This window comes from Bacillus sp. DB-2 (assembly GCF_003315125.1).
GTDB lineage: Bacteria > Bacillota > Bacilli > Bacillales > Bacillaceae_G > Bacillus_A > Bacillus_A mycoides.
In genome coordinates this window covers 342,581-400,251 of sequence record NZ_QNRN01000001.1, presented here as the reverse complement: position 1 = coordinate 400,251, position 57,671 = coordinate 342,581, and the positions used below count along the sequence as shown (strand labels likewise).

Sequence of the window (57,671 nt, the reverse complement as noted above, 5' to 3'; positions counted from 1 at the left end):
CGTTTGCACACATTAATTGAAAATATGGGAAGTGGAATGATTTTAATTGATAGCCGTGGTTATATAAACCTTGTAAACCGTTCTTATAAGGAGACTTTCCACGTAACAGATGAAGAATATTTAGACCGTTTATATTATGAATCATTTCACCATACGGAAATTATTGAGCTTGTGGAAGAAATTTTTATGACAGAAGTGAAAGTGCGTAAACAAATGTTATTGCCACTTAGTATTGAGCGAAAGCATTTCGAAGTATATGGAGCGCCAATTATTGGGACGAACCATGAGTGGAAAGGGATTGTTCTCGTATTCCATGACATTACTGAGCTGAAGAAATTAGAACAAATAAGAAAAGACTTTTTAGCGAATGTTTCTCATGAACTAAAGACACCGATTACTTCTATTAAAGGTTTTTCAGAAACACTCTTGGACGGAGCGATGGATAATAAAAAATTCTGCGAACATTTCTTACATATCATTTTAAAAGAAAGTGAGCGCATGCAAGGATTAATTGAAGATTTATTAGATTTGTCAAAAATCGAGCAGCAAGGGTTTAGATTAAATATGGGTACGGTTGATATGAAGGGGATTCTTGAAGACATTCACATGGTGCTTGATAATAAAGCGGGTGAAAAAGAAATCTCTTTACAAGTGAATGGATTGAAACGAGTTTCCGTTATTGGAGATCCAGGCCGCTTGAAACAAATCTTTATTAATTTAATTAATAACGCGATTGTATATACACCGGCTGGAGGCGTTGTTTCTGTTGAATTGGCAGAAGATAAATATAATGCTTATATAAAAGTATCTGATACTGGAATTGGTATTAGTAAAGAGGAAATTCCACGTATTTTTGAACGCTTTTACCGAGTGGATAAAGCAAGAAGTAGAAATACGGGTGGAACGGGTCTTGGTTTATCAATTGTAAAACATTTAGTTGAAGCGCACCAAGGTACGATTACGGTGGATAGTGAGGTTGGGGAAGGAACAACATTTACAGTTGTTTTACCAAAATCAGCTACTGAAAAATAGGATGAAGGATATTTACAATATATTAACAATGGCTTAATTAAATATTAATAAAGCTCTGTTAATATAATATATGAAAACCCCTTCATCCAAGGAGTAATTTTGGACGAGAGTAGTTATGCTATTCTCGTCACTTCCCTTTATGCCAATGTAAGTCTGTTTATATATGATAGAAAAAAACCGTTATTTTTCTTCTCTCTATTAGTCATGTTAATATAGAGAGAGGACAGGAACGGTTTTTTTCTGTGGGAAAAATCGTTTCAAATATGTATGGGGAGGTTTGTAGTTTGGAAAAAAAAGTCGTATTAGTAGATGGTAATAATATCGCGTATCGTGCTTTCTTTGCACTACCGCTTTTAAATAACGACAAAGGTATACATACGAACGCAATTTATGGTTTTACAATGATGTTAATGAGGATACTAGAGGAAGAAAAACCGACGCATATGCTTGTGGCGTTTGATGCGGGGAAAACAACATTCCGTCATAAAACGTATAGTGATTACAAGGGAGGGCGTCAAAAGACTCCACCTGAGTTATCAGAGCAATTCCCGTTTATTCGTGAGGTGCTTGATGCATTCAATGTACCGCGTTATGAGCTGGAAAATTATGAAGCGGATGACATTATGGGAACGTTAGCGAAAGAAGCGAGTGAGCAAGGGTTTCATGTTAAAGTTATTTCAGGAGATAAAGATTTACTGCAACTTGTTTCAGATAATACACTCGTATGTATTCCTCGCAAAGGGATTACGGAAGTAGATGAATATACGAAAGAAGCTTTATTTGAGAAATATAGCTTATCACCAAAGCAAATTATCGATATGAAAGGTTTAATGGGAGACCAATCGGATAACATTCCAGGTGTACCAGGTGTTGGTGAGAAGACCGCCATTAAATTATTAACGCAATTTGAAACGGTAGAAGCAGTATATGAAAACTTAGATCAAGTGAGTGGAAAGAAATTAAAAGAAAAGTTAGAAGCGAATAAAGAACAAGCTCTTATGAGTAAAGAACTTGCGACTATTATTACAGACGCACCGATTACTGTGCATGTAGATGATATGGAATATAAAGGGTATGAACCAAGCGATTTGATTCCAATGTTCGAGAATTTAGGATTTACATCCCTTTTAAATAAGTTAGGTGTTACGCCGGAGGAAACGGCTCCAGCTGAATTAGATGATATTACATTTGATATTGTAGAAGAAGTTACAGAAGAAATGCTTCAGCAAGATAGTGCGCTTATTGTTGAAGTGCAAGAAGATAATTATCATAAAGCCGATATTCAAGGTTTTGGTATTCAAAATGAAAATGGTTGTTACTTCATTCCGGCCGATGTTGCTCTTAAATCGGATGCTTTTAAAGAGTGGCTTGCAAATGGAGAAATGAGAAAACATACATTTGATGCGAAGCGTGCTATCGTTGCTCTCAAGTGGAAAGGTGTAGATATTCAAGAGATTGACTTTGATTTATTAATCGCTGCTTATTTACTTGATCCAGCTGATACGGATAAAGATTTCCGTACTGTAGCGAAAATGAAAGAAACGCATGCCGTAAAATCGGATGAAGAAGTTTACGGAAAAGGTGCGAAGCGTGCTGTTCCGGAGCTAGAGGTAGTAGCGGAGCATGTAGCTCGTAAAGTGCATGTATTATATGATGTAAAGCAAACGTTCTTAGAAGAATTAAAAAAGAACGAGCAATATGAATTATTTACGGAATTAGAATTACCACTTGCACGTGTATTAGCTGATATGGAAGTGAAAGGTGTAAAAGTTGATACGGAGCGTCTTCGTAATATGGGAGAAGAACTTGCAGGTAGATTAAAGGAAATGGAACAGGAAATTTATAAGCTTGCGGGAACAGAATTTAATATTAATTCACCGAAGCAACTTGGGGTTATTCTGTTTGAGAATTTAAACTTACCAGTTATTAAAAAGACGAAAACAGGTTATTCTACATCGGCGGATGTATTAGATAAACTTATGGATCGTCATGAAATTATTCCGAATATTTTACATTACCGTCAATTAGGAAAGCTAAATTCAACTTACATTGAAGGTTTATTGAAAGTTGTACATGAAGATTCATCTAAAATCCATACTCGTTTTAATCAAGTATTAACGCAAACAGGTCGATTAAGTTCAACAGACCCGAACTTACAAAATATCCCGATTCGATTAGAAGAAGGAAGAAAGATTCGTCAGGCATTCGTTCCATCAGAAGAAGGATGGATCATGTACGCGGCTGATTATTCACAAATCGAACTTCGTGTGCTTGCTCATATTGCAAATGATCCAGGATTAGTTGAAGCGTTCCAACATGACATGGATATTCATACGAAAACAGCTATGGATGTATTTGGTGTTGGGAAAGATGAAGTAACATCTAACATGAGACGACAAGCAAAAGCTGTTAACTTCGGAATTGTGTATGGTATTAGTGATTATGGTCTTTCGCAAAACTTAGGAATTACAAGAAAAGCAGCAGCGGAATTTATTGAAAAGTATTTAGAAAGTTTCCCTGGTGTACAAGAATACATGGATGAAATCGTAAAAGACGCGAAACAAAAAGGATATGTGGTTACATTATTAAATCGTCGCCGTTATATTCCGGAAATTACGAGTCGTAATTTCAATTTACGTAGCTTTGCTGAGCGTACAGCTATGAATACACCAATTCAAGGTAGTGCGGCTGATATTATTAAAAAAGCGATGATTATTATGGCAGATCGTCTAGAAGAAGAAGGATTACAAGCACGTCTTCTTCTGCAAGTACACGATGAATTGATATTTGAAGCACCAAAAGAAGAAATTGAAAAATTAGAGAAGCTTGTACCTGAAGTAATGGAGCATGCAATTGAACTAGCCGTTCCATTGAAAGTTGATTATTCTTACGGTCCAACTTGGTACGATGCGAAATAAGGACGTGATGAAATGCCGGAATTACCAGAGGTTGAAAACGTTAGACGGACGCTTGAAAATCTTGTAACAGGAAAAACGATTGAAGATGTCGTTATTACTTATCCCAAAATAGTAAAACGACCGGATGATGCAGAAATTTTTAAAGAAATGCTAAGAGGCGAGACAATTGAAAATATAAAGCGAAGAGGAAAGTTTTTGCTTTTATATGTAACGAATTATGTCATTGTTTCACATTTGCGCATGGAAGGTAAGTTTTTACTTCATCAAGAGGATGAGCCGATTGATAAACATACGCACGTCCGTTTCTTATTTACAGATGGAACTGAATTACATTATAAAGATGTGAGAAAATTTGGTACGATGCATCTCTTTAAGAAAGGTGAAGAGTTGAATCAAATGCCTCTTGCTGACTTAGGCCCGGAGCCATTTGATGCTGAATTAACACCGCAGTATTTACAAGAAAGATTGCAAAAAACAAATCGAAAAATAAAAGTCGTATTATTAGATCAGCGTCTTTTAGTAGGGCTTGGAAATATATATGTAGATGAAGTGTTATTCCGTTCTCAAATTCACCCAGAACGAGAAGCTGCATCTTTAACAGAAGAAGAAATAGAAAGAATTTACGAGGCGATTGTTACAACGCTGGGTGAAGCTGTTAAGCGAGGCGGAAGTACAATTAGAACGTATATTAATTCACAAGGACAAATTGGTTCGTTCCAGGAACTTCTAAATGTATATGGGAAAAAAGGAGAACCGTGTGTGACTTGCGGTACGCTATTAGAAAAAACAGTTGTTGGCGGAAGGGGAACACATTACTGCCCAATTTGCCAACCTAGAACATAGAAAAGGGATAACATCGGATAGGCATTTGTCATATACATAGAGCAGAGCTATGTATAAGGGAGGAGCTTACCGATGTACCTTTATTTATCTCTTATTTTATTAGCTTTTACATTAAGCTTAGATAGCTGTAGTGTAGGGCTAACATACGGGTTAAGGAGCGTAAGAATTCCACTAAGATCAATTATAATTATCGGGATCTGTTCAGCAGCTGTAATGCTCGTTTCCATGGGAATTGGACATATGATCGCGAAAATATTTTCACCTGTTATCGCAACGCGTATCGGCGGATTTGTTCTTATTGGAATAGGTATTTGGGTATTATATCAATTTTTTCGAAGTGATAAAAAAGAAGAACCGAAGCAAGAGGAGAAGGTTTGGAAACTAGAAATTGCTTCGCTAGGGTTAGTGATTCAAATTTTGCGGAAGCCGACTGTTGCGGATTTTGATAAATCAGGAACTATCTCTGCAGGAGAAGCGCTACTTCTCGGTATCGCTCTTTCTATAGATTCGTTTGGTGCTGGAATTGGTGCATCTTTATTAGGTTATGCACCCGCGATGATGGCGGCATTAGTCGCGGTTATGAGTTCTTTATTTTTATTTATTGGAATGAAGCTCGGTACGATTTTATCAAATATGAAATGGTTACAAAAATTTACATTCCTGCCTGGGGTATTACTCATTATTATTGGAATTTGGAAAATGTAAGTATGGGCGTGGAACATTAGTTTCGCGCCTTTAATATTGTGAGGAGGATTATTATGACAGTAGTAATTGGATTAACAGGAGGCATTGCAAGCGGAAAAAGTACGGTATCAGAAATGTTTCGTGAAATGAGTATACCGGTTATTGATGCAGATATTATTGCGCGAGAAGTTGTAGAACGAGGAAAACCGGCATATAACAAAATTGTAGAGGTGTTCGGAACGGAAGTGTTACAAAAAGATGGAGAGCTTGATCGACCAAAGCTTGGGAGTGTCGTTTTTTATAATGAAGAAAAACGATTGCAGTTAAACGAAATTGTTCATCCTGCAGTGCGTGAAGAAATGAATTCACAAAAGGAGATGTACATAAAAGAAGGTATGCAAGCGGTTGTGTTAGATATCCCTCTTTTGTTTGAAAGTAAATTAACAAATCTCGTTAATCGTGTTTTAGTTGTAGCAGTCACACCGAATACGCAATTGGAACGTTTAATGAAACGAAATAACTTTTCAGAAGAAGAAGCAACGGCTCGTATTCAATCTCAAATGCCATTAGAAGAAAAAGTAAAGAAGGCAGATGAGGTGATTTATAATGATGGCACAATTACTGGAACGAAAACACAATTAGCTTCTATTTTGAAAGAATGGAACATTATTGATTAAAAAATTGTGAAATTAATGAAAATGCTTAGTGACATATCTCCTTTTTGTGTTATACTATTATTGGGATTGGAGATAAATAGTATAACGCATTCAAGGGGGATAACATATTATGACTCGTGTGGCAATTAATGGATTTGGACGTATCGGGAGAATGGTATTTCGTCAAGCAATAAAAGAAAGCGCATTCAAAATTGTAGCAATCAATGCAAGCTATCCATCAGAAACGTTAGCGCATTTAATTAAATATGATACAGTTCATGGAAAGTTTGACGGAACAGTGGAAGCATTTGAAGATCACTTACTAGTTGATGGGAAAATGATTCGCCTTTTAAACAACCGCGATCCAAAGGAGTTGCCTTGGAAAGATCTAGGTGTTGAAGTTGTAATTGAAGCAACTGGTAAATTTAACTCGAAAGAAAAAGCAATTCTTCATGTTGAAGCTGGAGCGAAAAAAGTTATTTTAACAGCACCTGGTAAAAATGAAGATGTAACAATCGTAGTTGGTGTGAACGAAGACCAATTAGATATTACAAAACATACTGTTATTTCAAATGCATCTTGTACAACAAACTGTTTAGCGCCTGTTGTAAAGGTGTTAGATGAGCAGTTCGGAATTGAAAACGGTTTAATGACAACTGTTCACGCTTATACAAATGACCAAAAAAATATTGATAACCCACATAAAGATTTAAGAAGAGCGCGTGCTTGCGGACAGTCTATCATTCCAACAACGACGGGTGCTGCAAAAGCGCTAGCAAAAGTTCTTCCACACTTAAACGGAAAACTTCATGGTATGGCACTTCGTGTACCAACACCAAACGTGTCTCTTGTTGATTTAGTAGTAGACGTAAAACGTGATGTAACAGTTGAAGATATTAATGAAGCATTCAAAACTGTTGCAAACGGTGCGTTAAAAGGAATTGTAGAATTCAGCGAAGAGCCTTTAGTGTCTATCGACTTTAATACAAATACACACTCAGCTATTATTGATGGTTTATCTACAATAGTAATGGGTGATCGTAAAGTGAAAGTGCTTGCTTGGTATGATAACGAGTGGGGCTACTCTCGTCGTGTTGTAGATCTTGTAACGTTAGTTGTTGATGAATTAGCAAAACAAGAAAATGTGCAACATATTTAAGTGAAATAGAGAGAGGGCAAGTAAATATTTGCCTTCTTTTTTTATTTTTTTCTGAAAAGGGAAAAAATTATATGAATATATTTTCAAATAGTGGACATACCACGAAACGTTGGGATTACTGTATTCGTGAATCATTAATTTTTTTTAGGGAAAAGTAAAGAGGAAAATATGACAGAAAATCGAAAAAACTGTTGTTGCAAAATGAAAATAAACAAAGTATACTAACACTCGTAAACTTAAGAGCTGAGGTACGTAGTCACTACTTAAAGGGTTAGGACCTCTCTGGACTAACTTTCCCCCGTGGTAGTGGAGCAAGCCAAATTGCAAATTAGTTTTCAATTCGAACAGTTAGAATAAATTTACAAGGGGGAACTGTAGAATGGATACTATGGATACGATGGGTCGTCACGTGATTGCTGAACTTTGGGATTGCGATTTCGACAAGCTTAATGACATGCCGTATATTGAACAATTATTTGTGGATGCAGCACTAAGAGCTGGTGCTGAAGTACGTGAGGTTGCTTTTCATAAATTTGCACCACAAGGTGTAAGTGGAGTAGTAATTATCTCGGAATCACATTTAACAATTCATAGCTTTCCGGAGCACGGTTACGCAAGTATTGATGTTTATACTTGTGGGGATCGTATTGATCCAAATGTTGCTGCAGAATATATTGCAGAAGGTTTAAACGCGAAAACGCGTGAGAGCATCGAGCTTCCTCGAGGCACTGGTAGCTTCGAAATTAAGCAGAGAGAAACAAAAGCTCTTTAAAAAAGAACATAATTGATTTAAAATGTAAAGAGGTGTATAATGCACCTCTTTTTTAGTTTATATAAAATAGGATCATGATATGTAATAACTTAGAGTGGTCATTATAGAAGAATGAGTTATATAATATTGTATATATATTTTCACATGTAGGTGAGTAGCGAAAGAATAAAGATTATAGTGTAAAGGAGTGAATGAATTGCGTTGTCCATCCTGTTTTCATAATGGAACAAGAGTGTTAGATTCGCGTCCGGTAGACGAGGGGCGCTCTATTCGAAGAAGAAGAGAGTGTGAAAGTTGTTTAAGTCGCTTTACGACCTTTGAAAGAGTAGAAGAATCACCTCTTATCGTTGTTAAAAAAGAAGGAACACGAGAAGAGTTTAATAAAGAGAAAATTTTACGCGGTTTAATTAAAGCGTGTGAAAAAAGACCTGTATCTTTAAGGCAGTTAGAGGAAGTAACACAAAGTGTGGAGCGTGAACTTCGTAACTTAGGTATATCAGAAGTGAAAAGTGATATGATTGGTGAAATTGTTATGGAAGAACTTCGTGATATTGATGATGTTGCTTACGTACGTTTTGCTTCTGTGTATCGTCAATTTAAAGATTTAAATGTATTTATTGAAGAATTAAAAGATATACTGCAAAAAGAGAGAGAGTAGAAGGAATCTCTTTATATACTGTAAGTAAACGAGATAAGAGAGCTAGAAGCGGAAGCTAATAGCTCTTTTTCGCTAATAAATTATATAATAAAGATAGAACGAGTGAAATGTAGGTTAGATTGGATGAGAGAAAGGAAAAGCAAGAATGGAAAAACAGTCATGGATGGAGCTATTGCCGATTGATCGTTATAAAGTAAGTGCGAAAGGGTTGTTACATAATTACGACCGGAAAGTATTAACGATGTTGTATCAGCCGTTAATAGGTAGTAGAGCTTTTAGCTTATACATGACACTATGGGGAGAGTTAGAGCAAGATCGTGTGTTTGGAAAAGAGAATACACATCACTCCCTTATGGTGACTATGCAAATGCAACTTCCTGAAATATATGGGGAACGAGTAAAGTTAGAAGCGATTGGTCTTTTAAATGTATATATTAAGAAAGAAAAAGATATTCGAATGTTTATATATGAATTGCAACCACCTTTATCTCCGAAGCAGTTTTTTGATGATATTGTTTTAAGTATCTTTTTATATAATCGCTTGAGTCGGACAAAATACAACCAAGTAAAGCAATATTTCTTAGAAGAAGAATTCGATTTTGGTTCTTATGAAAATGTTACGCGCTCCTTCAACGATATATTTGATTCGTTTAACCCAGGTCAGTTTGAATATGCGCAAGAAGAACTGCGTATCCCGAAAACGACAATTATGCCAAGTAACGAGAATGGGGATGCTCCGAAAGTTTGGAACGACTTCTTTGATTTCTCTTTATTTGTAGACGGACTATCAGCGCTTGTTCCTAAAAAGGCGATTACAGATCAAGTGAGAGAATGTGTTATTACACTCGCTTATGTGTACGGTGTGGATGTGTTATCGATGCAAAATATCGTTCTTGGCGCAGTGACAGAAGTGCAAACAATTGATATCGAAAGGCTTCGGAAGGGAGCACGCGATTGGTATCAATTCGAAAATGGCCAAGCGTTACCTGTATTAAGTGAAAGAGTGCAACCTCATGCTGCTCGTACAATGAAAGAGAAAGAGCCATCTACGCAAGAAGAGATGCTAATGAAGCAGTTAGAGGAAATCTCGCCAAAACAACTATTGAAAGAGATTTCAGGCGGTGCAGAGGCGACGAAAGCGGACTTGCAAATCGTTGAGGATGTAATGATAAATCAAAAGTTAACGCCAGGGGTTGTGAATGTACTTATTTATTACGTTATGCTACGCTCAGATATGAAGCTTGCTAAAACGTATGTCGAGAAGATTGCTGGACATTGGGCGCGAAAAAAGGTCGGTACAGTAGGCGAGGCGATGGCGCTAGCGAAAGAAGAGAATCGTCAATATCAAGAGTGGGCTGAGACGAAGAAAAAAGGTCGTACAGCGAAGAAAACAGTGCGAAAAGAAATGGTACCAGATTGGCTTAAGGAAGAGTCGAAAGAAGAAGAGAAAGAACCTGTAAAAAATGACGTAAGTGCGAAAAAAGATGCAAGTACGTTAGAAGATGAACGGAAACGATTAGAAGAAGTATTGAAAAAATATAAGCGTGATTAATAAAAGAAAATGAACGCTCTTTGAGGTGAGAAAATGGAGCATATTCAAAATTCATTTACGAAATTAATGGAAAATAAAAACTTTAAAAATAGATATGAAGTCTTAAAGGCAGAAGTGATGGCGCACCCTCGTGTGAAAGAATTTATAGACGAACATAAAGGTGAAGTAACGACTTCTATGATTGAACGAAGTCTTGTGAAGTTATATGAATATATTGGACAAAGTGTAGGGTGTGCGGATTGTCCAGATTTAGGGTCATGTAAAAATATGCTACAAGGATATGAGCCGAAGCTCGTCATTCAAGGTAAGATGATTGATATTCAATACGATCGTTGTATTAGAAAAGTAGCATATGATGAGAGAAAAAAATATGAAAAACTCGTTCAAAGTGTATATATGCCAGTTGACATTTTGCAGGCAACTATGGAAAATTTAGACCCTTCAGATTTAGATGCACGTATTGATGCAATAGGTGCAACGAATGAATTTTTAAACACATACGAACCAGGTAAAAAAGCACAAGGTTTATATTTGTACGGTAAATTTGGTGTAGGGAAAACGTATCTTTTAGGGGCAATTGCAAATGAGCTTGCGCGAAAGAAAATTAGTTCGATGCTCGTATACTTCCCTGAATTTTTACGTGAAATTAAAAGTTCGATTCAAGATAATTCGATTAGCGGAAAGATTGATGCTGTCAAACGTGTACAAGTATTAATGTTAGATGATATCGGGGCAGAAGCAATGTCAAGTTTTGTACGTGATGATGTACTCGGTGCAATCTTGCAATTCCGTATGTTGGAAAATTTACCGACGTTCTTTACATCTAACTTTGATTTCAAACAGTTGGAACATCATTTAACGTATACACAGCGCGGTGAAGCAGAAGAGATGAAAGCGGCCCGTATTATGGAACGAATTAAATATTTAGCGAAGCCAATTCCAATTGGTGGGAAGAACCGTCGTAATAAGTAAAGAGCGAGCTGAGAAGCTTGCTCTTTTTTATCCCGCTATTGGCGGGCAGTAAGACTCCCACCTCAAAATTCGGCTGTAAAGCAAAGAAGTTAGGTGGGAGCCCTGCTGCCCGTAAAAGCCCGATTGGTGCGGGCTAATAATCAGTGGAGGATGGACAAAACCTCCACTGATTAAAGCTTCACTTTATTTTAATCATTTTTTCAGAGTAGCTTGTATCATTTTTTTCTCCCTCCCTTAATATATATAAAATTAGCAAGCCATATCGAGTGGATGTTCTAACGATGGGAGATAGGTTTCTACTAAGAGTGAACTTCCATAGATCGGACTCTTATAGGATTTGTAACGTATAGATGCAATCCTTTAGAGCGGGGATAAAAGGGGGGACAAAAGTGATTGAAATTTGCTTCGAAGAAAAAAATGATGCTGTGTACGTATACAGACAACTAACGAAAAGAACAGAATCCTTATATAAGGAAACAAGTGTATATTTAAACGAACAAAAGGTTGTTATTCATATACCATTATGTGAATCAAATTATATTGAAAAGATTTTATTGCCAGTATTACTATATTTCATTATGAATGTGAAACAAAATGAATGGATTCATACCATTTTAAAGGAAAAGTTTTTTTATGAAGAACAAGAAGAGTGTCATCAAATATTGCATATGGCACATGAGATTTTAAAGGAAAGAAGAAAAGGAGTAGCTAGTGATTTAACACATCAAAAATTTGAATCTTATATTGCGTCGTCTTTGAATGAATGGCTTTGTGATCCGCTCTCATTCTCGTTTTCATCATACGTTCGTTTTCGTCTTCGTACATATAGGGAAATGGTAACTAAGCTTGCTGAAGTTGCAATTGATGAGTATAAGATGGAGCAGGAATACCAAATATTTATTGAGACACTTCGCCAACAAGTAAGTAGCCGGAAATCACGTTTGTCCTGTGTACATCTTATTTTTGACGAAAGTTTTATTTTCTATGATGATAAAGGTAGGCGTTTAAAACAGGAGAAATTGGTTCAATATATAGATGAAGAATTATTAAAGAAACAGGATGTATATATCGATACGAAAGTAATTGCACCACTTCTTTCTATTTCGCCGAAAAAGATTTATTTATATACGAAAGAACAAGATCATAACATGATTGTTACTTTGCGAAATGTATTTCAAGAACGGGTCCAATTACATGGTTTGCATGAGTTTGAGCGCAATGTGAAAAATTTAAAAAATAAAGGTAACGCCCTTGATTTTCTAAGTTTTTGAGCATATAATTACCTACATAAATGAAATATATTGAAATGTCATGATGAGGACATGAGTAGTTATCTACGATTTTCAGAGAGGGAAGCCTTAGGGTGCGAGCTTCCTAGTACGGGATTATTACTTACCACCTCTAAACTTTAGCAGTGAACGTTTTTCTAGTAATTGCTAACGGACAACACCGTTATGTTGAACTTGAGCAATTAACAATAAGGTTAATTGGAACAAGGGTGGAACCACGAATTCAACACTCGTCCCTTTTTATGGGATGAGTGTTTTTTATTTTGAAAAAAAAGAGGAGTGACCAGTGATGGCAGATGTAGTTAAAATTACTTTCCCTGATGGAGCTGTGAAGGAGTTTCCAAAAGGAGTAACAACTGAAGAAATCGCAGCTTCTATTAGCCCAGGCTTAAAGAAAAAAGCTGTGGCTGGAAAATTAAACGATGAGATGATTGATCTTGTTACACCAATCGAAGAAGATGGTGCAGTTTCTATTATTACATTAGATTCTGAAGATGGCTTATATATTTTACGCCACTCAACAGCTCACCTTTTAGCACAAGCGTTAAAACGTTTATATAAAGATGTTAAGCTTGAGCTTGGCATTGGTCCAGTAATCGAAAATGGCTTCTACTACGATATTGATATGGAAGAAGCAATTACAGTTGAGGACTTCAAGAAAATCGAAAAAGAAATGCAAAAAATCGTGAACGAAAACTTAGAAATCGTTCGTCATGAAGTACCACGTGCAGAAGCACTTCGTCGCTTTGAAGAAATCGGCGATGAGTTAAAATTAGATTTAATTAACGATCTTCCAGAAGATGCAGTTATTTCAATCTATGAGCAAGGCGAATTCTTCGACCTTTGCCGTGGTGTTCACCTTCCATCTACAGGGAAGATTAAAGTGTTTAAATTATTAAGTGTTGCTGGTGCTTACTGGCGCGGCGATAGCAATAATAAAATGTTACAACGTATTTACGGTACTGGATTCGTTAAGAAAGCAGAATTAGATGAGCACTTACGTATGCTTGAAGAAGCGAAAGAGCGCGATCACCGTAAATTAGGTAAAGAGTTAAAACTATTTACTAATAGCCAAAAAGTAGGACAAGGTTTACCACTTTGGTTACCAAAAGGTGCAACAATTCGCCGTATTATCGAGCGTTACATCGTTGATAAAGAAGCAAGCTTAGGCTATGATCACGTATACACTCCAGTATTAGGAAGTAGAGAACTTTATGAAACTTCTGGTCACTGGAACCATTACCGTGATGGCATGTTCCCATCAATGGAAATGGATAATGAAGAGTTAGTTCTTCGTCCAATGAACTGCCCTCACCATATGATGGTTTATAAAAACGATATTCACAGCTACCGTGAATTACCAATCCGTATTGCGGAACTTGGAACAATGCACCGCTATGAAATGTCTGGAGCATTATCTGGATTACAACGTGTACGCGGAATGACTTTAAATGATGCGCACATTTTCGTTCGTCCAGATCAAATTAAAGAAGAATTAAAACGTGTTGTAAACTTAACGTTAGAAGTGTACAAAGATTTCGGTTTAGAAAACTATTCATTCCGTCTATCTTATCGTGACCCAGCAGATACTAAAAAGTATTATGCTGATGATGAGATGTGGGAAAAAGCACAAGGTATGTTAAAAGAAGCTATGGATGAAATGGGTCTTGATTACTATGAAGCTGAAGGTGAAGCGGCATTCTATGGTCCGAAACTTGACGTTCAAGTTCGTACTGCTCTTGGAAAAGACGAAACACTTTCAACTGTACAATTAGACTTCTTACTTCCAGAACGCTTTGAATTAACTTACGTTGGTGAAGACGGTAAACAACATCGTCCAGTTGTAATTCACCGTGGTGTTGTATCAACTATGGAACGTTTCGTAGCCTTCTTAATTGAAGAATACAAAGGCGCATTCCCAACTTGGTTAGCTCCAGTTCAGGCGCAAGTAATTCCAGTTTCTCCGCAAGTACATTTAGACTATGCGAAGAAAGTACAAGATGAATTACGACGTGCTGGTATCCGTGTTGAATTAGACACTCGTGAAGAGAAAATTGGTTACAAAATCCGTGAAGCACAAATGCAAAAGATTCCGTACATGCTTGTAGTAGGTGACAATGAAGTTACTGAAAATGGCGTTAACGTACGTAAATATGGTGAGCAAAAATCAGAAACAATCGCATTAGATGCGTTTGTTGACATGATTAAGGTAGAAGGAAAACGATAAGAAAGAGCCGCGGTATACCGCGGCTTTTTTATGTATAATAAAAAAGAAAATCTAGAAAAAATAACCAAACAATACTTATCATAAAAAAGTATTGCAAGTATGCTGGTTGTTTGTTACAATATTTCTTGTTGTTAGTAAAACACATCGCGTCTTCTTGACAGACGTCATGTCCTATGATAAACTCATCAAGGATAATAGAATATGGTTTTGACAAGTAGAAGCACCCGCTTCTCACCTGATGGACGCATTCGCAGTTAGCAGGTAAATGTATTTCTTACTAAAGATATTACAAGTGTGGGTGCCGTGTGCCCGCACTTTTTTTGTTCGGGTTCTACAATTGCAAAACGTATTCTAAGAAAACCTTGGAGGTGGCTTACTATTAGCAAGGATATGATGATTAACGAGCAAATTCGTGCACGTGAAGTACGCTTAGTTGGCGCAAACGGCGATCAACTTGGAATCAAGTCTCGTAATGACGCTTTAGACTTAGCTGCAGGTCTTAATCTTGATTTAGTATTGGTTGCTCCAAATGCGAAACCACCAGTATGCCGCATTATGGACTACGGTAAATTCCGCTTTGAGCAACAGAAGAAAGAAAAAGAACAGCGCAAAAATCAAAAAGTAATTAGCATGAAAGAAGTTCGTTTAAGTCCAACAATTGATGAACATGACTTTAACACAAAACTTCGTAATGCTGTCAAGTTTTTAGAGAAAGGCGACAAGGTTAAAGCGTCAATTCGCTTTAAAGGACGTGCCATTACTCATAAAGAAATCGGTCAACGTGTTTTAGATCGCTTCTCAGAAGCTTGTGCTGAAGTTAGTACAATTGAATCTAAGCCTAAAATGGAAGGACGTAGTATGTTCTTAGTTTTAGCACCGAAAAACGATAAGTAATAGATAGAGGAGGAAATACCTATGCCTAAACAAAAAACTCATCGCGGCGCTGCAAAGCGTTTCAAAAAGACTGGATCTGGTAAACTGAAGCGTTCTCACGCTTACACAAGCCATTTATTCGCTAACAAATCTACAAAAGCTAAACGTAAACTACGTAAAGCTGGTGTAGTTAGCGCTGGTGACTTCAAACGCATTCGTCAAATGCTTGACAACTTAAAATAAGTTCGGCTGATATATAGAACAAACTAGGAGGTAATATTATGCCAAGAGTAAAAGGTGGTACAGTTACTCGTCAACGTCGTAAAAAAGTTATAAAATTAGCAAAAGGTTACTACGGTTCTAAGAGTACATTATTTAAGGTTGCTAACCAACAGGTTATGAAATCTCTAATGTATGCATTCCGTGACCGTCGTCAAAAGAAACGTGACTTCCGTAAATTATGGATTACACGTATCAACGCAGCAGCTCGTATGAATGGTCTTTCTTACAGCCGCTTAATGCACGGTTTAAAAAATGCTGGCATCGAAGTTAACCGCAAGATGCTTGCTGACTTAGCTGTTCATGACGAAAAAGCTTTCGCTGAATTAGCAACAGTTGCAAAAAACAACATTAACTAATTGTTTAAAACCTTAGAAGATTTTCTTCTAAGGTTTTTTTATTTGCATTTATTGTAAAATCTTCCACTTATTATCGTTATTTCTTGCTCAAGTATATTAAGATGTGCTTGTAAGAACTTTTGTAACGATAACGAGGAGGCTTTTACATGAAAGTAGGAAAGATTAACGGATGTGTCGTTATCGATATGACAAAATCAATATAAAAGCTATAGCGATATAAAAGAATATATATATAAAGTCAGGAGAATCCTCCTGACTTTTTTTATCCCCCTATTTGCGGGCAGTAAAACTCCCACCTCAAAATTCAGCTGGAGCAAAGAAGTTAGGTGGGAGATCAACTGCCCGTAAAAGCCCGATTGGTGAAGGCTAATAATAAGTGGGGATGAACAAAACCCCCCCACTTATTAAAGTTTCACTTTATTTGAACTCATTCGTGAGAAGTGCATCTTTCCTAGCAGAAACGACACTGCTATAATGGAAAGATGATATGGAACTTTCATCAAGTGAACAATATATGAGTGATGATTGAAACGTATTTGCAAATTAAGGACAAGCTATCTTTATAAAGATGTAGGTAGCTGACTTGTTAATAAGAAACGAAAAATAATAATGAACTTTGAGATGAAACAACATTGTTGCGGAAAATGCGATGTTGGAGGAGGAAAATAGAATGGACTTACTACAACTATTTAAATTACAAAAAGAATTAGATGACCGTATTGTGAAAGAACATGACTTACAACCGAAGAAATTGTTAAAAGAAAAAATGTTAGCTCTTCTTGTAGAAATTGGAGAACTTGCAAATGAAACACGTTGTTTTAAATATTGGAGCAATAAACCAGCTTCAGAACGTGAAGTAATATTAGAAGAATACGTAGATGGTTTGCATTTTATTTTATCAATCGGAATCGATTTAGGAATTGATAAAAACTTCTTATTCTATAAATGTGCGCAAACGAATAAAACACAAGTGGAAATTTTCTTAGACACATATGCGAAAGTAATTCGTTTTACAGATCAACCTTCTATTACGAACTATATTGAACTATTTACAAGCTATCTTCGCCTTGGACAAGCGCTTGAATTTGAACAAGATGAAATTGAAAAAGCATATTTAGATAAAAATGAAGTAAATCATCAGCGTCAAACACAAGGATACTAATTTAATTTTTGAATATTTCAATTTCCTTTTGTATAATAAAGTGACTGAAGAAAAAGGAGGGTGTTGGCAATGATAAAATTAGACGAGACATTGACAATGCTAAAAGAATTAACAGACGCACGCGGTATTGCGGGTAACGAGCGCGAACCACGTGAAGTAATGAAGAAATATATTGAGCCGTTTGCAGATGAACTTTCTACTGACAATTTAGGAAGTTTAGTTGCGAAAAAAGTTGGGGAAGAAAACGGCCCGAAAATTATGGTTGCAGGTCATTTAGATGAAGTTGGCTTTATGATTACGCAAATTGATGACAAAGGCTTCCTTCGTTTCCAAACGGTGGGTGGCTGGTGGTCGCAAGTTATGCTTGCACAGCGCGTAACGATTGTAACGCGTAAAGGAGATGTAACAGGTGTAATTGGTTCAAAACCACCGCACATTTTACCTCCAGAAGCTCGTAAAAAGCCAGTTGAAATTAAAGACATGTTCATCGATATTGGTGCTTCTAGCCAAGAAGAAGCGATGGAGTGGGGCATACGACCAGGGGATCAAGTTGTACCGTACTTCGAATTCCAAGTGATGAAGAATGAAAAGATGTTACTTGCAAAAGCATGGGATAACCGAATTGGTTGTGCAATTGCAATTGACGTATTAAAACAATTAAAAGATGAAAAGCATCCAAACGTTGTATACGGCGTTGGTACTGTACAAGAAGAAGTTGGTCTTCGTGGTGCGAAAACATCTGCAAACTATATTAAGCCCGATATCGCATTCGCTGTAGATGTTGGTATTGCTGGGGATACACCAGGTGTAACGGCGAAAGAAGCGCAAAGTAAAATGGGCGATGGACCGCAGATCATTTTATATGATGCTTCTGTTATTGGTCATACAGGTTTACGTGATTTCGTAGTTGATGTTGCTGATGAATTACAAATTCCATACCAATATGACTCTGTAGCGGGCGGGGGAACGGATGCAGGAGCAATTCACATTTCTGTAAACGGTATTCCGTCTATGGCAATTACGATTGCGACACGCTACATTCATTCTCATGCAGCGATGTTACATCGTGATGATTATGAAAACGCAGTGAAGTTAATTGTGGAAGTTATTAAACGTCTTGATAAAGAGGCTGTACATAACATTACATTTAATTAATAGAAAAAAGCGAAGGATAATTTCCTTCGCTTTTTCCATTTTTAAAACGGTCGTTCTAATCCTGCTGCAGTATGGGCTCCTAAAATAATTAAGCGAGTTAATTGCATTGCCATAAAATGCGGGGTATAAATCATGCCTCTTTTTAACCATGACATAATCATTCCGATATGAGCCCCTGTAACATAACTAATAAGAATGTCACGAGGAACCATGAGTTCTTCATCATCAGGTTGTGAAATAGATAAGCTTAATGTTAAATGTGTTTGGACTGTTTTCATCATTTTATAAGAGTAGTTTCCAGCGGCTTTATCACCAAGCATAACGTTATAGAAGTTCACATTTTCTGCTATATGTTCAAACAAAGCTAAAAAGGTTGGATGCGGTGAATCAAAAGTGAGCTGAAAATCTTCTTTATTTCGATTTTGTGGTTTAATTACTTCAGCTAATTTTTCTAACATTTCTTCTATGCTTTTGTCTAATAAATCATATTTATCATGGTAATGGCTATAAAATGTAGCGCGATTTACAGGAGCACGTTCCGCGATATGTTGCACAGTTACATTTTCGAAGCCCTTTTCGCCTACTAAAGCGACAAAAGCATCCTGTATGAGTTGTCTCGTTCGTTTTACACGTGGATCATTTGTATTTTTAATAGACATTTTTACTTCACCTCGTTTAATTTTTTGAATTTAAACAACACATGTATAGTGTAATGTTGTTTAAACAACATATAGGTTTAAATTGTTGGTTGTAGATTCGGGATAATTATTTATAATTATAAACGATAGTCCTTTAGAAATCAGCACCGCTAGGATGCAGACAAAACATAGTTTGCATCGTAAAAGGTGTGCTTTTTTTGTTTAAAGGTTAATATAATTAACAATTAAACAATATAAACACTAAGGGTGTAAATAGTTTAGAAAAAAATTATATGCGATATAAGGAGAGGAATGCAATGAATCAGTTTCGAAGAATGGTAATTATCAACATTATCACATTAATTGTATTAGTTGGCGGCGGTATTGGCGGTTATTACTATTACAATCAATCGGAAAACTATTTAAAAACAGAAAATGCAAAGATTGATGGGAAAGTAATCCCAATTGCATCACCAGTAGCAGGTAAATTAACAGACTGGAAAGCTGAAGTAGGAAAAAACTACAATGAGAACGATAAATTAGGTGCGGTTACTGTAGCAGGAGCAAATGGTGAGCAAACAGTAGATGTAACAATTCCACAAAATGCAACAGTTGTACAATCAAACGCAACACCTAATGCGTTCGTTGGAGCAGGAAGCCCAATTGCTTACGCATTTGATATGAACAATTTATGGGTAACAGCAAATATTGAAGAAACAAATATTGATGATGTTCAAAAAGGCCAAACAGTAGATGTGTATGTAGATGCATACCCAGATACAACGTTAACAGGAAAAGTAGAACAAGTTGGATTAACAACGGCGAATACATTCTCGATGTTACCATCAAGTAACTCAACAGCGAACTATACGAAAGTAAAGCAAGTTGTACCAGTTAAAATTTCTTTAGATCATAGTAAATCAGTAAATATTGTTCCTGGAATGAATGTGTCAGTTCGTATTCATAAGTAAGGGGGAGATGAGATGTCCTCAATTGCAATTGTAGGATATGCACTATTTTGTATAATCGTCTTCTTCCTTATAAATCGTCTTTTACGAAAGAAAAAAACGAATGTGGGAGAAGAACAAGTCCCAGCCGTAAGTAAGATAGAAGTAAGTCAAGCAGAAACAGTAGAGAAAGAACTTGAACAAAAACAAGAAACAGAAGCTTCTAACGTAGTGGAATTAGAAACAGGGAAGCAAGAGCAAGTAAAACAGGAAAAAGAAATGCTGAAGAGACAATTGCCGGTAGAGAATGTGAATGTAAAAGCAGTTGTAGCTGTATTAATTCTCGGTATGTTCGTTTCTATTTTAAACCAAACGATCATTAATGTTGCACTGCCTCCATTAATGAACGAATTTAACGTATCAACTTCAACAGCACAATGGTTAATTACAGGCTTCATGCTTGTAAACGGAATTTTAGTACCAATCAGTGCATTTTTAGTTTCACGATTTACGTATCGTAAATTATTCATAGCAGCAATGTTATTCTTCACTGTAGGATCTATCATTTGTGCTACATCAGGAAACTTCACAATGATGATGACGGGCCGCGTTATTCAAGCGGTTGGTGCAGGTATTTTAATGCCAGTTGGTATGAATATCTTCATGACATTATTCCCGCCTAATAAACGCGGAGCAGCTATGGGACTACTTGGGGTAGCGATGATTTTAGCACCAGCTATCGGACCAACTGTAACAGGTTGGGTAATTGAAAACTATAGCTGGAACTTAATGTTCTATGGGATGTTTGTTATCGGTTTAATTATTACGTTCTTATCTTTAAAATTCTTTACACTAGCTCAGCCAGTGTCTAAAACAAAGTTAGATGTATTCGGTGTTATTAGTTCAAGTATTGGACTAGGTAGCTTACTGTACGGATTTAGTGAAGCTGGAAATAATGGCTGGACTAGTGCAGAAGTTGTTATAACACTTATCATCGGTGTCATTGGTTTAGCTGTATTTATTTGGAGAGAGTTAACAACAGACAATAAAATGCTTGATTTACAAGTGTTTAAATATCCGACGTTCACTTTCACATTAGTAATTAACGCGATTGTAACGATGGCCTTATTCGGAGGTATGTTATTACTTCCAGTATACTTGCAAAACATTCGCGGTTTTACACCGATGGAATCTGGTTTATTATTACTTCCAGGATCATTAATTATGGGGATCATGGGACCAGTTGCAGGTAAACTATTTGATAAGTATGGTATTCGTCCGTTAGCAATTGTCGGATTAGCCATTACGACATTTGCGACATATAAATTTACAACGTTATCGATGGATACGCCGTATAGCGTTATTATGACGGATTATATTATACGCTCAATTGGTATGTCATTCATTATGATGCCAATTATGACAGCTGGTATGAATGCATTGCCGATGAAATTAATTTCTCACGGCACAGCAACGCAAAATACGTCAAGACAAGTAGCTGGTTCAATTGGAACGGCGATATTAATCACGCTTATGACGCAACAAACTACTGCTCACGTAGCGGATTACGGCAATATGTTAACAACGTCAAACCCGATTTTAGTTGATAAAGTATACGGTATGGGCCAAAGCTTAGCGGCATTAGCCGGATCAGCTCAAGCAGGAGATGCGATGAGTACACAACTATTATTCGGACAAATTTCAAAGCTATCTGCAATTAACGGTATTAACGATGCCTTCTTAATTGCAACTATATTAGCCGGTATTGCTTGGGTGTTATCGTTCTTCTTACCATCAGGCAATAAACCAAATAGAAAAGCAGGGAATTAATTTCCCTGCTTTTTTGTCTTTTTAAAGAGTGAGATATAAAAAATGATAACCAGCTACGGAGCACAGCCCTGTTATAAACAAAATTGTCCCCATAGCACGAATGCTGGATATTTGTCTGCCACTTATAATAGCTAATAGCCCAGCTAAAGAGAAGAAACACTAATATAAAATTCCTGAAATTGGAAGTGTCCCCTCTGAGTCTATTCCAAAACCTATACAAATGATAGGAACAACGATAAGCGATATGCTAATTAAACCAGCTATAATAGTAAGTGATTTACGATATTTAATGCCAGCAATAATTAAAAAAATGCCAACGATGAATTGGCATAACATCAAAGTAAGAGCCAAAACCATCCAAGTTAATATTCCAAACACTTCTGTATTACCTCCGATAAAATACTATATATAGAATGAATCCCCTACAGACATAAGTACCCAGAAAATAACCCCTAATATGCCAGCGATAAAAATAATGAATCCCATATTACGTATACTTTTAATCTTTGCCTGTAATCCATTTAATCCTGCCAATAATCCAGTTAAAGAAAACAGTATCCAATATAAAGTAGTTGAAATAGGGAGGATCGTATCGCTATTCACCCCCATGCCCCAAAAAACAAAAGGTAGTGTGACAAAAGATAGACTAAGTAGCCCCATTAAACCCACAAATAATTTAAGATGTTTAATGCTAGTAATAATAAAAAAATACCACCGAAAAATCCGCATAAAACAAGAAGTGGCATATAAAAAATCCAAAGTAAGCTCGACATAAATACTCTTCTTCTATGGTGATGAGTTATATTTTACTACATGAGGTTTATTTTGGATGTTATTAATAAATATGTATAAATTGATAGAAATGAGAAGTGATGATACGAATTAATAAAAGAGGTATCGCGATGATACCTCTTTCTAACTCAAGAATGCTAACATATTATTCATAATATGAAATAACATAGCTGGAATAATGGAATTTGTTTTTTTACATAAAATAGCCATTAATAATCCCATGAAGAAAGTAATTACCATTACTCCAAGTGAGTATGTATGAGCGATACCGAAGAAGAAGCTTGTTAAAATGGCTGCAATCCAAAATGGAAAGCGTTCTGAGAAGAAGCGAAGTATAAAACCACGGAAAATAAGTTCTTCAAAAATTGGTGTGAGTATAGCGAAGCCGAGAAGTAATAATATTTGATACTGCTTAAAAATGTCTAAGTTTAGTGCGGAAGATTGTTGCTTCGTTGCGTCTTGGAACACATAATTTAACAAGATGTAATTGAGTATAATGTTTATAGCGAAGAAAAGAAGTAAGTATACGTATGTACGCCATTCTTTAAGTACTTTAAAGTTAAAAGATTTTAGTAGTAATTTTTTTGCGGGTTCGAATTTAAAAATGAAGAATAACAACACGGCTAGTTGTAATACGATACTTGCAGTATTTGCAATAGATTCATACAGGGCAATTTGTTTTTTATCTGTAAGACCGGCTGTATAAATTGTTAAGGGCATTGCGAGGAACACAGTAATAAGTCCGGTTCCGAAAAAAGCGAATAAAACGGAGCTAATAAATTGTCCCCATGACATAGAGTATTTCTGTTCATTAGAAAGTTGTGTAGCGGGTTGCATTTGTAAAATCACCTCTTTATATTTGTATATTTAATTATAAAGTATTTTGCTTTTGAGTGTAACATTTAAATATTACATACAAAGGTGTATTTTTCGCAAAATAATAAAAGAGGTATCACCCTATAGTGATGCCTCTTTCTCATTGATAACTATGTTCTGCCTTGTCATTCAATTTCTTTTGCTCTATTTGTAATTCACGCTCTACCAATCGGTCTAATTGCTGAATAGCTTTAAGTGCTTTTTCGTAAGAAATCGTTCTATAATGGTGCGCTCCACCCGGTTCTTCATCTGCTTCGTCTGCCCATTTAATAATGTTTTGAAGAGATGTTCTTTCAATTTCTTGCTGTACTAAGAAAGAATCTGTATGAAGAAGAATCGCAATAGAAATTTCTTTTGCTAGTTTAGGATGTTCTCCTAATCTAATAAGCAATTTATGAGATCTTTCTGCCCCTTTAATCGCATGTATATCATTCTTTTTATACAAGTCATAGTCCCATTCGCCGCCTGTGTACCACGTATGATGTCCGATATCATGAAGGAAGCCAGCCTTTGTCGCAGCATCGACTGAGGCGTGATGCTTTTTGGCTAAGTGAAACGCATGGTAAGCGACAGCAATCGCGTGGACCATTCCAGAACGGTTTACATATTTTTGTGTAATGTGATGTTTAAAAACTTGTTCAAGCGTAATACGTTGCATAAAACATTCACTCCTTTTATCCAATGATGTATATGAAGAAAATCGATCGGTTTAAATGTATTTTGAATATTGTACTCCATCAATCAGCGTTAGTAAAGTAGAAATGTTTAGGAGAAGAAAAATTTTATAGACATAAAACGTCACCTTAGTTTTTTTTCTAAGGTGACGTTTTATTGTTTATTTTTTTAATCCTTGCTCCAGTGTTCCTAACATTTCGTGTTTTTCATTTTCATCAGCATTTTTCCAAATGACTTCGAATAAAACGCCAAGACCTGGAAGCATTTTTTCTTCACCGCTTTGAATTGCATCGACAATCGTTTCTTGTAATTGATCTTGTGAATTTCCAGATACATTCGCTAATACCGCGCCGCGTAAATTAAAACTCATTATCTTCACCTCTTCTTCAGAATTGAAACTGACGTTAGTTTTTGTTCTTTTTTATGTAAATATGTATGAAAAATAGGCTATAATGATAAGACAAGAAGAGAGGGAAATACATATTATGAAAAACATTGATTCAGTACAAAACCCGCGTGTGAAGCAGTGGAAAAAGCTGCAGACGAAAAAAGAGCGCGATAACAAAGCTTTATTTTTTGTAGAAGGATTCCATTTAGTAGAGGAAGCGTTAAAGGCAGGAGTTGTAACAGAACTTATCGTTTCAGATCAGACAGATCTTCCGAAAGATTGGACAGTTAATGATGTTGAAATGTATATTGTGCCTGAAGCAATTGTAAAAGTACTTCGCGAAACAGAAACAACGCAAGGTGTATTTGCTGTTTGTGAGAAACATGAAAAAGAAGTAGCTCTTACTGATGGGAAATTTCTTTTATTAGACGGCCTTCAAGACCCAGGTAATTTGGGAACGATTATTCGTACAGCGGATGCAGCGGGTATTCATGCCGTTGTGCTTGGAGAAGGGTGCGTTGATGTTTATAATAGTAAAGTACTACGATCTACACAAGGTTCTATTTTCCACTTACCGGTTGTGAAAGGGAACTTAGAAGAATGGGTAGACAAGTTAAAAGAAAATAACGTCCCTGTATATGGAACAGCTCTTGAAAATGGAGTTCCATTTGGTGAAGTAACCCCGGCTGGAAGTTTTGCATTAATTGTAGGGAATGAAGGAAGCGGCGTACGCCAAGAAATTCTTGCGAAAAGTGATCAAAACTTGTATATTCCGATTTACGGCGGGGCAGAATCATTAAATGTTGCGGTTGCAGCAGGGATTTTAACGTATTATTTACAAAGCCCAGTTGCGAATCGATAAAAAACTTCTTATAATAAGTTGAAGTGCATGTTCATAAAAAAGTGGTGAAATGAGTATCGAACTTTTTTGAACATATAATAAAAGTATATTAATGAAAAACGTTGATAGAGAAGAGTAGCTTACAAAATCGCCATATAGGGAGAGAGTGCCGTAGACTGAAAGCATTCTTATGGTAGATGGAAGTGAATTCACCTCTGGAGTTGGCGCCAGGACCATTTATATGTAAAGGCGTTCCGGTCAGAATTGATCGTTATAACTAATGAGTGGGCAGACTTGTTCTGTCAATTTAGGGTGGTACCGCGAATTTACCTCGTCCCTTTTTGGGAGCGGGGTTTTTTTATTTTTAAAATTAGGAGGGTTCCAAATGGAAGCACGTTTAAAAGAGCTAAAGCAAAAAGCGTTAGAGCTTATTGAAGAAGCGAAAGAGCTAAAGGGCTTAAACGACGTACGCGTAGCGTATTTAGGGAAAAAAGGTCCAATTACAGAAGTATTACGCGGCATGGGAAAATTATCAGCAGAAGAGCGTCCACGTATGGGAGCATTAGTAAATGAAGTACGTGAAGCGATTCAAACGCGTCTAGAAGACAAAATTGGTAACTTAGAAAAAGCAGTAATTGAGGCGAAATTAGCTACTGAAACAATTGATGTTACACTGCCAGGTCGTCCTGTTGAAACAGGTTGTCACCATCCGTTAACAGCAGTTGTTGAACAAATTGAAGATGTATTCATCGGTATGGGTTATGAAGTAGCTGAAGGAACAGAAGTAGAAAAAGACTACTACAACTTCGAAGCATTAAACTTACCGAAAGATCACCCAGCGCGTGATATGCAAGATACATTCTACATTACAGAAGAAACGTTACTACGTACACATACATCTTCTGTGCAAGCACGTACGATGGAAAAGAATAAAGAAAAAGGACCGATTAAAATTATTTGTCCTGGTAAAGTGTATCGCCGCGATGACGATGATGCAACGCATTCACACCAATTCATGCAAATTGAAGGTCTTGTAATTGATAAAAACATTCGCATGAGTGACTTAAAAGGTACACTGCAAGTATTCGTGAAAAAGATGTTCGGTGAAGATCGTGAAATCCGTCTTCGTCCAAGTTTCTTCCCATTCACAGAGCCGTCTGTAGAGATGGATATTTCTTGTATGATGTGTCACGGTAAAGGTTGCGGCACTTGTAAAGGGACTGGCTGGATTGAAATTTTAGGCGCAGGTATGGTTCATCCGAACGTACTTGAAATGGCTGGTTATGATTCAAAAGAATATCAAGGTTTCGCATTCGGTATGGGCGCAGAGCGTATCGCAATGTTGAAATACGGCGTAGATGACATTCGTCATTTCTATACAAATGATGTACGTTTCTTACAACAATTCAAACGAGCGTAAGGGAAGGAGAGGATAAATATGTTCGTATCATATCGTTGGTTACAAGAGTATGTAGATATTAAAGATGTAACGGCACAAGAACTAGCAGACAAAATCACGAAAAGTGGTATTGAAGTAGAAGGCGTTGAAGTATTAAATAAAGGTGTAAAAGGTGTTGTAGTTGGTCACGTATTAGAATGTGAAAAACACCCAGAAGCTGATAAATTAAGCAAATGCTTAATCGATATCGGTGAAGAAGAGCCGGTTCAAATTATTTGTGGAGCTGCTAATATTGCAAAAGGTTTAAAAGTACCAGTTGCAAAAGTTGGCGCTGTACTTCCTGGTAACTTCAAAATTAAAAAAGCAAAACTACGCGGTGAAGCTTCTCACGGTATGGTTTGCGCTCTTCAAGAGCTTGGCATTGATGGGAAGTTAGTTTCAAAAGAATACGCAGATGGTATTTTCATTTTCCCAAGTGACGCTGAAGTTGGTGCAGATGCACTTGAAATTTTAAACTTACACGATGAAGTACTTGAGCTTGGTTTAACACCAAACCGTGCAGATTGCTTAAATATGTTAGGTGTTGCATATGAAGTAGCTGCTATTTACGGCCGTGAAGTAAAGCTTCCAGCTATCGACTTACAAGAAACAGCAGAAAAAACTTCTGATTACATTTCTGTAAGTGTAGAAGCGAAAGAAGAAAACCCATTATATATTGCAAAAATGGTGAAGAACGTAAAGATTGGTCCATCACCAATGTGGATGCAAACTCGTCTTATGGCAGCTGGCATTCGTCCAATTAGTAATGTAGTTGATATTACAAACTACATTTTAATGGAATACGGTCAACCGTTACATGCATTCGATTACGATAAATTAGGTTCAAAAGAAATCGTTGTTCGTCTTGCAAAAGAAGGCGAAAAGATTCAAACATTAGATGCTCAAGAACGTACGTTACAAAGCCACCACCTTGTTATTACAAACGGTGAAAAAGCGTTAGCTGTTGCTGGTGTAATGGGCGGAGCGGATTCTGAAGTTGATAGCGAGACAGTAAACGTTCTAATTGAGTCTGCATACTTTGCAGGTCAAACAGTGCGTCGTACATCAAAAGACTTAGGTCTTCGTAGCGAATCAAGTGCACGTTTTGAAAAAGGAATCGACCCAACACGTACATTTGAAGCAATTCAGCATGCAGCTGCTTTAATGGCAAAATACGCTGGTGGAGAAGCACTTGAAGGTGTAGTAGAAGCTGATAACTTACAAGTACAAGAACGTACAGTATCTGTTACAGCTGAAAAAGTAAACCGTGTATTAGGTACAGATATTTCTGCGAGTGAAATGGGTACAATGTTCACAAACTTAAAATTCCCATTCACAGAAGTAGAAGGAACATTCCATGTAAATGTACCAGCACGTCGTCCTGACATTACAATTTCAGAAGACTTAGTAGAAGAAGTAGGTCGTCTGTATGGTTATGATCACATTCCAGTTACATTACCATCTGGAACAATGACACGTGGTAAATTAACATCAGCACAAACGAAACGTCGTAAAGTACGCCGCTTCCTAGAAGGTGCTGGTTTATATGAAGCAATCACATATTCATTAACAAGCGCTGACAAAGCGAAACAATATATGGTTGAGCCGAACGAAAAAGCTCCTGTAAATCTTGCGCTTCCAATGAGCGAAGAGCGTAGCCAACTTCGTTTAAGCTTAGTGCCACAATTGTTAGAAGCAGTTTCATACAATGTTGCACGTAAAAACGACAGCGTTGCATTATATGAAGTAGGTTCTATCTTCTTACCAACAGAAGCAGGAGAACTTCCGAAAGAAGAACAACATCTTGCAGGTGTTATGACAGGTCTTGCTCTTCACCATGCATGGCAAGGTGAGAAGAAAGTTGTAGACTTCTTCGTTGTTAAAGGTGTATTAGAAGGATTATTCGACGTACTTGGCGTGGCAAATCAAATCACTTATGCACCAGCAAAACGTGAAGGCATGCACCCAGGCCGTACAGCTGACATCGTATTAGATGGTGAAGCAATCGGATTCATCGGTCAATTGCACCCGGAAACAGAAAAACAATTAGATGTGAAAAATACATTCGTATTCGAATTATCTCTTGCAAAAGTATTCGGTGCAGACGCTGAGGGAACTTACTACTCAGCAATTCCACGTTTCCCATCTATGACACGTGATATGGCTGTTGTAGTAACAACAGAAACAAAAGCTGGTGAAATGAAGCAAGTCATTGCTGAAGCTGGCGGAGAACTTCTGAAAGACGTAGCACTATTCGACTTATACGAAGGTGAAAAAATGGAAGAAGGCAAGAAATCACTTGCATTCTCTATGAACTACTTCGATGCAGAACGTACATTAACAGACGAAGAAGTAACAGAAGCACATAACCGTGTATTAACAGCGGTAGAAGAGAAATTTGGTGCGGAGTTACGTAAGTAATAAAAAATTGCCGGATTAAGTCCGGCAATTTTTTTTATGGCACGATTGTCGGAAAATGTCGGTAAGTCGATATATTATAAAAATCGCTGATATATTTGGAGTTACGGTCGATATATTGCGAAAATCGCTGATATATTTTCTGGCATCTTGCATCTTTCTCTCGAATGTAGTACATTAATTTTAGTTTAACAAAACGAAAGACGATGATAAGGAAAAGTAGTATATACTTAATCCAAAGCGAGTCAGGGACGGTGAGAGCCTGATGAGGCGGTATATGTGAAGAACACCTTGGAGTTGCTAACCGAAATTGAAGCTTGTATTCAAGAGTAGACTTAGACGGGAATCCGGCCTGTTACAAACCGGGAAGTATGTATTACATACGAGTTAAAGTTGGTCTTTATGACAAATTGGGTGGTACCGCGAAGTTTAACCTTTCGTCCCTTTATGGATGAAAGGTTTTTTTGTATTTAAATATATGAGTAAAGGAGAATTTTACTATGGAAAACACATTAGTAAAAAGTCTGTATAGAGATACAGAAAAGTATGCAGATCAAACAGTACAAGTATCGGGTTGGATTCGTAACTTACGTGATTCAAAAGCATTTGGTTTCATCGAATTAAACGACGGTAGCTTCTTCAAAGGTGTTCAAATCGTTTTCGATACAGAATTAGAGAACTTCAAAGAAATTGCAAAGCTTCCACTTAGCTCTTCAGTTAAAGTAGAAGGTAAAGTAATTGCAACGCCTGGAGCGAAGCAACCATTTGAAATTAAAGCAGAAAAAATTGATATCGAGGGCTTATCAGATTCTGATTACCCACTTCAAAAGAAGCGTCATACGTTTGAATATTTACGTACAATCGCTCACTTACGTCCAAGAACAAATGCATTCTCTGCAACGTTCCGCGTGCGTTCTATCGCAGCATTTGCAATTCACCAATTCTTCCAAGAGCGTGGATTTGTACATGTTCACACACCAATTATTACTGGTAGTGATACAGAAGGTGCAGGCGAAATGTTCCGCGTAACAACGCAAGATTTAAACAACGTACCAAAAGGTGAAGACGGACAAGTTGACGAATCAAAAGACTTCTTCGGCAAAGAAACAAACTTAACAGTAAGTGGACAGCTGAATGCTGAAGCTTATGCATTAGCGTTCCGTGATGTGTACACATTCGGACCTACATTCCGTGCAGAAAACTCAAACACAACTCGCCACGCAGCTGAGTTCTGGATGGTTGAGCCTGAGATTGCATTCGCTGAGTTAGGCGATGTAATGGATCTTACAGAAGATATGCTGAAATATGCAATGAAATACGTACTAGAGCATGCACCAGAAGAAATGGACTTCTTCAACAGCTTCGTTGATAAAACAGTTCTAGAGCGCATGAACAACGTGATCAACTCTGACTTCGGTCGCATCACTTATACAGAAGCAATTAAAGTACTTCAAGAATCAGGTGCTGAATTTAAATACCCAGTAGAATGGGGTATTGACTTACAAACAGAGCACGAAAGATACTTATCAGAAGAAATCTTCAAACGCCCTGTATTCGTAACTGACTATCCGAAAGACATTAAAGCATTCTACATGCGTATGAACGAAGATGGTAAAACAGTAGCAGCTACTGACCTTCTAGTTCCTGGCATCGGCGAATTAATCGGCGGAAGTCAACGTGAAGAAAGAATGGACGTTTTAGTAGACAGAATTAAAGAATTAGGTATGAACGAAGAGGACTACTGGTGGTACTTAGAGCTTAGAAAATACGGCGGTACAAAACACGCTGGATTCGGTCTAGGTTTCGAGCGCTTCCTAATGTACATTACTGGCATGGCTAACATCCGTGACGTAATTCCATTCCCAAGAACTCCAGGTTCTTCTGAGTTTTAAGATAAAAAAAGTGAGAGCAACTGCTCTCGCTTTTTTTGTTTGGAAAAATGTTGTTCATAGGTTCGTTCATCTCTCAGATATAGTAAAACGAATGAAATATTTATGGGCAAGGGAAGGGGTTCTTGTACAATGGGGGAGATTCCAAGTCATACAAAGTGGACATTGCGTGACAAGTATATAGTAATCACTGGTGCCACAAGTGGTATTGGATTAGCGGCAGCTAAGGCATTTGCGGAGCGTGGTGCCAAGCTAGGAATTATTGCACGCAACGAGGCAAAAGCGAATGATGCTATGACTCAAATTAAGGATGTAACGAATGGGAATGTGGTGGTAGATTTATTTCTGGCTGATATGGCTTCCCAACAATCTATACGCCGGGTAGCTACTGATATTTTAGAAAGGTGTCCGAGAATAGATATATTAGTGAATAATGCTGGTGCTTTATTTCAAACAAGGCAAATTACGGAGGACGGTTTGGAGATGACCTGGGCAGTAAACCATTTAGGTCCATTCTTACTCACTAATTTGTTGTTGGAGCGTTTAAAAGAAAGTGCTCCTGCTCGTGTCATTACCACCGCATCTCACGGTCACAAAATGGCTAAAAAGGGAATTGATTTCGGTGATCTAGATGCAGAACAACTGTATCGCGGTGTTAAGAAGTTCATGGGCGGTCCTACAATGCGTTATGCGCAAACAAAACTAGCTAACATTTTATTTACCTCTGAATTGGCACAGCGGTTGGAGGGAACGAGTGTTAGTGCTTATAGCTTTGACCCGGGGCTAGTGAATACGAATTTTAACCAGGACAATGGTCTGGTTGCTCGCTTAACTATGGCGGCAATGAAACCTTTCTCTCGTACACCCGAGGAAGGTGCGGAAACTTTAATATGGCTAGCAGAATCAAATGGATTCATTGACCATAGTGGCTGTTACTATGCCGACAAGCAAGTGGGGAAAACATCTGAAGCCGCTTTGGATAAGGATGTCGCAAAACGTCTATGGGACATTAGTGAAAAGCAGACAGGAGGATAAAAGAGTAGCCAGTATATGTTCAGATGGTTATGTTGAATAGTTTTTTACCCTTAAGTAAAAAGTAATCTTGGGGGTGATTGTAATGAGTAAGAAAGTGAAAACAGATCATTCTAGATCAGTCCTAGGTTCTCCAGAGGTGGAAGGACAAGGAACAACAACGCATGAAACCGGTTCTCATAAAGTACCTTCATCAAATAAGAAGCAGAAACGAAGCTAACATAAAAAAGGAGAGTCTTGGCGGCTCTCCTTTTTTTATGTATTACATCTTATTATCATTAATCTCTTTTGTAATTTTATCTACATCTTTGTCTAATCGATCTAAATAGAAAAACCACAGTAAGCTTATGAGCACGTAATAGATGGCCATAACACAAAGATTATCAGATATATTTTCGAATGTGGATTTGGAAGTGAAAAAAGCTCCCCAAATGATAGAGATTGTAAGGTAAGAAAGAGGGAACACGAGGTGTACGAAAACATATAATAACTTTTTAACTTTAACAGAGTTCATATGAATTCCCTCCTTATGTAAACAATCTTTTTCTTCTAATCATAAGTTCAAGTTCCTCACAGAAGTGTTGCAGCTTTACTGGATTATGTATTAACAAGCGGGCATCGTGTTTCCCGATAAATCTTCGAATCCGAAAGTTTAATAAGAAAGGTCGGCGATAGTGCTCTATTAAATCGTTGAACACTGGTTGTTCACTTAGTAGCTGAATGTTTTCTCTAATTTCGAACTGTCTTTCGTGTGGATCACCTAGTAAAATATTTAGAATCATTTGTAGAAGTAGTAATAGGAACTCATATGTTTGAAAAATATGTATATTTTAATTATAACAAAAATACACAGGCGATAGTAGAGTGGACTAAAGCGAAACAAAAAACAGGAGTTTGTAGGCTCCTGTTTTTGTCGATACTATTTTAATAAGCGAGACGCCTTCTCTGTATTAGCAAAATGCACTTTCACAAACTCAGGTAGTCTTTCTTTACCGACTTTTTGAATTAATTTAGCAGCGGCAATATCAACTTGTTTACCAGCACCTTTCGGAAGTTGCATACCAGCTTTTTTGCTTAGTTCGTCAAATTGTTTTACGAATGAGTAACGAGCTAAAATGGAAGCGGCGGCTACTGCTAAATGGACACTTTCACCTTTTGTAGCGAAGTAAACATTTTCACGCTGTACCTGTTTTTGTTTCGCTAAATATTTATAGTATGTATCAGGCTGTGTAAATTGGTCGATTAAGATGCCTTCTGGTTTTGTAGGCGCGATTTTTGCCAATAAGTTTGTGATGGCTTTGTTATGCAGTAAAGCTTTTAGTTTACCTTGGTTGTTTCCTTTATCAAATAGCTCGTTATATTTTTCATTATGAAGAACGAGGGAGCTGTAAGGAACAACGTGAAGGAGTTGTTTGGCAATCTCAGCAATTTGAGCATCATTTAAGTTTTTGGAGTCTTTTACACCGAGTTCTTTTAAAAGTGGAATTTGCTTCGCATCCACATATACAGCAACAACTGTCATCGGTCCAAAGAAATCTCCAGTACCTACTTCATCGGACCCTAAAATCGACATTGTACCAATAGAAGAAGGTGGTGCATATTGATGCGAATTGACCGATTTTTTTACAGCGGATTTTGGTGTTTGAGAGACAGTTTGCCAACGAGAAGCCTCTGCTTCAGCACGTCCACCTTGAAACATTACTTTCCCTGATTTATAGGCTGTAATTGTGCAAGATGGAACCTTTGCCATAAAGATACCGCCTTGCGGAATTTTGGGGCTAAGTGCTTGTTTGTATTGTTGTTTCATGTCTTCAATTACTGTAGAACTTGTTTGTATTACGATAGAATTTGACAAAATGGTCGCTCCTTTTTTATGTTGTTATTTTTATCATATCGGATTGTTCTTTCTGTTTCCATATTATGATGGTTCATGGTATGATAAACTTTAGGATTCTGTACGTGATTGGAGGCCGGTGAGTTGTCACAACAAAAGGGAAATAAAAGTCGAATTAATGTAGAAATATATGGCCAACAGTATTCAGTTGTTGGCGATGAAAGTACAAGTCATATCCGCATGGTAGCAGCGATTGTGGATGATAAAATGCGCGAACTCAATGCCAAGAATCCTTCGCTTGATACGAGTAGACTAGCGGTATTGACGGCGGTAAACGTCATACACGATTACATAAAATTAAAAGAAGAACATGAGAAGTTGAAAGAAAGTATGACACAAAAAGGAATGGAATAAACATGATTGATATTATTATCATTTTATTGCTTGTTATGGGATTTTTCCTCGGTTTACGCAGAGGATTTATTTTGCAACTTGTAAAGTTAACAAGCTTTATTATCGCATACCTCGTTGCATACTGGTACTGTAAAGATTTAGCGCCAACGCTTGCGAAATTTATTCCGTATCCATTCGATAAGAATGTATCTGTTCCAGAATGGATAGATGCGAATAATATTGAGGGTGTCTTCTATCAAGCAATTGCGTTTATTGTATTATTTATTATTACAAAAATCGCACTTTCACTACTTGGTAATTTACTGAATATGTTTGCAGAAATCCCAGTTTTAAAGCAAGTCAATGCGGTTGCTGGGGCACTTCTTGGCTTTTTAGAAGTGTATATCGTTCTGTTTGTCTTAATTATTGTTGGAACAATTCTTCCAATTGAACAAATACAAACACCATTACAAAAATCATCAATTAGCAAAATAATTGTAGACGATACACCGATTCTTTCTGAAAAGGTGAAGGAACTATGGCAGACAGGTAGCAGAGTGTAACTTCTCTTTTTTCGGAAAGAGAAGTTTTTTTCTATGAAAGAAAGGCGGGGCAATGATGAAAGTGAATAAAAAACAAGTTATCAAATTACTAGAGACAATCGGCCTATTTATGGAACTAAAGGGCGCGAATCCATTTAAAATATCTGCATTCCGTAAAGCGGCGGCAGCACTAGAAAGTGATGACCGTAGTCTTTCTGAAATTGAAGATTTCACAAAGATTCCAGGTATCGGAAAAGGAACGGCAGCAGTTATTCAAGAATATATAGAATCGGGAACATCTGAAGTACTACAAGAACTTGAAAAAGAAGTACCAAGCAGTTTATTACCACTATTAAAACTACCAGGCCTTGGTGGTAAGAAGGTGGCCAAGTTATACAAAGAACTTGGTGTTGTTGATATGGAAACGTTAAAAGCTGTTTGTGAAGAAAATAAAGTACAAGCTTTAGCTGGATTCGGTAAGAAAACAGAAGAGAAAATATTAGAAGCAATTGATCAAGTAGGCTCTCGTCCAGAGCGTTTACCAATTGCGATGGTATTGCCTATTGCCGGGGAAATAGAGGAGAAATTGTCGAATGTTGCTGAAATAATTCGTTTCTCACGCGCTGGTAGTTTACGCCGTGTTCGTGAGACAGTGAAGGACTTAGATTTCATCATTGCAACGACAGAGCCAGCAGTAGTGCGTGAACATTTACTACAATTTGATAATATGATTGAAGTGATTGCAAGTGGAGATACGAAAGTATCTGTTCGTCTTCAATATGAATATGATATTTCAATTGACTTCCGCTTAGTAAAACCAGAAGAATTTATTACAACTCTTCACCATTTCACCGGATCAAAAGACCATAACGTAAAAATGCGCCAAATTGCGAAAGATAGAGGCGAGAAAATTAGTGAATACGGTGTGGAAATCTTAGAGACCGGTGAAGTGAAAACATTCGAAACAGAAGAAGCATTCTTTGCCCACTTTGGCCTTCCATTCATCCCACCAGAAGTGCGTGAAGATGGAAAAGAAATTGAATTAATTAAAGAGTATCCGAACTTAATTCAGTTCTCTGATATACAGGGTGATTTACATATGCATACAACGTGGAGTGACGGTGCTTTTTCAATTGAAGAAATGGTACAAGCGTGCCGCGCTCGTGGATATAAATTTATGGCAATTACTGATCACTCGCAATACTTGAAAGTAGCGAACGGTTTAACGAAAGAGCGTCTTCGTGAACAAGCGAAAGAAATTGAACGTATGAATGAAAAGTATCCAGACATTACAATTTTGCGCGGGATTGAAATGGACATTTTACCAGATGCGACACTTGATTTTGACGATGAAGTATTAGCAGAACTAGATTATGTCATTGGAGCCATTCACTCTAGCTTCTCACAAGACCGTGAAACGATTATGAAGCGTCTTCGCACTGCACTTGAGAATAAGCATGTCACAATGATTGCCCATCCGACAGGACGTCTTCTTGGGCGCCGTGAGGGTTACGATGTAGATACAGATTTATTAATCCAGCTCGCAAAAGAAACAAATACAGTTTTAGAATTAAATGCAAATCCAAACCGTCTAGATTTAAGCGCGAAATTATTAAAACAAGCACAAGATGCTGGTGTAAAAGTAGCGATTAATACGGATGCCCATACACTTGAAATGTTAGAAGATATGGAAACAGGTGTAGCAGCAGCGCGTAAAGGTTGGATTCAAAAAGATAACGTGATTAACACATGGGATATTGAACGTTTATTAGACTATATTAAACGTAATAAGTAATACAGGGGGGACCTGCAACATGTTAGAACGAACGTTGCGTGTATTAGAATACAATAAAGTAAAAGAACAATTACTTGAACATACAGCATCTTCACTTGGTCGTGACAAAGTGAAGAATTTAGTGCCAAGCACAGATTTTGAAGAAATTGTGGAATTGCAAGAAACAACGGATGAGGCAGCGAAAGTCATCCGTTTAAAAGGACATGTACCACTTGGAGGGATTTCTGATATTCGTTCAAATATTAAGCGTGCGAAAATTGGAAGTATGTTAAGTCCTCATGAATTAATTGAAATCGCAAGTACGATGTACGGTAGTCGCCAAATGAAACGTTTCATTGACGATATGATTGACAACGGTGTTGAACTTCCAATTTTAGAAACACATGTCGCGCAAATTGTGTCTTTATATGATTTAGAAAAGAAGATTACAAATTGTATTGGTGACGGCGGTGAAGTAGTCGATAGCGCAAGTGACAAATTGCGTGGTATTCGTAATCAAATTCGTACTGCGGAAAGCCGTATTCGTGAGAAATTAGAAAATATGACGCGTTCTTCAAACGCGCAAAAAATGTTATCAGATGCAATTGTAACGATTCGTAACGAACGCTACGTAATCCCGGTAAAACAAGAATACCGCGGCGTATATGGTGGTATTGTTCACGATCAATCTGCCTCTGGACAAACATTATTTATCGAACCGCAAGTAATCGTGGAATTAAATAACGCACTTCAAGAAGCACGTGTGAAAGAAAAACAAGAAGTAGAACGCATTTTAATGATGTTAACGGAAGAAGTAGCAGTGGAAGCTGATATCGTTTTATCAAACGTAGAAGTAGTTGCAAATCTTGATTTTATTTTTGCGAAAGCTCTTTATGCGAAGCGAATTAAAGCGACGAAGCCAATCGTAAATAATGAACGCTACATGGATTTAAAACAAGCACGCCATCCGCTTATTGATCCGGAAATTATCGTGCCAAATAACATTATGCTTGGTAAAGACTTTACAACAATTGTTATTACAGGACCGAATACAGGTGGTAAAACAGTTACACTTAAAACAGTCGGTATTTGTGTCTTAATGGCGCAATCTGGTCTTCATATTCCAGTAATGGATGAATCAGAGATATGTGTATTTAAAAACATCTTTGCTGATATCGGTGATGAGCAATCGATTGAACAAAATTTAAGTACATTCTCTTCTCATATGGTAAACATTGTAGATATTTTAGAAAAAGCTGATTTTGAAAGTTTAGTCCTATTTGATGAATTAGGTGCTGGGACAGATCCGCAAGAAGGGGCTGCACTAGCGATTTCTATTTTAGATGAAGTATGTAACCGTGGTGCTCGCGTTGTTGCAACGACGCATTACCCAGAATTAAAAGCATATGGATACAATCGTGAGCAAGTTATTAATGCGAGCGTTGAGTTCGATGTGAATACATTAAGCCCAACGTACAAATTATTAATCGGTGTACCAGGACGTAGTAACGCCTTTGAAATTTCGAAGCGTCTTGGTTTGTCTGATCGAGTTATTGATCGCGCTCGTAACCATATTAGTACAGATACGAACAAAATCGAAAATATGATTGCAAAGCTAGAAGAAAGCCAAAAAAATGCAGAGCGCGAACGAAAAGAAGCGGAAGAGCATCGTAAGCAATCTGAAAAACTTCATCGTGAATTACAACGTCAAATTATTGAATTTAACGATGAGCGCGATGAAAAATTATTAAAAGCGCAAAAAGAAGGGGAAGAAAAAGTCGAAGCTGCAAAGCAAGAAGCAGAAGGCATTATTCAAGAACTTCGTCAATTGCGTAAAGCACAGCTTATAAACGTGAAAGACCATGAGCTTATTGAAGCGAAGAGCCGTCTAGAAGGGGCAGCGCCAGAGCTTGTGAAGAAACAAAAAGTAAATGTGAAAAATACAGCGCCGAAACAACAATTACGATCAGGTGATGAAGTAAAAGTGTTAACGTTCGGTCAAAAAGGTCAATTGCTTAAAAAAGTAAGTGATACAGAGTGGAGCGTACAAATTGGTATTCTGAAGATGAAAGTGAAAGAATCCAATATGGAATACATTAATACACCGAAGCAAACTGAGAAAAAAGCAGTCGCAAGTGTGAAGGGTAGAGATTATCATGTGTCGTTAGAGCTAGACCTTCGCGGCGAACGTTATGAAGATGCAATGATGCGCGTTGAAAAATATTTAGATGATGCACAGCTTGCAAGCTATCCTCGTGTATCAATTATTCACGGTAAAGGAACAGGAGCGCTTCGCCAAGGTGTACAAGATTACTTGAAGAAACATCGCGGCGTGAAAACCTATCGCTACGGTGACATGGGCGAGGGAGGCCTAGGCGTAACAGTTGTCGAATTAAAATAGCAAACAACCAAACAAAAGGGGAAACCATTATATGTTTATGGACAAACTTGCAAAAGTATTGTTAGCTTGTTGCGGAATATTTTTGGTAATTGGGGTTATTTATTTAGTTGTTTTTGCGAAGTAAAGGAGCGTCAATCTTGGCATAATGATATTGCCATGGATTGACGCTTTTAATCTATAAGAAAAGGAACAAAACATGAAAATCAACCAATACATAAGCGAAGCAAAATCCTGCTCAAGACGTGAAACAGACCGTCTCATTAAAGCAGGACGTGCCTGTATTAACGGTGAAGTATGTACGCACGGTGCACTCGTTAATGAAGGTGATATTGTAACGATTGATGGGCAGGTTATTGAAAAAGAAAAGAAAGAAAAGGTGTATATTGCCTTCCATAAACCAGTCGGAATTACTTGTACAGCAGCCGAAAATATTGAAGGAAACATTATTGATTATATCGATTATCCAGAACGAATCTTTCCTGTTGGACGATTAGATAAAGCATCGGAAGGACTCATCTTATTAACGAATGACGGTGCGATTGCGAATCAAATTTTGCACGGTGATCATGAGCATGAGAAAGAATATGTTGTCACTGTTGATAAGCCGTTTACAGATTGGTTTATTGATGAGATGTCCAGCGGTGTAAAGATTAAAGATGGAATGACGAAGCCATGTAAAGTGACGAGAGTTAATCAGTCTACATTCCGCATCGTTTTAACGCAAGGAATGAATAGGCAAATTCGTAGAATGAGTCGTGCTTTCGGATTTACTGTAACAAAGCTAAAGCGAGTGCGCATTATGAATATAGAGCTAAATGAGCTTGAAGCTGGAAAATGGCGAGACATTACACCTAAGGAATTAGAAATATTAATAGGGCAGTTATAGGGAGGAAAGTTTTCTCCCTATATTTTTTTTGTCAGAAAAAATAAAACTATTGATTTTTTAAAAAATAGCCCATATAATAAAAAACAACAAGTTTCGACAACATATTTTATAAAAGTAATGATGAGGACATGAGTTGTTTTTGACGATTTTCAGAGAGGGAAGCCTTAGGCTGTGAGCTTCCTAATACGGAAAGACAAACTTACCACCTCTAAACTTCAAGAGTGAACTGCAGATGCATTGTAATTCTTGGCGGATAAAACCGTTATCAATTTACACGAGCTATAAAATGAGCTTATTTCGTTATAAATTCATTTTATTAGAATAAGGGTGGAACCACGATTTCAACACTCGTCCCTTTGTTAGGGACGGGTGTTTTTTGCGTTCTTTTACGGGGAAGTATGCTTGAAAGAGGATATGTGACGGATTTTAATTCAGAATATTTTGTCAATGAAATAATTAGGAGGTAGTAGAAATGAAGTCATCTTTAAAGTTTTCTGAGATGTTTGCAATAAGCTTAATGTTATTCGCACTGTTTTTCGGTGCCGGTAATATGATTTTCCCACCAGCGTTAGGGCAAGGTGCTGGAACAGATGTATGGATCGCGTTATTTGGCTTTATCGTAACAGGTGTAGGACTGCCTTTATTAGGAGTTATTGTTATAGCTCTAAAGGGAGATATTAATGAATTAGCAGGACGTGTACATCCTGTATTCGCGCTAATTTTCATTACTGCAATTTATTTATGTTTAGGCGTATTTGTTAGTGTGCCACGTACAGGGACTGTTGCTTATGAAATGAGTGTTGCACCGTTTTTACCAAGTGAGATAGCTGGTCAATCCTATCCACTTGTTATCTTTACATTTATTTTCTTTGCAGTAACTTTCTATTTAGCATTAAACCCATCGAAATTAGTGGGGCGCATTGGTAAAGTGTTAACTCCAATTTTATTAGCTGTTATTGCAATTATTGTAGCGAAAGCAATTATGACTCCAATGGGAGAGTTTGGTGCCCCTACAGAAGCGTATAGTGCCCCGCTCTTTAAAGGTTTTATTGATGGATATTTAACTTTAGATGGACTTGCAGCACTTGTTTTCGGAAATGTTGTGATCAATGCTTTAAAAGCAAAAGGCATTACAAATAAGAACAGTATTGCAAAAGTAACAATCTTTGCAGGATTTATTGCAGCACTTGGCTTACTTCTTGTTTATTTAGCACTTGCTTACCTTGGAGCTTCTAGTGTTTCACTTGGAATGGGAGCAAACGGTGGAATTATTTTAACAAACGTCGTGAATCATTTATTTGGTAGCTACGGAACATTATTACTAGGTATCGCAATTACAGCAGCATGCTTAACAACTTCTGTCGGTATTGTTGCAGCTTGTGGAGAATATTTTTCTTCGTTACTACCAAAGCTTTCTTATCAAAAAGTCATTTTCATTTTCTCTGTATTAGCATTTATGGTAGCAAATCTTGGTTTAACTCAGTTAAACGCATTAGCATTACCAATCTTAATTGCAATTTACCCAATTGGTATCGTACTGATCGTATTATCACTTGTTGAAAACTATATTCGTCTTCCATTAGCTATGTATGTAGGCGGTATTGTAGGCGCATTTGCAATTAGCTTCTTTGATGGATTGCATAATGCCAATCTTCAAGTAGCGGCCCTTGCTCCTATTTTAGATAAAATTCCATTATATAGTGTAGGGATTGGTTGGCTAGTTCCGGGTATCATTGGAATTGCAATTGGATATGTAGTTTCTTTATTTCAAAAGCAAGAAATTGCTGTAGAAAAATAAGGGAAAGAGGCTTTCTTTAAAAGAAAGCCTCTTTTTTTGTAGAAAAATTATATATAGAAGAATTCAGATATTGAAAATTTTATACGTAATATAGTTGACAAAAAAATTACCAGTAGGCTAAGATTGACTTAGTTGTGGAAATATTGGAAGGGAAGAGGTTTTCTATGACTATATCATTTTTGTAAGAAGAGGTGATAAAACGATAGAATTAGGCGATTTATTTTTTTTGAAATTCGTTGAGAATGATAATCAATAAAATGTTGAAAGAGTTTTATGTTTATTCTTATAGGAAAAATTGGTGGGATTATTTTTTTGTCTATCAATGAGAATGATAATCAATATATTTCTAACTACATAGTGTTACTCGTTATAAAATAGAGATAGAAAGATTATTTTTTTTCTTATATATTGAGAATAATTATCATTTTCAAAAAAGAAAAACAAGGAGGCAGTAAGGTAAATGAGAAAGTTTTCAGTATTACCCGCTTTTATTATGACATTCGTATGTATGCTAGCTTTTCTCGTAGTGCCATTCGGACAAGCTTCGGCAAATGTAGCTGACGGTACTTACGATATTAACTATGTCATACAAAAAGCAGAAAATGATTCAGCTTCAATGGCAAATGATTATTTTGAAAAACCAGCTAAGTTAATTGTAAAAAATGGTGAGATGAGAGTACAAATTCCTATGAATCATAGTGCTTGGATTACAGAATTTAAAGCACCAGAGAATGGAAACTTTGTTGATGCAAAAGTTGTTAGTAAAGATGAATCTGCAGATAAAAGAACTGTAGAGTTTAAAATAGACGACTTATCTAAACCAGCAGCTGCAAAAATTCATGTTGTTGTACCGAATGTGAATTATGACCATAATTACACAATTCGCTTTGCGTTTGATGCAAATGTAAAAGCAGTAGGTGGAGAGAATAAGGCAACTGCTGCAACAAAAAATGAAGATCAAACTCAAAAAAATACACAAGTAAAAGAAGAAGTGAAGAAAGAAGAGAGCAAAGAAACAAACAAAGATGTAAATAAAGGAACAAATGAAAGTGGGAAAGCTGAAAAAACAGATAACCCAAAAACAAGTGATGAAGCACGTATCGGATTATTTGCAGCATTACTTCTTATTTCAGGTGTTTTCTTAATTCGTAAAGTGAAGTTAGGTAAATAAATCTTTGGAAGGGCGATGAATATATGTTTAAACAATTTAAAATGATTATTGCCGTATTTGCTGTCTTATTTACGTTTATAGCAACACTAGGGTTACAAGATGCAAAAGCTGCTACACAACTAGCTGATGGAAAATATAATATTGCTTTTACTGTATGGAAAGGCGATAAAGATGAATCATCTAGAATGAATAGTTATTTTGAAAGTCCAGCAACATTAACAGTTAAAAATGGAAAACAATACGTTTCATTTAAAGTGAAAGATAGTGTTTCTATTAAAAGTTTCCAAGTAGAAAAAGATGATCAATTCTTAGAAACAACAGTCTTAAGTGAAAACAAAAAAGAGAATACTAGAGTAGTAGAATTTGAAGTTGCTGACTTGTCAGAAAAACTAAAAGGAAAGGTGAAAATTAACATCCCAATTATTAATTATAACGCTTCATATGATATTCGTTTTGTATTTGATGGGAACAGCATTAAATAATTAGAAATTTTTAAAAAAGGAGAGTCATTCTATTGAACAGGTATTTTAAAATTGTTGTTGCAATGTTTCTAACGATTTTCACATTCGTATCAACGCTACAACCACTTGCAGTTCAAGCAGCTACAACTTTAGCGGACGGTGAATATTCAATCGGTTTCAAAGTTCTTAAAGACACATCAGATGAAGAATCCATGATGAATCAATACTCTGTAAGTCCAGGAACTTTAAAAGTGAAGAATGGGAAAAAGAAAGTATCCTTTACGTTAGAACATAGTTCATGGATTACAAAGTTTGAAACGGAAAAAAGTGGTCAGTTTGTTGCGACAAATGTAATTAGTGAAGATCAAGAAAAAGATACAAGAGTCGTAGAATTTGATGTGGACGATGTAGAGAAGGTATTAAATGCGAAAGTAAAAGTAGACATTGATTTTTTAAATTATCATCATGACTATGATGTGCGTATTGCATTTGATCAAAATAGTATTACACCGATTCATGTAGAACAACCAAATGAAAAAGAGGACCCAGCTAATAAGCCAGATCCAAATGAAAATCCGGATCCGAGTCAGAAGCCCGACCAAAAGCCTGACCCAGATCAACAACCAAATTCTAACACAATTAAAGATGGAGAGTACAGCATTCCATTTAAAGTGTTAAAAGATCAAACAGATGAAGAATCTAAGATGAATACTTACATGGTAAATCCAGGGGTATTAAAAGTAGAAAACGGTAAGAAAAAAGCAATTGTAACGTTAAAAAATAGCTCATTAATTAAAAATTTCCAAACGGAAAAAGATGGCGCATTTGCTGATGCAAAAGTAGTGAGTGAAGATAAAGAAAAAGATACAAGAGTAGTAGAATTTGAAGTAGACGATTTATCTAAAAAACTAAATACAAAAGTATTTATTGAAGTGGCATCACAAGGTTACAAGCAAACACATAATGTACAACTTTTATTTGAACAAGATAAACTTGAACAAATTAAAAATGAAGAGAAACAACCGGATGGAGATAAAAAGCCGGAAGTAGAAAAACCAGATACTGAATTAATTAAAGATGGAGAGTACAGCATTCCATTTAAAGTGTTAAAAGATCAAACAGATGAAGAATCTAAGATGAATACTTACATGGTAAATCCAGGGGTATTAAAAGTAGAAAATGGTAAGAAAAAAGCAATTGTAACATTAAAAAGTAGCTCATTAATTAAAAATTTTCAAACGGAAAAAGATGGTGCGTTTGTTGATGCAAAAGTAGTGAGTGAAGATAAAGAAAAAGATACAAGAGTAGTAGAGTTTGAAGTAAACGATTTATCTAAAAAACTAAATACAAAAGTATTTATCGAAATGGCATCAAGAAACTATAAGCAAACACATGATGTGCAACTTTTATTTGAACAAGATAAGCTTGAACAAATTAAAAATGAAGAGAAACCAGAAGTAGAGAAACCAGAAGTAGAGAAACCAGAAGTAGAGAAACCAGAAGTAGAGAAGCCAGAAGTAGAGAAGCCAGAAGTAGAGAAGCCAGAAGTAGAAAAACCAGATGCTGAAACAATTAAAGATGGCGAATACAGCATCAATTTTAAAACATTAAAAGATCAAACAGATGAAATATCAATGATGAACACATATACAAAAAGTCCAGGTGTGTTAAAAGTAAAAGATGGTAAGAAGTATGTATCATTTACGCTAACGAATAGCGCTTGGATTACAAAGTTTGAATTTGATAAAAATGGTTCGTTTGTTGATGCGAATGTATTAAGTGAAGATACGAAAGCTGATACACGTGTAGTGGAAGTGGAAGTAGCAGATTTATCGAAAAAATTAAACGCAAAAGTAAAAGTCGACATCGATTCAATGAATTATCATCATTTCTATGATATTCAATTTGCATTTGATAAAGATAGCATTAAACCGTTAGATAACCAAGGCAGAAATGATAACCAAGGCGGAAACAACAACCAAGGCGGAAACAACAACCAAGGCGGAAACAACAACCAAGGCGGAAACAACAACCAAGGCGGAAACGACAACCAAGGTGGAAACAACAACCAAGGTGGAAACGACAACCAAGGTGGAAACGACAACCAAGGTGGAAACAACAACCAAGGCGGAAACGACAACCAAGGCAATAATACAACAATTGATCCAAACGATCTTAAAGACGGTGAATACAGCATTGGCTTTAAAGTATTAAAAGATCAAACAGATGAAATATCAATGATGAATACATACACAAAAAGCCCAGGTGTATTGAAAGTAAAAGATGGTAAGAAATATGTATCGTTTACATTAACAAATAGTACATGGATTACAAAGTTTGATTTTGAGAAGAATGGCTCGTTCGTTAATGCAAAAGTATTAAGTGAAAATAAAGAGCAAAATACAAGAGTAGTAGAAGTAGAAGTAAATGATTTGTCTAAAAAATTAAATGCAAAAGTAAAAGTAGATATTGATTCAATGAATTATCACCATTTCTACGATGTTCAATTTGTATTTGATCAAGATAGTATCAAAGCTTTAGGGAACCAAGGTGGAAACGACAACCAAGGTGGAAACGACAACCAAGGTGGAAACGACAACCAAGGTGGAAACGACAACCAAGGTGGAAACGACAACCAAGGTGGAAACGATAACCAAGGTGGAAACGATAACCAAGGTGGAAATGACAATCAAGGTGGAAATAATACACCAAAAGTAAAAGTAGATCCGAAAAATTTAGTAGATGGTCAATATGATATTACATTTAAAGTGTTAAAAGACAAAACAGAAGAACTTTCAAAGATGCATGACTATACTGTAAATCCAGCAAAATTAATTGTTAAAGATGGTAAAAAGTACATTGAGATGACGCTGAAAAATAGTGCGTGGATTACGAAATTCCAAACAGAAAACAATAGTCTTTTTGCTGATGCAAAAGTAGTAAGTGAAGATAAAAATGCAAATACGCGAGTAGTACAATTTGAAGTAGAAGATTTATTTGAAAAATTAAATGCAAAAGTGAAAGTAGACATTGATGAGATGAACTACCACCACTTCTACGATGTCCAAATTCAATTTGATACAAATAATATTGGTGCGTTAGGGACGATTAAAGAGGATCCAAAAAAAGATCCGAAAAATGATCCGAACAATCCAGTGATTACACCGAAAGTAGATAATCCTGATTTTAACCGAAATGCAGATGATAAGAAGAAAAAAGAAGATCAAAAAAATGATCCGAAAAAAGAGAAAAACTCAAAAACGGCAGATACAGCACAACTAGGTTTATACATGGTGCTATTGCTTGGGTCACTTGCTTTACTAGTTCGTAAATATAGAGCAGGAAGATTGTAATTTTTGGAGTCTTGATGCATGTTCGCATGCATCAAGACTTGTTTCATATTGTTTGGAAAGGAGTGGTGATTGAGAGTGAAGAAAATTGCTAGTGTACTAATGGCTATCATTCTATTAGTGAGTGTAGCTGGATGCTCGGCGCCCAAAAAAGAAGCAGCAAAACAGGTAAAGAGTGAGAGTAAAGAGAGAATTGTTGCAACGACAGTTGCTGTTACTGAAATTATGGATGCGTTAGAAGTAGATTTAGTTGGTGTTCCAACAAGTACGAAAGATTTACCAAAGAGATATAAAGGTTTACCTGAAGTCGGGAATCCGATGAGTCCTGATATGGAAAAGGTAAAATCATTAAAGCCGTCAGAAGTATTATCCGTGACAACACTTGAATATGAATTAAAGCCAGTTTTTGATGGTGTAGGTATGAAAGCAAACTTTTTAGATCTAACAAGTTTAAAAAATATGCAAAATTCCATTAGTAATTTAGGTAAGCAATATGGACGTGAAAAGCAGGCTGAAGCAGTTGTAACTAAGTTAGATAACAAGGTTGCAGAGATTCAAAAAGCAGTAAAGGGAAAGAAAGAACCGACAGTGCTTATTTTATTAGGTGTACCGGGGAGTTATTTAGTAGCAACAGAGCATTCTTATATTGGAGATTTAGTGAAACAATTAGGTGGTAAAAACATTGTACAAGGTGAACAAGTAGAGTATTTAGCTTCTAATACAGAGTATTTAAAAAAAGCTGATCCAGACATTATTTTACGAGCGGCACATGGTATGCCGGATGAAGTTGTAAAAATGTTTGATAAAGAATTTAAAACAAATGATATTTGGAAACACTTCGCTGCAGTTAAAAATAATCGTGTTTACGATTTAGAAGAGCGTTTATTTGGAACGACAGGAAATTTAGCAGCGACTGAAGCGCTAGATGAATTGAAAAAAATGATGTATCCGTGATGCATTTTAATATAAAGGAAGATTAGCATGAATAAAAAATTTTGGAGTTTCTTTATTGTTACTGTATTACTCATCATTATGACTTTGTTGTCAGCGACGAAAGGTAGTTTAGAAGTAGGTATTATTGACCTTGTACAAGGAATATTTACAGGGGGAAATGAAGATGTTGAAGTGATTAAAGATTTACGTTTCCCACGTATTATTATTGCACTATTTACTGGAGCAGCTCTTGCTGTTTCGGGCGTGCTTTTTCAAGCTGTTATGAAAAATCCACTTGCTGATGCTGGGGTAATCGGGATATCTTCAGGAGCAAGTTTTATGACACTTGTTATTATTACGTTATTCCCGCAATTCTTTTTCTGGACACCAGTATTCGCCTTTTTAGGTGGTGCTTTTGCATGTTATCTCGTTTATGCATTTTCATGGAAGTCAGGGTTAAGTCCGCTTCGCATTATTTTAGTTGGTATAGCTATTAATGCAATGTTCACTGGATTAAATGAATCGTTCATTACGATTTGCGGATACTTCATTAAGAGTATTAAGCAAACGACGACTTCTAACATAACGATGAAGACGTGGGGCGATGTAGAAATAATGGTTACTTATGGAACAATTGGTCTTATTCTTGCACTGTTTGTCGGAGCTTGGTGTAACTTATTATCTCTACAAGATAAGACTGCAAAAAACTTAGGCTTGCACGTGACGAGAGTTCGTCTTATTATTTCTGCCATTGCAGTACTCTTAGCGGCAGTATCAACAGCAATTGCAGGTGTTATCGCTTTCGTAGGATTACTCGTTCCGCACATTTCAAGACAACTAGTTGGTTCAGACCATAAAGCATTAATCCCATTTTCTGCTCTTGCAGGGGCGTTATTAATTTTGACGGCGGATACGATTGGAAGGTTAATTGTGCCACCTAACGAAATTCCAGCAGCGACGATTATGGCAGTTATTGGTGGCCCATTCTTAATATTCTTGCTTAGAAAGAGTGATAAAGTTCATGGAAATTAAAAATGTAACCTTTTCGTACGATAATGTAACGGATCGATTAAAGTCGGTTAGTAGTGAAATAGAGATTGGTAAAATTACAACAATTATTGGACCAAACGGTTGTGGGAAATCAACATTACTTGGTGTGATGTCAAGAAATCACGATCCTCGTAGTGGAGAGGTAATACTTGATGGGAAGGCAATTAGCCAATATAAACCGAAAGAGTTTGCTAGAAAGTTAGCCGTTGTCCATCAACAAAATGAAGCACCGGCAGATATGACGGTAGAGAAATTAACAAGCTTTGGCCGTATGCCTCATAAAAATATATTCTCTTCGCAAACTGATGAAGATAGAGAAGCAATAGAAAGGGCTTTAGCATGTACGAATTTGTTAAGTAAACGTGATAAGGAAATTCATGCTTTATCTGGTGGAGAAAGACAGCGTGTTTGGATTGCCATGACGTTAGCCCAGAAGACGCCAATGCTCTTTTTAGATGAACCGACAACATATTTAGATATTTATTATCAACTTGAAATATTAGAGTTAGTAAAAGAATTAAATGAAGCACAAGGATTGACAATCGTTATGGTATTACACGATATTAATCAGGCGATTCGCTATAGTGATCATATCATTGTTATGAAAGACGGCGAAATTGTTACAAAAGGCAAGCCGAATGATGTTGTGACAGAAAGTATGATAAAGACGATATACGGTGTAGATGTCGTTGTAAAGCAAGATGAAGATACAGGATTGTATATGGTCCCAATGGGCATTTAAACATGCGAACAATCCGTTTTGAGGTGATAATTTGAGTAGCAAAAAAGAAAGGAAGAAGAATTCTTTTTTTCAACGAATACTTACAGTTGTTTTTTTAGGTACCTTTTTCTATTCAGTATATGAATTAGGTGATATTTTCATGGATTACTATGAAAATCGTAAAGTAATGGCCGAAGCACAAAACATTTATGAAAAAAGTCCGATGGAAGAGCAATCACAAGACGGGGAAGTACGTAAACAGTTCAAAGTTCTGCAGCAAATTAACCAAGAAATAGTTGGATGGATTACGATGGATGATACACAAATTAATTATCCAATCGTTCAAGCAAAAGACAATGATTACTATTTATTTCGAAATTATAAAGGTGAAGATATGAGAGCAGGAAGCATTTTTATGGACTATCGTAATGATGTGAAATCTCAAAATCGAAATACTATTTTATATGGTCACCGTATGAAAGATGGTTCTATGTTTGGAAGTTTAAAGAAAATGTTGGATGAAGATTTCTTCATGTCGCATCGTAAATTATATTACGATACATTATTTGAAGGATATGATCTTGAAGTGTTTTCAGTGTATACAACAACAACTGATTTTTATTACATTGAAACGGATTTTAGTAGTGATACGGAATACACATCATTTTTGGAGAAAATTCAAGAAAAATCGCTGTACAAAACGGATACAAAAGTGACAGAAAGTGATCAAATCGTAACACTTTCGACGTGTGACTATGCACTTGATCCAGAAGCGGGAAGATTAGTAGTACATGCGAAACTAGTAAAAAGACATTAAATAAAAAAAGTATAGAATATGAGAAGTGGTAACACTCTTCATATTCTATACTTTAAAAAATAAATATGCTTACTGTGCTGCAGCCATTGGCATACGTACAACTTTTACATCATAGTAAGCAATTTTATTATCAAGAATATAGTCTGGCATCCCGCCTTGATGTGAGTGAGCATCTTTAAATGCTGAGCTCTTTGTCCAACCTTGGAAATCTTCTTTTGCATTCCAGCGAGTGCTAATTGTTACTTCATCATAATCAACTGTATTTTGCGTTAAAAGAACTTCTAATCCTAAAAATCCTGACATTGTTTCAACTTTACCTACTTTATTAAAACGCTCAATTAATTTATGGCCATTTCCCTTTGTAATTTTAGTTGTATTTGTAACAATAATCATGTTTATTCCTCCTATAAATGTAGCCTTTATTTTCAAGAACTCATATACATTAAATGATAATGAAAATCATTATCATTGTCAATAGTAATTTTCATATAAATGTAGAATTAAGGATGAATTTACTATTATATAAATAATTTGACCATATAGTTAATGAAGTTATATATTATTAAAATAAAACAAAATAAGAAATATACACAAGCAAAGTATGGTTTATACCTTGCTTTCGCAATACTATGAACAAGGAGGGTATTATGGTCGAATCACTGTTACTTAGTATCGTTATTATTATTACACTAGGCATTGCCTCACAATGGACTGCATGGCGCTTCCAGCTCCCTGCTATTGTTGTTATGGCAGTTGCCGGATTATTAATTGGTCCAGTTTTCGGTATTATTAATCCAAAAGAGGTGCTTGGAGATGTTTTTAGTCCACTCGTATCACTTTCTGTTGCTATTATATTGTTTGAGGGTAGTTTAAGTTTAGATGTACGTGAACTGAGGGGACTATCAAAACCAGTATTTCGTATTGTTACGTTTGGTGCGTTTATTGCTTGGATTGCTGGCTCACTTGCAGCTCATTACGTCGCTGGATTAGATTGGGCGGTTGCATTTATTATTGGAGGACTTTTTATTGTGACAGGTCCAACTGTAATTATTCCGTTGTTACGCCAAGCACGATTAAAGCCAAGGACAGCTGCAATTTTAAAGTGGGAAGGGATTATCGTTGATCCGTTTGGAGCATTACTTGCTGTATTCGCCTTTCAAATTGTAAATTTCTTAACGAAAGAAAATGTACACTTACATACGTTACTATATTTCTTTGCAGGTTCGTTATTTGCAATGGTGCTTGGGTATGCGTTTAGTATTTTTATGAGTTATATGATTTTAAAAGGGAAAGTACCAGAATATTTAAAGGCACCGATTTTGCTCGTTACGGTATTACTATGCTTCGGCATTGCAGATGAAGTCATGCATGAAACAGGTATGCTAGCCGTAACAGTAATGGGGATTACACTTGCACGGATGAAGAAATATATTTCTTCTATCGGTGATATTCGTCATTTTAACGAAAATATTTCCGTACTATTAACATCGACTGTTTTCATCATCTTAACAGCATCACTTCCAAGAACGACGATTATGGAGATTTTTAGCTGGCCTATTATTAGCTTCGTACTTATGATGCTATTTGTTGTTCGTCCTTTATCAATTTGGGTATCGACAATCGGAACAGAGTTAACAAGATCAGAAAGGGCGCTAGTTGGTTGGATTGCGCCGCGAGGTATTGTTGCGTTAACGGTTTCAAGTTACTTTGCGACGGAGTTATTACAAGAAGGGTATAAAGATGCTTCTATATTAACAGCACTTACATTTGCACTCGTAATTACGACCGTTTGTGCTCATGGATTTTCAATTGGATTTTTAGCAAAAAAATTAGGATTAGCCAATACACAGCCACCAGGTATTTTAATTTCAGGAGCTAGTACATTCTCAACTGCATTCGCTATGCATTGTAAAGAGATGGGGATTCCGAGCTTAATCGTAGATGTATCGGAAGAACATTTGCAATGCGCAAAGGTGAAAGGGCTTAATACATATAACGGCCAAGTACTCTCAGAGCAGTTGCAATTTGAAGTAGATATGAATCAGTATGAATACTTAATTTCAGTTACAGATACGGATTCTTACAATGTATTAGTCGCAAACACATATGTACCGCAGTTTGGACATCATAATACATTTTTACTTCCGATTCATGATGTGGAAAAGATTGAGCAAGAACGCATCTCTCTTTCGAAAAAAGCTCATTTACTGTTTGGTCAAAATGAAATTTATGAAGAGTTAGATAGAAAAATTGAAGAGGGTTATACATTTAAAACGATACAAGTTGAGGAAGAACAAAAAATTAATAAAGAAGAGAGCGATTCAGAGGATGTAATATTATTTATTCGTCACGATGATGGTAGTCTTACTTTTTCAACATTGTATAAATATATAGCGGTTATACCAGGAGATGAGCTAGTTGTACTAGCAAAGCAATAATATGGTATAGTGAAACGAGGCTTTTTTCAGCCTCGTTTTTTACATTGCTTCCTACTAATTAGAAAGCATTCAAATGGAAAGGAAGACATTACATGCGATCTGAAGTAACTATAAAAATAAAACCGAAGTTTATAAAAGAAATTAAAGGTGGATATCCACTTATTTTAAAAGATGCAATTCAAAATTTAAATGATGTACGTGAAGAAGGGACAATCATCAAAGTAGTAGATGAGAAGAACCAATTCATCGGAAAAGGCTATTATGGAAAACAAAATAAAGGGTATGGTTGGATTTTAACGAGAAAAGAGAAGGAGGAAGTGAACCAATCTTTCTTTGAAAGTAAAATCAAATCTGCTTTACATAAACGAAAACATTTTTATAAATCAAATGATACAACAGCATTTCGTGCCCTGAATGGTGAGGGCGATGGCCTTGGTGGTTTAATCATCGATTATTATGACGGCTATTACGTAATTAGTTGGTATAGTGAAGGGATTTATACTTTCCGTGATGAGATTGTAGCAGCGCTTCAAAAAGTAGCAAACTTCAAAGGGATTTATGAGAAAAAACGTTTTGATACGAAAGGGAAATACATTGAAGGTGATGATTTCGTCGCAGGAGAGCGCGGTGAGTTCCCACTTATCGTAAAAGAAAACGGTGTAAACTTTGCTGTATATTTAAATGACGGGGCGATGGTTGGTGTATTTTTAGATCAACGTAACGTTCGAAAACAAATTCGTGATAAATATGCAAAAGGAAGAACGGTTCTAAATATGTTCTCTTATACTGGGGCTTTCTCTGTATTTGCAGCGCTTGGCGGAGCGAGTAAAACAACGAGTGTGGACCTTGCAAATCGTAGTTTAAGTAAAACGATTGAGCAGTTTAGTGTAAATGAAATTGATTATGAAGCACAAGATATTATTGTAGAAGATGTATTTCTATATTTCAAATATGCAGCTAAGAAAAAGATGAAATTTGATATGGTTGTACTTGATCCCCCAAGCTTTGCACGCTCGAAAAAATATACGTTCAGTGCGGCGAAAGATTATAAAAACCTATTAAAAGAAACAATTGCGATTACAGAAAATAACGGTATTATCGTTGCTTCTACAAATTGTAGCGCATTCGATATGAAAAAGTTTAATGGCTTTATCGATACAGCATTTAAAGAAATGAACGGTAAATATAAAATATTAGAAGAACATTCTTTACCGGAAGATTTCCGTACAATTGATCAATTTAAAGAGGGAGACTATTTAAAAGTAGTTTTCATCGAAAAAATTAAAGGTTAATGAAAATAAGAAAAGGAGCTCAAGTTTAAATGAGCTCCTTTTCTTATTGAATAATATTTTGTACTCTGCCAACCTGTCCGTCTTGCAATCTTACTTTAATGCCGTGCGGATGTGAAGGTGAGTTCGTTAAAATATCTTTTACAATTCCTCTTGTTAGCTTACCTGTACGTTGATCTTGTTTTAATACAATATCAACTTCAAGACCTGATGAAATGTTAGATCGTTTTTGCCCGTTCATTTATACACCTGTACGTCTACGTTGGTTGTTTGTTTTCTTCGTTTGTTGGTTTTGTAATTTTTTCGTTTCTTGACTTTGACTTCCATTATTTGAGCCGTTTCCATTTCCTTGCTTTTTCTTCGCAAGTTGTTCGCGCATTAAATCAGCTAAGCTTACTTTTTTGTTTTCTGACATGATAAGTCTCCTTTATATAAAGTTAATTATGAACAATCGTAGTGAATTTCATCATATCATTGTTAAGGAAGGAAGGGAAGTTGGTTTGAAAATTCATATAATTCTTTCCAGCATTCATTCGTTACGATACAATTAAATTGTTAATGTTTGTTAAAAAAGGGGATAGAAATATGTCACATCATATTTTATTAGTTGAAGATGACATCTCAATTCAAGAGATGGTTGAAACATATTTAGTAAAAGAAGGTTTTCAAGTTACAATCGCATCTGATGGAGAAGAAGGAGTTAACGCATTTTTAAAAGGTTCATTTGATTTGATTATCCTCGATATTATGATGCCGAAGTTAGATGGGTTAGAGGTCGTTAGAATCATTCGAGAAAAAAGTGCAGTTCCGATTTTAATGATGTCAGCGAAAGATACAGATGTTGATAAAGCCGTTGGATTAGGCCTTGGAGCAGATGATTACATTTGTAAGCCGTTTTCTATGATTGAACTAGCTGCACGTGTAAAAGCGGGTATTCGGAGGTCTACAAAGTATTCAGCTGTGGAATCAAAAGATGAGGCGATTCAGATTGGTGATTTAATAATTGACCCAATTAATTTTACTGTGGAGAAAAAGGGAAGACAGCTTAAACTTACTTTAAAAGAATTTGAGATTTTAAAGCTATTCGTGAAGAATCAAAATCGTGTTTTTACGAAAGCACAAATATATACGCTTGTTTGGAATGAAGAATATTATGGTGATGATAATGTTATTAATGTTCATATGAGAAGATTACGTGAGAAAATTGAAAGTGATCCATCTAATCCAGAATATATTAAAACATTATGGGGCATCGGCTATAAGTTGGAAGTGATGTAGTATGGTTGTATTTTTAACAGTGGTGATTATTATATTGCTTATCGTTATTTACGTGCAATATAAAATTAGGAAAAATAGTAGTAGGAATTTACGCTACACGTATGAGAAGTTAAATCGAATTGTAAAAGAACAAACTGGTGAGAAGCTATTAATTATGACAGATGATCTAGAATTGCGAAATTTATTAGTGGCGATTAATCATTTATTAGATGCAAAACAGAAAACGAATGCAGATCATGCGAAAGTGGAAATTTCGATGAGAAAAATGCTTTCAAATATTTCACATGATTTGAAAACACCACTAACAGTTATTCTTGGATATACCGAAATGTTAAATAAGGATAAAACGATAAATGAGGAAGAGAAGCAAATATTACTCGAAAAGGTGCATGTAAAAACACTAGAAGTGATGGAACTGATTCATAAGTTTTTTGATTTAGCAAAATTAGAATCCGGTGATAAAGCAATTGAGATGACAAAAGTAAATATGAATGAAGTTTGTCGCGAGAAGATTTTATCTTTTTATGATTTAGTGACGACGAAAGGGTTTCAAGTTCATATTGATATACCAGAAAGAAATATATATGCACTTGGAAATGTAGAAGTATTAGGTAGAGTATTGAATAATTTAATATCAAATGCGATTACATATGGTGACGATGGAAAGACACTTGGTATGACGTTAAGAGATGATGAAACGAGTGTGTATATAGATGTATGGGATACAGGAAAAGGAATTGATGAATCTCACATTGATAAAGTGTTTGAGCGTATGTACACACTTGAAGATTCCAGAAATAGATTGTACCAAGGAAGCGGTTTAGGGTTAACGATTACGAAAAGGCTTGTGGAAGCGATGGACGGAGAAATACATCTTTCTAGTAAGCCGTATGAAAAAACAATTTTTACAGTTGTATTAACAAAGATGCTGTTTTAGCTTGTAGAGAAGTAAATTCTACAAGCTTTTTTTTCAGCGTAAGGAATTTGTAAGGAACGGGTAAGGAAAAAGAGAATTCCGTTGTCTATTATAGAAGTATAAGGTAGTGCGAAAGGAGATAGTGACATGACATATATATTAAAAACGAATCAGTTAACGAAAGTGTTTAAAGGGAAAGAAGTAATTTCTAGCGTTAACATGCATGTGAAAAAAGGTGAGATTTACGGTTTCTTAGGACCGAATGGTGCAGGTAAAACAACGATTATGAAAATGATCACAAACTTAATAAAACCGACGAGCGGTGATATTGAAATTTTTGGTGAGAAGTTAACGGATACATCTTATGAATTGTTAAAGCGCATGGGGACGATTATCGAATATCCAATTTTTTATGATAAATTAACGGCGAAGGAAAACCTAGAATTACATTGTGAATATATGGGGTATTACGACAAAAACGCAATTGATCATGCTTTACATTTAGTGAAGCTGCACGGTATAGATGATAAAAAAGTAAAAGATTTTTCATTAGGGATGAAGCAAAGACTTGGTATTGCAAGGGCGATCATGACGAAGCCAGAATTACTCATTTTAGATGAGCCAATTAACGGTTTAGATCCAATTGGTATTAAAGAATTAAGAGACTTATTTAAAATGCTCTGCAAAGAATATGGCATTACGTTATTAGTCTCTAGTCATATTTTAGGCGAGATGGAACTAATGGCAGATACAATCGGTATGATTCAAAATGGAAAGCTAATAAAAGAGGTTTCAATGAAGAGTATTAACGGAAAACAAACAGAGTACATTGAAATTACTGTTCCTGATGTGAAGCGTGCAGCTTATATTTTAGAAGATAAACTCGGTATAAAAAATTACAAAATAATGAGTGGAAATATGATTCGTGTGTATGATACGGCAGCGTCTCAGCAAGCTATTTCAAAAGCACTTATTATGAACGATGTAGAAATTGAAAGTATTAATAAGAAACATAGTTCCTTAGAAGAATATTTCTTAAATGTAATGGATGGAGAGGGCATTCATGCTTAATGGATTGTTAGTGAATCTAGTAAGTGGATTGATCGTAATGTTCATAAGTGGGATTTTATATTATAGAAAACCTGAGCGGAAATGGCCGTTAATTTTACTAGTGATAGGAATAGTAAGCGTAGTTATGGCTGGAATTAGAATGTTAGTAGCATAGAGATCGTTATGTCAGTAATGGAGGTGTGGTTTATATGTTT

55 protein-coding genes, 2 pseudogenes and 5 other annotated features (2 of these 62 running past the window's edge) are annotated in these 57,671 nt (G+C 36.2%); of the genes and pseudogenes, 45 read left to right on the top strand and 12 right to left on the bottom strand.

All coding sequences use genetic code 11. The features are described 5' to 3' along the window. The 17 genes from phoR to DET63_RS02035 form a co-directional block, all read left to right on the top strand. On the top strand, window positions 1–1,032 hold the 3' portion of the coding sequence (phoR, locus tag DET63_RS02115) for a sensory box histidine kinase PhoR (protein WP_002088930.1). It extends 732 nt beyond the left edge of the window; 1,032 of the gene's 1,764 nt are visible here — the last part of the coding sequence; its start codon lies off the left edge, out of view; the stop codon is at window positions 1,030–1,032. A gap of 284 nt (window positions 1,033–1,316) precedes the next feature. Then, window positions 1,317–3,950, top strand: coding sequence for a DNA polymerase I (gene polA, locus DET63_RS02110; protein WP_113935714.1), 2,634 nt, complete (start codon window positions 1,317–1,319; stop codon window positions 3,948–3,950). Window positions 3,951–3,962: 12 nt separating this feature from the next. After that, window positions 3,963–4,793 (top strand): DNA-formamidopyrimidine glycosylase, encoded by an 831-nt coding sequence (gene mutM / locus DET63_RS02105; protein ID WP_113935713.1) that lies wholly within the window; start codon window positions 3,963–3,965, stop codon window positions 4,791–4,793. A 72-nt stretch (window positions 4,794–4,865) separates the two neighbouring features. Beyond that, entirely contained in the window at window positions 4,866–5,498 is a 633-nt protein-coding gene (ytaF, locus tag DET63_RS02100) for a sporulation membrane protein YtaF (RefSeq protein WP_002190849.1), read from the top strand. A gap of 53 nt (window positions 5,499–5,551) precedes the next feature. Next, complete coding sequence (gene coaE, locus DET63_RS02095) at window positions 5,552–6,154, top strand: dephospho-CoA kinase (protein ID WP_113935712.1); 603 nt, start codon at window positions 5,552–5,554, stop codon at window positions 6,152–6,154. 109 nt (window positions 6,155–6,263) lie between these two features. Then, window positions 6,264–7,292 carry a glyceraldehyde-3-phosphate dehydrogenase gene (locus DET63_RS02090; protein WP_002088923.1) on the top strand — a complete coding sequence of 343 codons (1,029 nt, stop codon included), beginning with the start codon at window positions 6,264–6,266 and terminating at the stop codon, window positions 7,290–7,292. A 388-nt stretch (window positions 7,293–7,680) separates the two neighbouring features. Beyond that, on the top strand, window positions 7,681–8,064 hold the full coding sequence (gene speD / locus DET63_RS02085; protein ID WP_002003660.1) for an adenosylmethionine decarboxylase: 384 nt from the start codon (window positions 7,681–7,683) through the stop codon (window positions 8,062–8,064). Window positions 8,065–8,260: 196 nt separating this feature from the next. Then, entirely contained in the window at window positions 8,261–8,722 is a 462-nt protein-coding gene (gene nrdR, locus DET63_RS02080; protein WP_001203686.1) for a transcriptional regulator NrdR, read from the top strand. 145 nt (window positions 8,723–8,867) lie between these two features. Then, the gene (locus DET63_RS02075) at window positions 8,868–10,274 is read left to right on the top strand and encodes a replication initiation and membrane attachment family protein (RefSeq protein ID WP_113935711.1); all 1,407 of its coding nucleotides are present in this window, start codon (window positions 8,868–8,870) and stop codon (window positions 10,272–10,274) included. Window positions 10,275–10,307: 33 nt separating this feature from the next. Then, on the top strand, window positions 10,308–11,246 hold the full coding sequence (gene dnaI, locus DET63_RS02070) for a primosomal protein DnaI (RefSeq protein WP_002015473.1): 939 nt from the start codon (window positions 10,308–10,310) through the stop codon (window positions 11,244–11,246). Window positions 11,247–11,635: 389 nt separating this feature from the next. Continuing rightward, a complete protein-coding gene (ytxC, locus tag DET63_RS02065; RefSeq protein WP_113935710.1) occupies window positions 11,636–12,517 on the top strand; it encodes a putative sporulation protein YtxC in 882 nt (293 codons plus the stop codon). A gap of 31 nt (window positions 12,518–12,548) precedes the next feature. Then, window positions 12,549–12,776, top strand: a binding site (T-box leader). 48 nt (window positions 12,777–12,824) lie between these two features. Then, on the top strand, window positions 12,825–14,762 hold the full coding sequence (thrS, locus tag DET63_RS02060) for a threonine--tRNA ligase (RefSeq protein WP_002034275.1): 1,938 nt from the start codon (window positions 12,825–12,827) through the stop codon (window positions 14,760–14,762). 206 nt (window positions 14,763–14,968) lie between these two features. Then, window positions 14,969–15,089 (top strand) — a sequence feature (ribosomal protein L20 leader region). 63 nt (window positions 15,090–15,152) lie between these two features. Next, window positions 15,153–15,656: a translation initiation factor IF-3 gene (gene infC, locus DET63_RS02055; protein WP_002015470.1), complete on the top strand. Its 504-nt coding sequence runs from the start codon at window positions 15,153–15,155 to the stop codon at window positions 15,654–15,656. 21 nt (window positions 15,657–15,677) lie between these two features. Beyond that, window positions 15,678–15,878 (top strand): 50S ribosomal protein L35, encoded by a 201-nt coding sequence (gene rpmI / locus DET63_RS02050; protein WP_001125945.1) that lies wholly within the window; start codon window positions 15,678–15,680, stop codon window positions 15,876–15,878. A 38-nt stretch (window positions 15,879–15,916) separates the two neighbouring features. Then, window positions 15,917–16,273: a 50S ribosomal protein L20 gene (gene rplT / locus DET63_RS02045; RefSeq protein WP_001138364.1), complete on the top strand. Its 357-nt coding sequence runs from the start codon at window positions 15,917–15,919 to the stop codon at window positions 16,271–16,273. Window positions 16,274–16,943: 670 nt separating this feature from the next. Continuing rightward, entirely contained in the window at window positions 16,944–17,435 is a 492-nt protein-coding gene (locus DET63_RS02040) for a dUTP diphosphatase (RefSeq protein WP_002015469.1), read from the top strand. Window positions 17,436–17,504: 69 nt separating this feature from the next. Further along, window positions 17,505–18,590: a M42 family metallopeptidase gene (locus DET63_RS02035; RefSeq protein WP_002088917.1), complete on the top strand. Its 1,086-nt coding sequence runs from the start codon at window positions 17,505–17,507 to the stop codon at window positions 18,588–18,590. A gap of 41 nt (window positions 18,591–18,631) precedes the next feature. Here the strand turns inward: DET63_RS02035 and DET63_RS02030 are convergent, their stop codons facing one another. Beyond that, window positions 18,632–19,249 carry a TetR/AcrR family transcriptional regulator gene (locus tag DET63_RS02030; RefSeq protein WP_016092410.1) on the bottom strand — a complete coding sequence of 206 codons (618 nt, stop codon included), beginning with the start codon at window positions 19,247–19,249 and terminating at the stop codon, window positions 18,632–18,634. 296 nt (window positions 19,250–19,545) lie between these two features. Here DET63_RS02030 and DET63_RS02025 point away from each other — a divergent pair, with 296 nt between their 5' ends. Continuing rightward, window positions 19,546–20,199, top strand: a complete 654-nt coding sequence (locus DET63_RS02025; RefSeq protein WP_113935709.1) for an HlyD family secretion protein — start codon at window positions 19,546–19,548, stop codon at window positions 20,197–20,199. Window positions 20,200–20,211: 12 nt separating this feature from the next. After that, the gene (locus DET63_RS02020) at window positions 20,212–22,005 is read left to right on the top strand and encodes a DHA2 family efflux MFS transporter permease subunit (protein ID WP_113935708.1); all 1,794 of its coding nucleotides are present in this window, start codon (window positions 20,212–20,214) and stop codon (window positions 22,003–22,005) included. Between the two features lie 21 nt (window positions 22,006–22,026). Here DET63_RS02020 and DET63_RS02015 read toward each other — a convergent pair. The 5 genes and pseudogenes from DET63_RS02015 to sspI form a co-directional block, all read right to left on the bottom strand. After that, window positions 22,027–22,383, bottom strand: a pseudogene (locus DET63_RS02015) (ammonia permease). Between the two features lie 24 nt (window positions 22,384–22,407). Continuing rightward, a pseudogene (locus DET63_RS02010) lies at window positions 22,408–22,778 on the bottom strand (DNA-binding protein). A 142-nt stretch (window positions 22,779–22,920) separates the two neighbouring features. After that, window positions 22,921–23,634 (bottom strand): CPBP family intramembrane glutamic endopeptidase, encoded by a 714-nt coding sequence (locus DET63_RS02005; protein ID WP_113935707.1) that lies wholly within the window; start codon window positions 23,632–23,634, stop codon window positions 22,921–22,923. 139 nt (window positions 23,635–23,773) lie between these two features. Continuing rightward, entirely contained in the window at window positions 23,774–24,331 is a 558-nt protein-coding gene (locus DET63_RS02000; RefSeq protein WP_002143328.1) for an HD domain-containing protein, read from the bottom strand. Window positions 24,332–24,508: 177 nt separating this feature from the next. Further along, window positions 24,509–24,718 carry a small acid-soluble spore protein SspI gene (gene sspI / locus DET63_RS01995; RefSeq protein WP_000009511.1) on the bottom strand — a complete coding sequence of 70 codons (210 nt, stop codon included), beginning with the start codon at window positions 24,716–24,718 and terminating at the stop codon, window positions 24,509–24,511. Between the two features lie 82 nt (window positions 24,719–24,800). Here sspI and DET63_RS01990 point away from each other — a divergent pair, with 82 nt between their 5' ends. From DET63_RS01990 to DET63_RS01965, 6 genes are all read left to right on the top strand, one after another. Next, the gene (locus DET63_RS01990) at window positions 24,801–25,598 is read left to right on the top strand and encodes a TrmH family RNA methyltransferase (protein ID WP_002015458.1); all 798 of its coding nucleotides are present in this window, start codon (window positions 24,801–24,803) and stop codon (window positions 25,596–25,598) included. Between the two features lie 92 nt (window positions 25,599–25,690). Next, window positions 25,691–25,919: a binding site (T-box leader), on the top strand. A 43-nt stretch (window positions 25,920–25,962) separates the two neighbouring features. After that, window positions 25,963–26,997, top strand: a complete 1,035-nt coding sequence (pheS, locus tag DET63_RS01985; RefSeq protein WP_002015457.1) for a phenylalanine--tRNA ligase subunit alpha — start codon at window positions 25,963–25,965, stop codon at window positions 26,995–26,997. Window positions 26,998–27,015: 18 nt separating this feature from the next. Beyond that, the gene (gene pheT / locus DET63_RS01980; protein WP_113935706.1) at window positions 27,016–29,436 is read left to right on the top strand and encodes a phenylalanine--tRNA ligase subunit beta; all 2,421 of its coding nucleotides are present in this window, start codon (window positions 27,016–27,018) and stop codon (window positions 29,434–29,436) included. Window positions 29,437–29,630: 194 nt separating this feature from the next. Continuing rightward, window positions 29,631–29,881, top strand: a binding site (T-box leader). Between the two features lie 52 nt (window positions 29,882–29,933). Further along, window positions 29,934–31,325 carry an asparagine--tRNA ligase gene (asnS, locus tag DET63_RS01975; protein ID WP_002015453.1) on the top strand — a complete coding sequence of 464 codons (1,392 nt, stop codon included), beginning with the start codon at window positions 29,934–29,936 and terminating at the stop codon, window positions 31,323–31,325. A gap of 129 nt (window positions 31,326–31,454) precedes the next feature. Then, the gene (locus DET63_RS01970; protein ID WP_088293471.1) at window positions 31,455–32,357 is read left to right on the top strand and encodes an SDR family oxidoreductase; all 903 of its coding nucleotides are present in this window, start codon (window positions 31,455–31,457) and stop codon (window positions 32,355–32,357) included. An 82-nt stretch (window positions 32,358–32,439) separates the two neighbouring features. Continuing rightward, the gene (locus DET63_RS01965) at window positions 32,440–32,574 is read left to right on the top strand and encodes a YuzL family protein (RefSeq protein WP_002138569.1); all 135 of its coding nucleotides are present in this window, start codon (window positions 32,440–32,442) and stop codon (window positions 32,572–32,574) included. Between the two features lie 42 nt (window positions 32,575–32,616). Here DET63_RS01965 and DET63_RS01960 read toward each other — a convergent pair whose 3' ends face one another. The 3 genes from DET63_RS01960 to rnhC all read right to left on the bottom strand — a co-directional run bounded on the left by DET63_RS01960 (window position 32,617) and on the right by rnhC (window position 34,209). After that, window positions 32,617–32,868, bottom strand: coding sequence for a hypothetical protein (locus DET63_RS01960; protein ID WP_113935705.1), 252 nt, complete (start codon window positions 32,866–32,868; stop codon window positions 32,617–32,619). 13 nt (window positions 32,869–32,881) lie between these two features. Then, the gene (locus DET63_RS01955; RefSeq protein ID WP_113935704.1) at window positions 32,882–33,136 is read right to left on the bottom strand and encodes a hypothetical protein; all 255 of its coding nucleotides are present in this window, start codon (window positions 33,134–33,136) and stop codon (window positions 32,882–32,884) included. A 137-nt stretch (window positions 33,137–33,273) separates the two neighbouring features. Beyond that, window positions 33,274–34,209 carry a ribonuclease HIII gene (gene rnhC / locus DET63_RS01950; protein WP_113935703.1) on the bottom strand — a complete coding sequence of 312 codons (936 nt, stop codon included), beginning with the start codon at window positions 34,207–34,209 and terminating at the stop codon, window positions 33,274–33,276. Between the two features lie 123 nt (window positions 34,210–34,332). Here rnhC and zapA point away from each other — a divergent pair, with 123 nt between their 5' ends. The 13 genes from zapA (at window position 34,333) to srtB (ending at window position 50,485) form a co-directional block, all read left to right on the top strand. Further along, window positions 34,333–34,602 carry a cell division protein ZapA gene (zapA, locus tag DET63_RS01945; RefSeq protein WP_002088902.1) on the top strand — a complete coding sequence of 90 codons (270 nt, stop codon included), beginning with the start codon at window positions 34,333–34,335 and terminating at the stop codon, window positions 34,600–34,602. A gap of 2 nt (window positions 34,603–34,604) precedes the next feature. Further along, a complete protein-coding gene (locus DET63_RS01940; protein WP_016092403.1) occupies window positions 34,605–35,144 on the top strand; it encodes a CvpA family protein in 540 nt (179 codons plus the stop codon). A gap of 55 nt (window positions 35,145–35,199) precedes the next feature. After that, window positions 35,200–36,918 (top strand): DNA polymerase/3'-5' exonuclease PolX, encoded by a 1,719-nt coding sequence (gene polX / locus DET63_RS01935; protein ID WP_002088901.1) that lies wholly within the window; start codon window positions 35,200–35,202, stop codon window positions 36,916–36,918. Window positions 36,919–36,937: 19 nt separating this feature from the next. Beyond that, the gene (locus tag DET63_RS01930; RefSeq protein WP_113935702.1) at window positions 36,938–39,298 is read left to right on the top strand and encodes an endonuclease MutS2; all 2,361 of its coding nucleotides are present in this window, start codon (window positions 36,938–36,940) and stop codon (window positions 39,296–39,298) included. 196 nt (window positions 39,299–39,494) lie between these two features. Then, window positions 39,495–40,184, top strand: a complete 690-nt coding sequence (locus DET63_RS01925; protein WP_113935701.1) for a 23S rRNA pseudouridine(2604) synthase RluF — start codon at window positions 39,495–39,497, stop codon at window positions 40,182–40,184. A 108-nt stretch (window positions 40,185–40,292) separates the two neighbouring features. After that, window positions 40,293–40,543 (top strand) — a binding site (T-box leader). A gap of 113 nt (window positions 40,544–40,656) precedes the next feature. Beyond that, the gene (gene brnQ6 / locus DET63_RS01920; protein WP_002192417.1) at window positions 40,657–41,982 is read left to right on the top strand and encodes a branched-chain amino acid transport system II carrier protein BrnQ6; all 1,326 of its coding nucleotides are present in this window, start codon (window positions 40,657–40,659) and stop codon (window positions 41,980–41,982) included. A gap of 460 nt (window positions 41,983–42,442) precedes the next feature. After that, the gene (gene isdC, locus DET63_RS01915; protein WP_016092398.1) at window positions 42,443–43,153 is read left to right on the top strand and encodes a heme uptake protein IsdC; all 711 of its coding nucleotides are present in this window, start codon (window positions 42,443–42,445) and stop codon (window positions 43,151–43,153) included. Window positions 43,154–43,176: 23 nt separating this feature from the next. Beyond that, complete coding sequence (locus DET63_RS01910; RefSeq protein WP_002138554.1) at window positions 43,177–43,635, top strand: NEAT domain-containing protein; 459 nt, start codon at window positions 43,177–43,179, stop codon at window positions 43,633–43,635. Between the two features lie 32 nt (window positions 43,636–43,667). Continuing rightward, window positions 43,668–46,967: an NEAT domain-containing protein gene (locus tag DET63_RS01905; protein WP_113935700.1), complete on the top strand. Its 3,300-nt coding sequence runs from the start codon at window positions 43,668–43,670 to the stop codon at window positions 46,965–46,967. A gap of 69 nt (window positions 46,968–47,036) precedes the next feature. After that, on the top strand, window positions 47,037–47,918 hold the full coding sequence (gene isdE, locus DET63_RS01900; RefSeq protein ID WP_113935699.1) for a heme ABC transporter substrate-binding protein IsdE: 882 nt from the start codon (window positions 47,037–47,039) through the stop codon (window positions 47,916–47,918). A 27-nt stretch (window positions 47,919–47,945) separates the two neighbouring features. Continuing rightward, window positions 47,946–48,929: a FecCD family ABC transporter permease gene (locus tag DET63_RS01895; RefSeq protein WP_113935698.1), complete on the top strand. Its 984-nt coding sequence runs from the start codon at window positions 47,946–47,948 to the stop codon at window positions 48,927–48,929. Further along, window positions 48,919–49,689 (top strand): ABC transporter ATP-binding protein, encoded by a 771-nt coding sequence (locus tag DET63_RS01890; protein WP_002088890.1) that lies wholly within the window; start codon window positions 48,919–48,921, stop codon window positions 49,687–49,689. Before DET63_RS01895 ends, DET63_RS01890 begins: the two co-directional genes overlap by 11 nt. A 31-nt stretch (window positions 49,690–49,720) precedes the next feature. Further along, window positions 49,721–50,485 (top strand): class B sortase, encoded by a 765-nt coding sequence (gene srtB, locus DET63_RS01885; protein WP_002129321.1) that lies wholly within the window; start codon window positions 49,721–49,723, stop codon window positions 50,483–50,485. 69 nt (window positions 50,486–50,554) lie between these two features. Here the strand turns inward: srtB and isdG are convergent, their stop codons facing one another. After that, window positions 50,555–50,878, bottom strand: a complete 324-nt coding sequence (isdG, locus tag DET63_RS01880) for a heme oxygenase (RefSeq protein WP_002015426.1) — start codon at window positions 50,876–50,878, stop codon at window positions 50,555–50,557. Between the two features lie 254 nt (window positions 50,879–51,132). On the opposite strand from isdG, the gene DET63_RS01875 reads away from it, so the two are divergent. Both DET63_RS01875 and DET63_RS01870 read left to right on the top strand, forming a co-directional pair. Beyond that, entirely contained in the window at window positions 51,133–52,923 is a 1,791-nt protein-coding gene (locus tag DET63_RS01875) for a cation:proton antiporter (RefSeq protein WP_016096041.1), read from the top strand. Window positions 52,924–53,015: 92 nt separating this feature from the next. Then, window positions 53,016–54,215, top strand: a complete 1,200-nt coding sequence (locus DET63_RS01870; RefSeq protein WP_113935697.1) for a class I SAM-dependent rRNA methyltransferase — start codon at window positions 53,016–53,018, stop codon at window positions 54,213–54,215. Between the two features lie 43 nt (window positions 54,216–54,258). Here the strand turns inward: DET63_RS01870 and DET63_RS01865 are convergent, their stop codons facing one another. Both DET63_RS01865 and DET63_RS30100 read right to left on the bottom strand, forming a co-directional pair. Next, entirely contained in the window at window positions 54,259–54,453 is a 195-nt protein-coding gene (locus tag DET63_RS01865) for a YwbE family protein (RefSeq protein ID WP_001014315.1), read from the bottom strand. Further along, window positions 54,454–54,627: a hypothetical protein gene (locus tag DET63_RS30100; RefSeq protein ID WP_002015431.1), complete on the bottom strand. Its 174-nt coding sequence runs from the start codon at window positions 54,625–54,627 to the stop codon at window positions 54,454–54,456. It abuts the gene before it with no gap. Window positions 54,628–54,797: 170 nt separating this feature from the next. Here DET63_RS30100 and DET63_RS01860 point away from each other — a divergent pair, with 170 nt between their 5' ends. The 5 genes from DET63_RS01860 to DET63_RS01845 all read left to right on the top strand — a co-directional run. Then, window positions 54,798–55,490 carry a response regulator transcription factor gene (locus DET63_RS01860; RefSeq protein ID WP_002088884.1) on the top strand — a complete coding sequence of 231 codons (693 nt, stop codon included), beginning with the start codon at window positions 54,798–54,800 and terminating at the stop codon, window positions 55,488–55,490. Between the two features lies 1 nt (window position 55,491). Continuing rightward, entirely contained in the window at window positions 55,492–56,427 is a 936-nt protein-coding gene (locus tag DET63_RS01855) for a HAMP domain-containing histidine kinase (protein WP_063218398.1), read from the top strand. Window positions 56,428–56,553: 126 nt separating this feature from the next. Next, a complete protein-coding gene (locus DET63_RS01850; protein WP_012261778.1) occupies window positions 56,554–57,477 on the top strand; it encodes an ABC transporter ATP-binding protein in 924 nt (307 codons plus the stop codon). Beyond that, complete coding sequence (locus DET63_RS30095; protein WP_012261777.1) at window positions 57,470–57,631, top strand: hypothetical protein; 162 nt, start codon at window positions 57,470–57,472, stop codon at window positions 57,629–57,631. Before DET63_RS01850 ends, DET63_RS30095 begins: the two co-directional genes overlap by 8 nt. A gap of 34 nt (window positions 57,632–57,665) precedes the next feature. Continuing rightward, window positions 57,666–57,671, top strand: partial view of an ABC transporter permease gene (locus DET63_RS01845; RefSeq protein WP_113935696.1) — the beginning only. The gene runs 690 nt beyond the window's last position; the window shows 6 of its 696 coding nt (coding positions 1–6); the start codon lies at window positions 57,666–57,668; its stop codon lies off the right edge, out of view.

What these genes read in the sequence shown, in the direction of transcription:
- mutM (WP_113935713.1), top strand. Translation starts at nt 3,963, where the DNA reads ATGCCGGAATTACCAGAGGTTGAAAACGTTAGACGGACGCTTGAAAAT.
- ytaF (WP_002190849.1), top strand. Translation starts at nt 4,866, where the DNA reads ATGTACCTTTATTTATCTCTTATTTTATTAGCTTTTACATTAAGCTTA.
- coaE (WP_113935712.1), top strand. Translation starts at nt 5,552, where the DNA reads ATGACAGTAGTAATTGGATTAACAGGAGGCATTGCAAGCGGAAAAAGT.
- DET63_RS02090 (WP_002088923.1), top strand. Translation starts at nt 6,264, where the DNA reads ATGACTCGTGTGGCAATTAATGGATTTGGACGTATCGGGAGAATGGTA.
- speD (WP_002003660.1), top strand. Translation starts at nt 7,681, where the DNA reads ATGGATACGATGGGTCGTCACGTGATTGCTGAACTTTGGGATTGCGAT.
- DET63_RS02075 (WP_113935711.1), top strand. Translation starts at nt 8,868, where the DNA reads ATGGAAAAACAGTCATGGATGGAGCTATTGCCGATTGATCGTTATAAA.
- dnaI (WP_002015473.1), top strand. Translation starts at nt 10,308, where the DNA reads ATGGAGCATATTCAAAATTCATTTACGAAATTAATGGAAAATAAAAAC.
- thrS (WP_002034275.1), top strand. Translation starts at nt 12,825, where the DNA reads ATGGCAGATGTAGTTAAAATTACTTTCCCTGATGGAGCTGTGAAGGAG.
- infC (WP_002015470.1), top strand. Translation starts at nt 15,153, where the DNA reads ATGATGATTAACGAGCAAATTCGTGCACGTGAAGTACGCTTAGTTGGC.
- rpmI (WP_001125945.1), top strand. Translation starts at nt 15,678, where the DNA reads ATGCCTAAACAAAAAACTCATCGCGGCGCTGCAAAGCGTTTCAAAAAG.
- rplT (WP_001138364.1), top strand. Translation starts at nt 15,917, where the DNA reads ATGCCAAGAGTAAAAGGTGGTACAGTTACTCGTCAACGTCGTAAAAAA.
- DET63_RS02040 (WP_002015469.1), top strand. Translation starts at nt 16,944, where the DNA reads ATGGACTTACTACAACTATTTAAATTACAAAAAGAATTAGATGACCGT.
- DET63_RS02035 (WP_002088917.1), top strand. Translation starts at nt 17,505, where the DNA reads ATGATAAAATTAGACGAGACATTGACAATGCTAAAAGAATTAACAGAC.
- DET63_RS02030 (WP_016092410.1), bottom strand. Translation starts at nt 19,249, where the DNA reads ATGTCTATTAAAAATACAAATGATCCACGTGTAAAACGAACGAGACAA.
- DET63_RS02025 (WP_113935709.1), top strand. Translation starts at nt 19,546, where the DNA reads ATGAATCAGTTTCGAAGAATGGTAATTATCAACATTATCACATTAATT.
- DET63_RS02020 (WP_113935708.1), top strand. Translation starts at nt 20,212, where the DNA reads ATGTCCTCAATTGCAATTGTAGGATATGCACTATTTTGTATAATCGTC.
- DET63_RS02005 (WP_113935707.1), bottom strand. Translation starts at nt 23,634, where the DNA reads ATGCAACCCGCTACACAACTTTCTAATGAACAGAAATACTCTATGTCA.
- DET63_RS02000 (WP_002143328.1), bottom strand. Translation starts at nt 24,331, where the DNA reads ATGCAACGTATTACGCTTGAACAAGTTTTTAAACATCACATTACACAA.
- sspI (WP_000009511.1), bottom strand. Translation starts at nt 24,718, where the DNA reads ATGAGTTTTAATTTACGCGGCGCGGTATTAGCGAATGTATCTGGAAAT.
- DET63_RS01990 (WP_002015458.1), top strand. Translation starts at nt 24,801, where the DNA reads ATGATAAGACAAGAAGAGAGGGAAATACATATTATGAAAAACATTGAT.
- pheS (WP_002015457.1), top strand. Translation starts at nt 25,963, where the DNA reads ATGGAAGCACGTTTAAAAGAGCTAAAGCAAAAAGCGTTAGAGCTTATT.
- pheT (WP_113935706.1), top strand. Translation starts at nt 27,016, where the DNA reads ATGTTCGTATCATATCGTTGGTTACAAGAGTATGTAGATATTAAAGAT.
- asnS (WP_002015453.1), top strand. Translation starts at nt 29,934, where the DNA reads ATGGAAAACACATTAGTAAAAAGTCTGTATAGAGATACAGAAAAGTAT.
- DET63_RS01970 (WP_088293471.1), top strand. Translation starts at nt 31,455, where the DNA reads ATGGGGGAGATTCCAAGTCATACAAAGTGGACATTGCGTGACAAGTAT.
- DET63_RS01965 (WP_002138569.1), top strand. Translation starts at nt 32,440, where the DNA reads ATGAGTAAGAAAGTGAAAACAGATCATTCTAGATCAGTCCTAGGTTCT.
- DET63_RS01960 (WP_113935705.1), bottom strand. Translation starts at nt 32,868, where the DNA reads ATGAACTCTGTTAAAGTTAAAAAGTTATTATATGTTTTCGTACACCTC.
- DET63_RS01955 (WP_113935704.1), bottom strand. Translation starts at nt 33,136, where the DNA reads ATGATTCTAAATATTTTACTAGGTGATCCACACGAAAGACAGTTCGAA.
- DET63_RS01940 (WP_016092403.1), top strand. Translation starts at nt 34,605, where the DNA reads ATGATTGATATTATTATCATTTTATTGCTTGTTATGGGATTTTTCCTC.
- polX (WP_002088901.1), top strand. Translation starts at nt 35,200, where the DNA reads ATGAAAGTGAATAAAAAACAAGTTATCAAATTACTAGAGACAATCGGC.
- DET63_RS01930 (WP_113935702.1), top strand. Translation starts at nt 36,938, where the DNA reads ATGTTAGAACGAACGTTGCGTGTATTAGAATACAATAAAGTAAAAGAA.
- DET63_RS01925 (WP_113935701.1), top strand. Translation starts at nt 39,495, where the DNA reads ATGAAAATCAACCAATACATAAGCGAAGCAAAATCCTGCTCAAGACGT.
- brnQ6 (WP_002192417.1), top strand. Translation starts at nt 40,657, where the DNA reads ATGAAGTCATCTTTAAAGTTTTCTGAGATGTTTGCAATAAGCTTAATG.
- isdC (WP_016092398.1), top strand. Translation starts at nt 42,443, where the DNA reads ATGAGAAAGTTTTCAGTATTACCCGCTTTTATTATGACATTCGTATGT.
- DET63_RS01910 (WP_002138554.1), top strand. Translation starts at nt 43,177, where the DNA reads ATGTTTAAACAATTTAAAATGATTATTGCCGTATTTGCTGTCTTATTT.
- DET63_RS01895 (WP_113935698.1), top strand. Translation starts at nt 47,946, where the DNA reads ATGAATAAAAAATTTTGGAGTTTCTTTATTGTTACTGTATTACTCATC.
- DET63_RS01890 (WP_002088890.1), top strand. Translation starts at nt 48,919, where the DNA reads ATGGAAATTAAAAATGTAACCTTTTCGTACGATAATGTAACGGATCGA.
- isdG (WP_002015426.1), bottom strand. Translation starts at nt 50,878, where the DNA reads ATGATTATTGTTACAAATACAACTAAAATTACAAAGGGAAATGGCCAT.
- DET63_RS01875 (WP_016096041.1), top strand. Translation starts at nt 51,133, where the DNA reads ATGGTCGAATCACTGTTACTTAGTATCGTTATTATTATTACACTAGGC.
- DET63_RS01870 (WP_113935697.1), top strand. Translation starts at nt 53,016, where the DNA reads ATGCGATCTGAAGTAACTATAAAAATAAAACCGAAGTTTATAAAAGAA.
- DET63_RS01865 (WP_001014315.1), bottom strand. Translation starts at nt 54,453, where the DNA reads ATGAACGGGCAAAAACGATCTAACATTTCATCAGGTCTTGAAGTTGAT.
- DET63_RS30100 (WP_002015431.1), bottom strand. Translation starts at nt 54,627, where the DNA reads ATGTCAGAAAACAAAAAAGTAAGCTTAGCTGATTTAATGCGCGAACAA.
- DET63_RS01860 (WP_002088884.1), top strand. Translation starts at nt 54,798, where the DNA reads ATGTCACATCATATTTTATTAGTTGAAGATGACATCTCAATTCAAGAG.
- DET63_RS01855 (WP_063218398.1), top strand. Translation starts at nt 55,492, where the DNA reads ATGGTTGTATTTTTAACAGTGGTGATTATTATATTGCTTATCGTTATT.
- DET63_RS01850 (WP_012261778.1), top strand. Translation starts at nt 56,554, where the DNA reads ATGACATATATATTAAAAACGAATCAGTTAACGAAAGTGTTTAAAGGG.
- DET63_RS30095 (WP_012261777.1), top strand. Translation starts at nt 57,470, where the DNA reads ATGCTTAATGGATTGTTAGTGAATCTAGTAAGTGGATTGATCGTAATG.